A 42161-nucleotide genomic window follows, 5' to 3' on the forward strand; every position below is an offset into this window, starting at 1 on the left:
TTTGTAATGATTTACTTGTAAAGAAAATATAGCATTTTTTGATATAAAACTCTCCTAAAATATTGTCTCAGGGCAAAAAGGCTTTAAATCATGTTGAACTATTTAATTCCAAGTTATAGATTTTGCGATTAAGTTGAAGAAAAGGGCAAATCTTTTAAGCCTATCTCTGAAGCGATCTACTATGATTTAAAATTGTTTGAAAAGCTCGATCACATTCTCATCACAAGAGAGCATTTTAAGCGGACCTTAAGTTCCTGAGTTGTTGCCAGCAGCTCTTAAATCGGAATTATCAGTAACTCTATCTGCTTCTCAAGAAGCTGAACATACGTTTGAACTTCTTGAAGAAGTGGGTGTAAAAACACCCTCCCTACTTACAAGTAAATTTTTTTAATTTTAAAGTATTTTCCAACCTAGCAAAATTCTTACGTAGAGGAAAGAGGAAGAATTACTTTTTCAATAACTATTTCTTCCGCGTTAAACATATATAAGCTCTCTTATTCAGCTTTATTTTAGCTGAAGGAAGATTTTTTAATTTAAACTTCTTTTTCAATGCAGGCAAGCTTTTGGCTTGTCAATTGCTTTACAACTGGATCAGAAGAATGAAATGCTGCCTGGCTATACCAATAGCGAGCTAAATTTTCATCTTTTTCTATTCCTTCTCCATTTTCATAGCAGTAAGCCAACATCAATTCCGCTTTTGCATGGTTTGCTAGATTTATAGCTCGTCTGTAATATTCTAAAGCGTATTTCATATCTACTTCTACGCCGTTTCCCTGATAGTAACAATTTCCTAGCTGAAATAAACATTCTGCCCTAGCACTTTCTTCTAAAAGAGAATCATTAGCAAATAAGTAATTCCAATAAAGAGGAGATTCTAAATCTTTTTTGGTAAATAAAGGCTGAAGCTCTTGTTTATTGGGATTGAGGGAGTAATAATAAATATCCTTAATTTTTGCTTGTGTGGATGGGCTATATATTCCGTCAACTTCTTGAAGGAAGCGGGTAAATTGGCATCCATCATAAAATGTAGTCTGATTGGCTTCATCTACCACTGCTGCTAAAATGTAATCTAAATCTTTTTTAGCATTTTCATCCGCAAGTTCTACAAAACGTTTATTTCTGCACCACTCAATTTTTTCAAGGAGACTAGAGAGTTCAAAACTAATCTCGGGGTTTTTTACTTCTTGCCCCTTAACTAAGGAGGGACTATAATTGCTACTTATATTTGAATCATTTATAAACATAATCAACCTCATTATTTATTTTATTTAATATAATATTTTATTTGGAGAGTTTATGTCTAGCCCGATACCACCTCCAGGTCCTAGCTCTAATACTTCCTATCTTTCAGAAAAAACACAAGAAAAGAAAAGAAAAAGAGAAGCTCCAGCCCCTTCGAGCGAAGAATCAAGCCATGCTTCCCTTTTTCCACATGCTTCTCATACAGAGAAAATACAAGCTGTAAGGTTGGAAGAAATCAATCGTGCAAAGAAAATCAGACACACGCTTTCCCAAGAGTTGCAAAATCAGCAAAATGAAGAATCTGCTGCCGTCTCTTCTACTTTACCCTCACATCCTCCTCAGCCTACTTACTTACAACCTCCTCCTCCTCCACAGCAGCCTCACTATTACTCTCAAGGAATATTACCCCTCCCTTCCCATTTACCCTCAGCTTCTCTTCAAGAACGGAATTTGCCACCCTTGCCATCTTCTTATCCCTTAACACCTCCTCCTCAGCCTACTTACATACAGCCTCCTCCTCCACAACCTCCCTATTATTCTCAAGGTATATTACCCCTCCCATCCTATCCACCAACTCTTTTTCCTCCTTGGCATACACAGATGCATCCTTCGCAACCGTCTAATATTTATCCCCAACCGACGAGCCCAGCAGCACCTTCTCATTTACCAACCGCTTATCAACCCCTATTTCCACCTCCTGTCTCGACCAACTTACCAGCAGGACTATTACCCCTTCCGTCCTTGACTGCGACTTCTCCATTTCAAAGCTTGCCAAGAGGCTTATCCCAACCAACAGCTCGTTCTCCATTTTTGCCCGCTTGCCAGAGCCTAATCCCTCCTCCTATTTCTCAGAATTTCCCACCAGGAATGCTACCTTCTTCCTCAGCAGCAACCCTTCCTATATCGCCAAGCATTTCTAGACCTTTGCCATTCCCAGGATTGCAACTTTCTGCTTCTATAAGTTTAGAAAACATCGAGCTAACCAACATAGAAGAGGACGTTACGGGAAATAAATGGTTTACAGTCTTTCCCTCTTCCTCTATGAGAGACACACAAAGGATAGGTTCAGGAAAGGTTCTGAGCACAGAGGGGGGAGCCAATCTTGTAGAGCAGCTGAAAATCCATACGCAATCCCGTCTCGAAATTTTTACATATTTATGTGAATACTGCCAAACTCCTGATTTTAAGGCTAAAAATGTAAAAATTGCAAAGACCATAACCAAAGCCCTTCACTATTTTTATCCCGCCGATACGCCTTCACCTTTGCCTCAAGGAAAAGTGAAAGCTCATATTTCTATTATTCCGCGATTTAATGTAATGAAAGAAAGATATAAAAATGAATTTGTAGACAAGCAACTTTACCAAAAACTTAATTCAGTGGACATAGTGGATGAAGTGATTAACGAAATAGATGCTGAAGAAGAAGTAGAAGGAAGAACATTGGCTCTCGATTTACTAAGCCAGGTGGCAGAAGGAACACTAACCCCTTTTGAAGCAACCAGCCATTTAAAAGATCATATTTTAAAGATTTTTGAAAGAATAAAAAACGGCCAATTTAAATGGGAAGGCTGGACTAAAGAAGCAAATATTGCTAAACGGCGTGATAGAGGCGATGGGTGGGACCCAATAAGGCAACGAGCTACAGCCACTCAGATTGTTAAAGATTTTTTGGAACTAGGGTACGCTGAATCCATCTGAAGCTGGGTGAAAGCACAATTAAAGAACTGGCATTGCTATCATTAACTATACTTTCAAAAAATCCAGGCGTTTGCTTTTCTATGTTATACACTTTTGAGCAGCTCTTTATGCAAGCCTATACTTAATAAAACTGTGTTTTTAAGGAGAGAGCCAGCTTAAAGGGTTAATTCCCTTTTTAGCTATACAAATAAAGTTTCTTCAAGAGGTATTATAAGCTTGATTAACACTCTCAGGAGAGTCTAATTGAGATGTTTGCTTTGAGGGTGCTCGTATCAAGCCCAAGCTTATTTGCATTCCTATCAAGACAGAGTAATAATTTGTAGGAAAGAAATATAGCAATCTTCATAAGGTCTCTATTTAAAATCTTCCGTTAGCAAGAAAAGTGCCCTAAAGCAGGTTAGACTATTTTAACATCTTTTATATTCCTTTAAAAATAGCTGGCAGTTTTGCTTGCTTAATTTGTTAGAAAGCATCCCCTTCAATTTTTTTTATCGTTCAAATGCTATAAGGAAACTTAAGCTAATTGAGTGCGAAGAAGAGAAACCATTTTTTCGGCAGCAGCTTCCTCATCCCACACCATGGGTACTTCTGCGAATTTAAGAAATTGATGATCTACTTTATAATGGGAGCGTGCAATGATTTTAATATAGGGGTTAATATGATAGGCCACCTGAATAATCGATTGAGTTATATGCAAATCGGGCGTAGTGACTACCATTAGCTGAAGGTTAGTAAGGTCAGCTTTTTCCATAATCTGAAACTGGGTGGCATCGCCAAATATGGCTTCAATCCCCTTTTCTTTCATGGCAGCTACAGTATCGATATTCCTATCTATCACGAGAGGATGGAAGTTGCTCTCTTTAAGATAATGTGTAACCGCCCGGCCGACAGGACCATAACCGATGACTAAAGCTCGGGGCAGAAAAGATTGTTGGAGATCCGCATTTTTATATAACGCTTCTAAGGATTGATCAGCCTCCTTATTTTCAGGAAAAAGTTTTTTTGTTCTTTTGGAAGCTAAAGGTTTAAATAGCTGAAATAAAAGAGGATTTAACATAATGCTTATAAAGGCGCAGGCTACTAAAATATCATAGGCGTTGTCTGATAATATCTTCAGCTGGTTTCCTTCTTCAGCTAAGATAAAGGAATATTCACCTATTTGGCTGATGGCCACCGCTACTGAAATCGCTATACTTTGCGGATACTTGGCTAGCTTAATGATTAAAAATGCCATCATAGGTCTTAAAGCCAGGATGATAAAAAGCAAGCCGAAAAAAAGAGGTAAATTGTTTTTAACTACCGTAGGATTAAAGAGCATGCCTACGGATAGAAAGAAAATAACAGCAAAAGCATCGCGCATAGGTAAAGCATTAGCGGCAGCTTGATGGCTAACCTCTGTTTTTCCTACGACAGTTCCGGCAATAAAAGCGCCCAATGCTAAAGACACTCCAAATAGATAAGCACTACCAATAGCAATGAAAAAGACACACGACAAAATTGCTAAAGTAAACAATTCATGCGAGCGGGTCCGAGCGACGACAGTTAAAACTTCTTTAACCAGCTTCTCTCCAACATAATAAATAATGACCCCTAAGGCCATAATTTTTAAAATTAGAGTTCCTAGTGAATACATAAATTCTACACCAGAATTTTCGCCACCTAAACTAGATTGCATCAACGTAGGCAACAAAATAAGCCCTAATACGGAAATGATATCTTCTACAATCGTCCATCCTAATACCGTGTGACCCTGGGGAGTCTGAAGTAAATTTTGATCCGCAAGGCCCCGTACAATAACTACTGTACTTGAGACGCAAATCGCCAAGCCAATCACAAATCCAGCTTGCATTGTTTGGCCCAGATTAACGCTTAAAAATATGCCCGCTCCAATAGAGAGGAGGGAAAGAATCAGGGCCCCGGGCAATACAATTTTCTTTACAGCTGCCAAATCATTCCACTTAAAATTAAGGCCTACGGCAAACATTAGTAAAGTCACCCCAATGTTAGCTAATTGTTCTGATAAACGCGGATCGGCAACGAAACCGGGAAAATTAGGTCCAATCAAATATCCAGCAATTACGTACCCTAGAATAGGCGATAATTTCATGCGATGAGCCGAATATCCCAAAAGACAAGCTAGTCCAAAGCCTATAGCTAAAATCCAGATAATCTTTAACTCCTCTAGCATATCTTCCCCAATTTTTTAAGATTAAAATTTTTAAGAGCCAAATGAGCTCTAAATTTTTCTAGTAGGCAGGCAAAAAGCAATAGATTTATTAATTCGCATACGAAAGAATAAAGGTCAATCATAAAAAAGGATCGCTATAAAGCTTATCCACTCGGTAAAAAGTTTTAAAATAACAATCAGTAAAAAATTTTCATGAGACGAGGGTAAAGCTTCTTTGCCCGGCAGCGTTTTTTTCCTATTTACTGACACTATTGATCAACATTTAGAAGAGGTTCATAATAATCAAACAAAACCTGCTTTAAGCTTATCGATTAAATCTAAACATAGGGAGATTCTACTAAGAGAAAAAAAAGTATTTATTAGCAAAGAAAACACACAAATTGTAGGCATATAATTCTCATTTTATGTAAGATAACGCTTTTAATTAGAGGGTTGTATGTTCAGTATTCAATTCGCTTACCTTGCTATGATTGCTATCGTCACCAGCTGCAATTTTTTAGTTCAATTTCCCATTAATGATTGGCTTACCTGGGGATCTTTTACTTATCCACTATCCTTTTTGGTCACTGAAGTTAATAATTGCTTGCATGGCCCTAGAGTTGCTAAACGCGTCGTCTATGTGGGCTTTATGCTGGCATTTATATTATCTATTTGGCTGTCTACACCTAAGATAGCTTGTGCTTCAGGGCTAGCTTTTTTGATCTCGCAGCTATTAGATATTAGCATCTTCGCTTCTATGCGAAAAAGAACATGGTGGTTTGCCCCTTTATTTGCTTCAATAGGAGCCTCTTTTGTAGATACTTGCATCTTTTGGAGCCTAGCATTTTGGGGAGAACCTGTTCCGCTGATGAATTGGGCTCTTAGTGACTTAAGTATTAAAATACTTTTTGATTTTGTATTATTAATCCCTTTTCGCCTAGCTATCCAGAAAGCCACTAATCCGCTCAGAGAATCTCTTCAAGCTTAAAACAAGCAGCGATTCATGATCGTTGTAATAATGGCGCGGATAGAAAAGACAGGGTAGCTTTCCTTTGGCTTTGCAAAACATATCTGCTTTTGTCTAGGAAAATCAAAACTAGCTTTCCAACACTTTCTTAAGAAATCACCTTGGAAATGCTGGGAAAAGATTATACGCCTTTGAGCAACTCTTTATGTAGTCATATACTTAATAAAAAGCTTGTTTTTACGGAGAGAGTCTGCTTGGAAAAAAGTTAATTTTTTTGGCTATGCAGATCTAATTTCTTTAAAAGATATTATTTATTCTAAAGACTTCAAAAAAACTTAAAGGTATTTTTAAAGATTGCCAAAAATCCCTTCCCCAAAAATTTTTAGAATGCAGATGCTGAGGCAAACCTTAGCTTCTTAAATAAAATAGTTCATAGTAGACAAAGCAAACGTAATGAAAATGGGTGCCTTTCGTGTTCTAATCTCGTATAGCTTATTGATGATATTTGAAATGCTTAATACAATTAAGCTAGGACATAAGATATTAAGCAAGGGGGAAAGCATGCTTGCAATCCCACTAAAGCCTAAATTAGCAATTCCTAATGAGATACCTAATGTAATGCCTAAAGGTAATAAAGGGCCTTTGTCGACAGGCAAAAGGTCATTCTGGATGTAATCGGCGCAGATACTTACCAGCGGAATTGCTGTGGTCAAACAAGCCATGGCTACCGCCAAACATGCCACAAAAGCGCCTTGGGGGCCTAGTAAATGCATCGCAATAGCTGACAAGCGCTCCTCAGGTAAATGGTTAGCAGGCAATACATGAGTATAAAAGGAAGCCACCGAGGTCAGGCCAATATACATTGCAGAAAGTAGGCCTGCCGCTAAAAGGCTTGCTTTAAGCATTTTATTAAAAATCTCATGTCGTTGCTCTCCGCTGCTAGCCTCCTCTTGATCAGTCATAAAATGACTTAAAACTAAAGGGGCAAAAATGAAAGCTGCAATTAAATCTAAAGTATTATAACCCACATGTAAGCCCTGATTAAATGCTTCTATGGATGTCCAGGAAACTAGATGAGCTTCAGGTGGATTAATAAAACCTACAACAAGAATACATCCTAAACAAAGTAATAGAAGAGGAGTCAAAACTAATCCCAAAAAATTAATTACTTTATTTTTTCTTAAAGTAAAGCCCAAAACGAGTAGAGAGGATAAAATGCTAAAGGTAAAAAGAGTGACATTTCCAGGCATATAAGGCTTTAAAGTTGCAAAGGAAAGTGTAATTAAGCGCGGAATAGAGCCAACGGGGCCCAAAATTGCCTGTATGATAAATACTAGGATAAGACCTGGCCATTTACCTGTTTGGCCAAAAAATTGTCGATAGTCACCTCGAAACATCATCATGGCTATCAAGCCTAGTAAAGGTAGACTTACACCTGTTACCAGTAAGCCCAGCATGGCAAAAAAGTTTTTATCACCAGCATTTCCTCCTAAGATTAAGGGCCAAATGAGATCACCAGCACCAAAAAACATGGAAAATAATGCTAACCCTGCTGCCATTACACTAGATGACTTTTTAAGAGACATAATTTTTCTCCATTCAAATAATAAGCAAAGCTATAAATAATACAATTAAACTCTTCAAAAAGGCAATAAGATTTTTTAAAAGGCGCGTGTGCTAAGGGCCTTAGAGATTCTAAAGGATAAGATGAACTAAAAAAGAAAAAATTGATGAGTTAAAGAGGAAAATAGCGAACAACACTCCCTTCCTTGTTTTTTCTTCAAGCATTCCTTTAAGAGCTCCTACAAAGAGTGCTTAAAAAACTTTAGCTAATAAATTATCGGTTCAATATCAAGCCTCAAAAAGGGGCTTAGCAGACCAATTATATAGAAAAAGCTATTATATGTCAATTAACAACCACGACAGCAAAATATAAAGAATAAGCTAGTTATATACGTTAAGAATACTTCATTTGCTTCTTATGATTCTATGCTTTACACTCTTTGTTTAACTGCCTCTGGAACCTATACTTATATGAGAAAGAATGCCGCAATAGGTGTAATTTTTAATTCCAATAAATCTCAAGTGCTATTAGTCAAACGTCAAGATATTCCTCTTTGGGTCCTACCGGGTGGGGGCGTTGAAGATAATGAAAGCTCTTGCCAAGCTGTTATTAGAGAAGTACTAGAAGAAACGGGTCTTACCGTACAAGTTCTAAGGAAAGTAGCCGAATATACTCCCATCAATAAACTCTCACGCTTTACGGAAATTTATGAATGTTCTCCTTTAAAGGGCAACTTACAAAAAGGCGCCGAAACAAGAGAGATTGATTTTTTCCCCCTTCAACAACTTCCTAAGCACTTTTTTTTCTTACATAAGGAATGGCTTCAAGATGCTCTTAAAGATGAACCCCATGTTATCTATCGATCATTAAATCATGTAACCTATATAAATCTGATAAAATATTTTTTTAAGCATCCTACATGGGTTTTACGCTTTTTAATGACTTTGATGAAAAACAAAGAATAAACTGCCTAAAATTTGCTTTCAAGCCTAACCATCCTTTTCACACACCTTTTAGATAATCTTCATCCATACAAAATAAAATTACGAGAAAGAAGCTTAAGCAGCACCTAAAAGAGCAAGTAAGATATGCCCTATTATTCTTATTCCTTATGAAAGAGCCTGGCTCTTTCATAAGGAATAAGAAACTTGGAAAAAGGGCAGAAAAGCAAATTTAATTATTTCTAAAGTTAGAGTTTAGAAGCTTTCTATTCTTTATTTTCAAACCCGCACCCTTTCGCTATATCTGCCCCCACCAAGCTCTTATTCTTAATGAGTATGCTCATGATCATCTGAAGAATGCTCATGCTGCTCATTGGAAGAAGGATTTTCCGCAGAGGGAAGCTTGTCATTCAGCTTTTGCTGATCCTTAAGTTGGAAATCTCTTTCTCGTTTTCTGCGTTTAATGAGATCAATCTGACATTCATAATTAATAACGTGAAACATCTGTTTAAAATTTTCCCACTCGTCAGCAAAGGTTTCTATCATCTTTATATTTACGTTCTGCTTAATAGCGGTAAGCTCAAATAACATTTTATGAGCACTTATTAGACGTTTAGGAGTGTCAGCTTCAGCCGGCTTTATCTTTTGCTGAAGAAAGTATGCCGTAATAAGATTGGCAATTTCATCCGAAGCTGAATCTTTAAGTTTTACCCATCGGATGAAGTTATTGCGTTCAAAGGGAGTAGAAAATTTGCTATTGTTAAGCTCGGTGATCCCTTTATACATAGTCTCGATGTATTGATCGATTTGATTAAAAACCAGCTCATCATGATAGACTCCACAAGGCATTTGGCAGTGTGCCATTAAAGTTCCTGTATGACAGAGTAAGGCTATTATCCCTTGGACCAAAATAGTTTTTTTCATCGATTCTCCTTTTTTTAAGCATTCCTTAAGCGTTGTGGGTTAACCAAAAACTTAAGAAAAATTTATAGGTTTTAGCAAAGTAATAAGCAGGATAGGCTTTTATCTCATCTAAAAATATTTGACAAGAGCTTGCTTGCTTTAATAGTTTAGAAAATGCTAGAAAGGTATGGAATTTGCCTTGTTAACGATAAAAAAATTATAAAGTTTAAAGGCATCTATAAAGCCTAATTTCTCTAATAAACAAAGAGAATAGAGAGGGATAAAAAAAATCTTATCAATAGGCAAAAAAAGCTGAAAAGAAGCTGGCCACCGGGCAGCATTAAAATCTATTTACTTCAACTTAAATAGGATTTATTCACTTAAGATCTTCTTTAAGATTCGCAGCTTTTATTTGGATGCATTTCTTCTTAGAAATGAAAGCTAAGATCTTCCTCCCTAAAAAATAAAGGGTTCATGGAGAAAGTTTAAGTAAATCTATTGGTCACTTAAAAATTAGTTGTAGGAGTCCTGCAGCCATATAGAAAAAGTGCCGAATGGGTGAATTTTAATCTAAGAGAAGCAGGCATAGCTTCAGCCCAATGGATTCTAACAGGCAAAGTAAACTTTCATCTAAACTCTTGCCCTTGGAAAAATCCTATAAAAAGATCATTCTTTGGCTTTTTTCCTATCAAAGAAAAAACATCTGTTAGTGCATCTATCCAGAGATTTTGCATGTCGCCATTGATTGATAAGCTGCTAGATGGTTAACTTTTGTTAAAACGCTGGATAGAAAAACAGCAAAAGAATATAAATTTGATGTATGCAGCTCTTTCTTCTTAAAATTAATCGATACGTAGAACAGTTTTTTTTTCAAGCTTGGTGGGTCATTCTGTTTGGCCTTTTTATCTATATGCTATTGGAACAGGGTATGAAAGTACAGAATAAAGAATATGCTACCCTTCAAGAGCATTATCAAGAGTTAGAAAAACAAAAGAAAGAAGCGTATGCTTTGCAAGAAAAGCTTTTAATTGAAATTAATAGCCAAAGCGATCCGGCGTGGGTCGAGCAAGTTCTTATGAAAGGTCTAGGTCTTGTACCCGAGGGTCAAATTAAAGTCTTTTTTGATAAATCAATGGCAAGCAAGCCATGATAAGTAGTTTAATTTTAATTGCAGTTATCTTATTACTCACACTTGCTTCTGGTTGGTGCTCTGCTTCAGAAGCAGCGCTTTTCTCTCTTTCTTCTACAAGAGTTAAAAGCTTTAAAAACAGTGAGGATTCGCGTGAGCGCTTGATCTCTAGGCTACTTGCACAGCCGCGTGAGTTGCTAATTACCGTTTTTCTGCTTAACACGATCGTCAATATTCTTTTGCAAAACGTCATCTCTCATGCTTTTACAAACGCTGGTGGATGGCTAATGGCCGTAGGCTTGCCTTTTGTACTTTTATTAGTTTTTGGCGAAATTGTACCGAAGTACCTGGGGATACAAAACAATGTTAAGCTTTCTAAGCATACCGCACCTGCTTTAGCTTCTCTACAACGCCTGCTATATCCGATCAAAACATTTATCATTTACATTCTCTCTCCCATTTCGCGTGTATTCTTTTTCTTTTTGAAAAAAGATGCCGATATATCGCGCGAAGAGCTTCATCACGTGCTAAAAAAATCTGAGGAAGCGGGAATTCTTAATCATGAGGAACGAGAATTAATTGGAGGATATTTAAATCTTCAGGATACGAATGTAAGAGAGATCATGCGTCCGCGCCAAGAAATTCTATTTTACAATAGAGAAGATCCTCTAACCAAATTAGTTCATCTTTTCGTGGATAGACAATGTACTCGTCTCCCCGTCTGTGAAAATGGCATTGAAAATGTTTTGGGAATTATTGATGCTAAGCAATATTTTCTCCATCGACAAGCCATCCATACCTCTCAAGATTTAAATAATTTCTTATGGCGCCCCTATTATATTCCAGAAACCACGCCTTCGCGTACCTTATTAAGGCGATTCGAAGAAAGTGGCCAAGAAATAGCTCTGGTAGTAGATGAGTATGGGTCTATTTCGGGCTTAGTTACCTATGAAGATATCGTCGAAGTCGTCGTAGGGAAAATCAAAGATTTACGCGATCAAAAAGTTATCTTTACCCAAGCAGGAAAAGACGAGATTATTGCCAGTGGGAAGATGGAATTGGATGAATTTAATAACTATTTTGAAACGGATTTAAAAAGTGAAAGTATGGTTACCTTAGGGGGATGGCTAACAGAACAGCTGGGAGATATCCCTAAAAGTGGCACTAAATTTGAAAACCACGCCTTTCTCTTTCAAGTTTTATCGGCTGATCCAAATAGGATAAGAAGAATATACGTTCGAAGGCTTAAAAGCAGGTAGCATTAAATGAATCTTTCGGCAGGCTGGTGGCTATTTTTTAATATTTTTTCTATTTTCGTTTTAGCTTTTTTCTCCATGGCAGAAATGGCTTGTGTCTCTTTTAATAAGATAAGACTGCAATATTACTATAGCAAAGGTCATACACGAGCAATTTGGCTCAATGATCTTCTTCATAACCCTTCGCGATTATTTGGAACTACCTTAATTATCGTTAATTTAGCCATGGTGTTTGGATCGGAATGTGCTCGAGTTTTTCATCAAAGCATAGGTCTTGATCCTGATCTTGCCCCTTTATCGCAGGTTATCCTAGTCGTAATTTTTGGCGAGTTAGCTCCTATCTTGGCAGCCAGACGCTATCCTGAGCATATTGCCATGATGGGAGTACCGATTGTTTACTTTACTGCCAAATTGATGGCTCCCATTTTATGGGTGATTAGCGGACTTTCAAAATTAGCCAATTATTTAATTGGAGGACGAGAATCTAATGCCAACTTCTACCTTAGTCAAAAAGAGCTTCAGAAGCTTTTAGAAGAGCAAGATGACATTAAACTCCACAGCTCGGAAAACAAGGAATTTGAAACGATTACTGCCAATATCTTTAAGATGAATAATAAAGAAGCACGTCAGCTCATGATCCCTATTGAGCAAATTCCTACCGTAGGTGCTACTGCTACGATCTTAGATGCTAAACGTTTAATGGCTAAAACAAAAGAGCGTTTCTTAACCGTTCACCTCCGGGAAATGCATCATATTATAGGAATAGCTTTCCCTCGATTATTGATTCGTGCTGCCGATAATAAACGGCTGCGTGACTATTGCCTTCCTCCTTGGTTTATCACCCAAAATACTAACATCATGCAGATCCTCAAGCAATTTAAAAGCAATAATCAGAGCGTAGCCGTGGTCTTAGATGTCAACGGACAAGCCTCCGGCATCCTTAGCCTTGACTGCATTATGCAAGCCATCTTTGGATCTCACCCTCACCCTATCCACAAGCAAGACACTTTAACTAATCAGTTAATCATCGATAGAACCCTGCCTGGTGATATGACGATTGAAGAGTTTTATAAACAATTTGATGTAAAACTAGCTGATGAGAAAAAATTAAAATTATCAGAACTAATCCTTTCTAAGTTAGGGCATATGCCTGAAGAGGGAGAATCGATTTATATCGAGCCCTTCGTTATTACAGTCAACGAAGCGACTTTACTAGAAATCAAAAGCGTGATGATTACCACTCTTCAAATTTGAAAACTAGAAAATACGTAAAAGATTTGCTATCTTGAAAATAAATACATTATTTATCAATTTTCTTTCACCTCTTTAGACTAGCTTCTCAAGTTTTTTGCTCACAAATCTTTCATTTTATCGCCTGCATAACATACTAAAGCTTAATCTACAAACGTAGCTTAAAGGCTAGGGAAGATAGTTCCTCGTTTCTTTACCACAGCAAAGAACTGCACGAAAGATAATCCTTTCTTCATAATGCCGTCTAAAGTGGATTGCCCTCCATATTAAGCCTCCCTACCTTAGGAAGGTGAGAAATAATGGTTAGCTGGTTATAGCTTAAGTCAAGCTCTTGCAGCTGAGAAAGCTGCCCTATCTCTGCAGGAATAGCCATTAGCTGATTATTACTTAAGTCAAGAGTTTTCAGCTGCGATAGCTGCCCTATCTCTGTAGGCAGAGCGGTTAGCTGGTTGTTATCTAGGAAAAGCTTTCTCAGCTGAGAAAGCTGCCCTATCGCTGCAGGAACAGCGGTTAACTGGTTGCTGCTTAACCAAAGCTTTTGCAGCTGAGAAAGTTGCCCTATCTCAGCAGGAATAGCAGTTAGCTGATTAATACTTACGGCAAGTATTTTCAGCTGAGAAAGCTGCCCTATCTCTAAAGGAATAACGGCTAGCTGGTTGGCATGTAAGCCAAGCTCTTGCAGTTGGGATAACTGCCCTATCTCAGCAGGAAGAGCGGTTAGCTGGTTATAGTTTAAATTAAGCACTGCCAACTCAGCAAGCTGCCCTATCTCTGCAGGCAGGGCAATTAATTGGTTGAAGCTTAAGTCAAGCTTTTCGAGCTGAGAAAGTTGCCCTATCTCAGCAGGAAGAGCAGTTAACTGGTTATTGTATAAGGCAAGTCCTTGTAGATGAGAAAGCTGCCCTATCTCGGCAGGAAGAGCTTTTAGCCGATTGCCTCTTAACAAAAGCAGTTCTAGCTGAGAAAGCTGCCCGATAGCCGCAGGAATAACCGTCAGATAGTTACAACTTAAGTTAAGGGCTTGCAGCTGCAATAACTGCCCTATCTCGGCAGGAAGAGCGTTTAGCTGGTTGTTGCTTAAGTCAAGCGTTTGTAGCTGAGATAACTGCCCTATCTCTGCAGGAATAATGGTTAGCTGGTTATCACTTAAGGTAAGCATTTGCAGCTGAGAGAGTTGCCATATCTCTGCAGACAGGGCATTTAAGTGGTTGTTACTTAAGCCAAGCTTTTGCAGTTGAGAAAGCTGCCCGATTTCTGCAGGAATAGCGGTTAACTGATTATTGCTTAAGGCAAGAGTTTGCAGCTGAGAAAGGTGACATACCTCTTCGGGAACAATGGTTAGCTGGTTATCGTTTAAGTTGAGCGTTTGTAACTGAGAAAGCTGCCCGATGGCTGTAGGAATAGCAATTATCTGATTATTGTCTAAGTTAAGAGTTTGTAACTGCGATAGCTGCCCTATCTCTGCAGGGATGACAGTTAACAGGTTGCTACTTAAGCCAAGCGTTTGCAGCCGAGAAAGCTGCCCGATAGCCGCAGGAATAACGGTCAGATGGTTATTGTTTAAGGCAAGTCCTTGCAGCTGAAAAAGCTGCCCCAGGGCTGCAGGAATAGCGGCTAGCTGGTTCCTCCCTAAGCTAAGCCATTGCAGGTGAGAAAGCTGCCCGATTTCAGGAGGAATGATGGTTAGATGGTTACCGTCTAAGCTTAGAGCTATCAGCTGGGAAAGCTGTCCAATTTCTGGAGAAATGATGGTCAGATGGTTATCGCCTAAGACTAGAGCTATCAGCTGGGAAAGCTGCCCAATTTCTGGGGGAATAACAGTTAGCTGGTTGTTACTTAAGTCAAGCGCTTTAAGATGAGAAAGCTGCCAAATCTCGGGTGGTAAATAAGTCAAGCCTATCCCATCTAAGCTCAGGTCGGTGATATTATTACCATGTTTTTTTATCCACTGCTTTAACAGCTCTCCTTTTTTCTTTAAAGGTAAAGCTTTGATCTGAGGTTGGTTTAAGTAGTCTGTTCCCCCGGGTAGCTTCTGCCAGAGTAAAAGACGGTTAATATTGAGTAGATAGGAGGAATAATTAGAAAGGGTAAAGGCTTGGCTCTCCTTAGTATTTCCTTCAAATTTTGCAGGAGAAAGAGAAGCGGCTAAGTTAAAGAGTTTTTGAAAAATGTAGGGTACTTTTTCTTCAATAGAAAGATTAGGCTTAATTTCATAAATCTTATCTAAAATGCCAGCTTGTGCTATGAAATCCCCCTCCCTCTCAGGAAAATAAACCTGCATAATAGCGTTGTAAAGCGAAGCCATGGAAACAGGAGTAGTAGATGAAGAGGCAAGAGCTTGAATTTCTTTAGACGAGATAGTAGATGAAGAAGAAATAGAAGGTTGGAGAGCACCTGGGGCAAGACAGGAGGACTGCTGGTGAATTTGGCGCAGCTTTTCAACGACAAATTGCCTAACCTTTTTATTTTCTCCTAGTAATTTTTCCGTCCATTTATAACTTATCTTTTCTTTCTCATTTAGCTCTTCACCCTCTTGGCTCATCAACTCTTCGACTTGATTCTCTAATATCTTCTTTAAAATAGAGTTTTCTTGAATGGAAGGCTCTTCTAACAGATTGAATAAAAGTTCAGTATAGCCTTCTTTAGAAGACTCTGTAGAAGATAAGCTTTTTTCTTTAACTTTATCTTTACTATGAAAAGAAGTCGGAAGAGGAGAAAGCGGCTGCGAAGATAAAGACGCTTCGGAAGAGCGTTTAAGGCAAAATTCGAGATAGACTTGAGCTTTTTCATACGTAGGAGTTAATTGCAAAGCTTGTAGTAAAGCTTCTATAGCAGTGGCATGCTCTCCTTGTTCAGCCAGTTCTTTACCCCGTAAGAAATGTCCTACAGCTTCTTCGCTAGGTTCATGCTTAAGTTCTTCTAGTGGATGGGCTTCAGCCGTTTCAGCCAAGTGTCTCACCGTGTAATTGGGTGCATGCCTTTCAATAAGCCTTCTATCTAGAGGACAAAGTTTATTGCGCGCCAAGCATTGGATAACGGTATCTTCATTAAAAGTATGGCCACAAGGAAACAAAGTAACTGCCCGAGTCATCAGCTCTCCTGAGACAGCATCTTCTATATTCTCTGAGACTGTAGTGCGGAAAGTTAGCTGGATGCTAGAAGTAGAAGATGAAGGGATCATGATAAGCTCCTTAAAGTTTTAAGATAAGCGATTGCCACAAATGCTGGCCTGACCTGCTTTTTAAGGTCGTGTCTTATCTTTTCGCCATTAACTTATTCTTTTCATCTTTATTGATCAATTTTTATTTTAAGAGAAAAAAAACATTCCTACTTGATAGAAGCTATAGTCGCTGTTCTTACCTTTTATCAATTTTTATCTCATCTTTTTGGATTAGCCTCTCAACGTTTTTGCTCCCAAACCTTCCATTTCATAGACTGCATAACCTGCTAAAAGGCTTAAAAAGGGAAAATTTTTGCCAATTATACGCTACCTATCTGAAAACTTGGCCCAAAGGCTAGGAAAGATAGATTTCCGTTTATTCACCAAAGTAAACAAGCGTACAAAAGATAGGATTGACTTCTTAATGTCATCTAAAGAGGGTTATCATCAATCTTGAGTGATCTTAGCTTAGGAAGAGGAGGAATAACGGCTAGCTGGTTATATCTTAAGTCAAGCTTTTCCAGCTTAGTTAGCTGCCGGATTTCCGCAAAAATAGCGGCTAGCTGGTTGAAGCTTAAGTCAAGAGCTTGCAGCTGCGATAGCTGCCTATCTCAGTAGGCAAGAGGTTAGCCGGTTGTTGCTTAACAAAAGCGTAAGCGTATGCAGCCGAGAGGCAATTTCCGCGAAATACAGTTTCGCTGGTTGCTGCTTAACCAAAGCGTTTTCAGCTGAGAAAGCTGCCCTATCTCGGCAGGGATAATAGTTAGCTGGTTATTACTTAAGTTAAGCGATTGCAGCTGAGAGAGCTGCCATATTTCTGCAGGAATAATAGTTAGCTGGTTATTACTTAGGTTAAGCGATTGCAGCTGAGACAGCCAACCTATTTCTGCAGGCAGAGCGGTGAGCTGGTTATTACTTAAGTCAAGCCATTTCAGCTGAGAGAGCTGTCCTATCTCTGCAGGAATAATGGCTAGCTGGTTATCACTTAAGATAAGCATTTGCAGCTGAGAGAGTTGCCATATCTCTGCAGGAATAATGGTTAACTGGTTGCGGCATAAGGCAAGGCTTTGCAGCTTAGTAAGCTGCCCTATCTCGGCAGGTAGAGCAGTTAACTGATTATCGCCTAAGTTAAGCACTTCTAGCTTAGTAAGCTGTCCTATCTCTGCAGGAAGAGTGGTTAGCTGGTTGTTATATAACCAAAGCCCTTGCAGCTGAGAAAGCTGCCCTATTTCTGATGGAAGAGTAGTTAGCTGATTATTACTTAAGATAAGCCATTCCAGTTGAGAAAGCTGCCAAATCTCTGGCGGTAAAATGGTCAAATTTAACTCATCATGTAAGTCCAGTTTGATAATGTTTTTACCATGCTTTTCTATCCACTGTTTTAGCAGTTCTCCTTTTTTCTTTAAAGGTAGAGCTTTAATCTGTGGTTGATTTAAGTACTCTGTCCCTCCAGGGAGTTTTTGCCAGAATAAGAGGCGGTTAATATTTAGTAGATAGGAGGAATAATTAGAAAGAGTGAAGGCCTTGCTTTCCTTAGGATTTCCATCAAATTCTAAAGGAGAAAGAGAAGCGGCTAAGGTAAAAAGCTTTTGAAAAATGTAGGGTACTTTTTCTTCAATAGAAAGAGTAGGTTCAATTTTGTAAATCTTATCTAAAATGCCAGCTTGTGCTATGAAATCCCCATTCCCTTTAGGAAAATGAACCTGGAGAATGGCGTTGTAAAGCGAGGTCATGGAAATAGAGGCTGTGGAAGAAAGAGAAAGAGGTTGAATTTCATTAGTCGAGCTGGTAGATGAAGAAGAAATAGAAGGTTGAGGAACGCCCGGGGCAAGGGAGGAGGACTCTTGGTGGATTTGCCGCAGTTTCTCAAACACAAATTGCCTAACCTTTTTATTTTCTCCTAGTAATTTTTCTGTCCATTTATAGCTTATTTTTTCTTTCTGATTTAGCTCTTCACCTTCCTGGCTCATCAGCTCTTCGACTTGATTCTCTAATATCTTCTTTAAAATAGAGTTTTCTTGAATGGAAGGCTCTTCTAACAGATTGAATAAAAGCTCAGTATAACGTTCTTTAGGAGAGTCTGTAGAGGAAAGGCTTTTCTCTTTACCTTTACTATGAAAAGAAGGCGGAAGAGGAGGAAGCGGCTGCGAGGGTAAAGATGCTTCTGAGGAGCGTTTAAGGCAAAATTCAAGATAAGCTTGAGCTTTTTCATAGGTAGGAGTTAATTGCAAAGCTTGTAGTAAAGCTTCTATGGCAGTTGTATGCTCTCCTTTCTCAGCAAGTTCTTTGCCCCGTAAGAAATGTCCTACAGCTTCTTGGCTAGGTTCATGCTTAATTTCTTCCAAGGGATGGGATTCAGCCGTTTCAGCTAGGTGCCTCACCGTGTAGTTGGGAGCATGTCTTTCAATACGCCTTCTATCTAGAGGACAAAGCTTATTGCGCGCTAAGCATTGGATGACGGTATCTTCGTTAAAGGTATGGCCACAAGGAAACAAAGTAACTGCCCGAGTCATCAGCTCACCTGAGACCGCATCTTCTATATTCTCTGAGACTGTAGTGCGGAAAGTTACCTGAGTACTAGAAGTAGAAGATGAAGGGATCATAATAAGCTCCTTAAAGTTTTAGGATAAGTGATTGCCTTAAATGCTGGTCCAACCTGCTTTTTAAGGTCGGGTCTTATCTTTTCGCCATTAACTTATTCTTTTCATCTTTATTGATCAATTTTTATTTTAAAGAAAAAAAGAGAGAAGCTTCGTTTGCATTTGGTAGAAGCTATAGCAGCTGTTCATACCGCTTATATTTTTTTATACTTTCTATAAAGAAAGACCTGGAGAAAAATTTCTAAAGAAATAAGATATAAATTTATCTTGAAAAAAGAAACTTCTTGTTTCTCAGTAAGAGAAAACAAAGGTATTCTTGGATGACCTGTAAATTTAAGGAAAATACAACAAAATTTAACTTAATAAAAAGGGCTAAACTCTCTAACACATCCAAAATATATTGAAGCGCTTTAAGGTTTAAGGGGAAATTTTATAAGGCAGGATACCTGGCAACATTTTATGCGCTATAAAAAATTATCAATCGACCTCTTCTAGAAAGAACATCAGCAATTTTTTAGCCACATATATGTCTAGGTTATTTGCCAGCCTCTATTCTTAAAGATAGCTTATAAAGCCTTTAGTTTGGTTACCAAATTCACAATTATATTAATCGCCCGATCTATTTCTTCTTGAGTGACATACCGGCTTAAAGAAAAGCGAATCGACTCTCTTACTCTTTTTAAAGGAATCCCCATGTTAAGAAGAATACGTGAAGGCTCCATGGCTCCTGAGGAACAGGCAGACCCATGGCTAGCAGCAATTCCAGCCATATCTAAAGCCGCTAACAATGTTTCTCCATCTACCCCATCAAAACTTAAGTTAGCTGTATTGCAAACTCTGTCCCCCTCCCCATTAATGCGCACGGCCTCGCCTAAATGCTTTTTTAAAGACTCTTCGAAATAGATCCTTAATTTTAGCATCTTTTCAGAAGCTTCTGGTAAAGCTTGGGCCAGTATTTGCATGGCTGCAGCCATTCCAGCAATATCGGCCAGATTTTCAGTTCCTCCGCGACGGTTATATTCTTGTAGCCCTCCGTGCAATAAGGGGAGTAATTTTTGAGAAGATTTTAGATAAATAAATCCACAGCCTTTAGGAGCATGAATTTTGTGGCCACTAAAGGACATTGCTGACACACCTGCAGGAATTTCTAATGGCTCTTTACCAAGCAAAGCTACACCGTCTACAAAAAAAGGAACATTTGCCTCTTCTGCTATCTTGGCGATCGCTTTAATATCTGTTTTTACTCCTGTTTCATTATTTGCCCCTATTAAAGCAATCAATCGGGTATGAGGACGAATAGCAGCAGCTACATCTTTTGGCAGAACAGCGCCATGCAAACCTGCCGCAAGAGATGTAACCTCAATTCCTTGATGCTGCAATAAATCCATCACGCTATGCACACAGGCATGTTCAACATTAGAGGTCACTATATGCCCTTGAGTTAACGCACCTAGGATACCGCGAATGGCCATATTCGCTCCTTCTGTACCTCCAGAAGTAAAAATAATCTCTTGAGGACGTACTTTAAGATAGCTAGCAATAGTCTGGCGTGCTTGGCTTAAAACCTGGCGGGCTTCACGGCCAAAGGAATGAGGACTAGAAGGATTTCCTGGATAGGTCCGTAAGACTTCGGTCATTACCTGGATGACGTAAGGATCCACACAAGTGCTGGCGTTGTTATCTAGATAAATTCTATTCACGCGTTTCATCAATTTTAATAATCACTAAGGTGATATTATCATGCCCACCTTTTGCATTAGCTTTGGCAACTAGAATGTGGGCAGCGGCCTCAATATTTTGAATGCTGTTGAGCACGGATTCAATTTCTTTTGTGCTCAGCATATCGGTAAGGCCATCTGAACACAGCAGATAAATGTCATTTTTAGCTACGTCGCTAATATGCACGGAAGGCTCCACCGATTTTTCTGTGCCTACCGCTTTAGTGATAATGTTTTTATAGATAAATTTATCTTTACTTCGTTCATTCACTTGACCTAAGTCCACTAACTCCCTTAGCAAAGAATGATCTTTAGTTAATTGTTGAAGACGAGCGTTGTGTAAACGATAAATTCTACTGTCCCCTACGTGAGCATAAATAATACCCTGCGGATGGCAGAGTAAGCAGCATAGGGTGGTTCCCATTCCCCGCCACTCCTTTTCAGCTTTGCTCAGCTCATAGACAGTATGATTAGCATGCTCGATAGATAGCTGAATAAGGCCATGTGCTTCATCAATGGAGAGCGAAGGGCCAGCAATAGCAAGCGTTTGCTGCAAGTGCTCACAAAGAGCTTTAGCTGCCTCACGTGCCGCTACTTCCCCTGCACGATGTCCCCCCATGCCATCTGTTAAGACCACAAAGTCCAACTCATGCACATGCGTCCAAAAATCTTCATTATTTGAGCGTACAAGGCCTTTATCTGAAATGCCGTAAACGGAGACCTTATAATACTTTAGGTTCATAAACATAGAATTTTTGAGGAAAGGCCTTACTAATCAGCTGCATTTTAATGAAAAAATCATAACTCATTACAGATTTTTTTACTAGATGGGAGTAGAGAGAAGGAAAACAAGCTCAAGGGGTAATTCTTGCCCTCTATCAAGATTGCTTAGGCACTTGATAGAGGGTAAGCTTTTTAACGAGTTAGTAGCTAACTTTTATTAGGGTCGGTTACCCTGCCCATAAAGAGGATAGCACCTGTCTTTTTCTCATAAATCATATAGATAAAAGGATGATCTACTTGAAAGATCACAGGAGCTTTTGGCTCCAAAATTGAGGTAACATTCATGCTAATAGAGGTGGCTGCTGCAGCTTCGCTACCATTTTCATCCATGGATAGATAGACTTTATGTAGAACATTTCCAATCTTTAACCCTTTAAATTCAGTTATCTTGGAGAAATTGGCTTGATCACTAAAAGGTGTGTGCATCCCCATCTTTTCTAAGATCTCTTTTAGATTGCTAAATTGGAGAACTTTAAATTTAGGGATTGTTACGAGTACCTTAGTATTTTTTAAATTTTTTCTCCATTCCTCTAGCTTTCTTGCTGTTAACCCTTTTTCTACTTCCCTTAAAGCCTCTTTTTGATGAGGTAAAATAATCATCATAGAAAATTCAGGACCTTCCTTCCGCGAAAGAATGTAAGGAAGCTCCACGATGGCAGCTTCGGGAGTATCTAGATAAGGAAAATGAGCTGTTTGAGTCATGGATAAAGCTGTCTGAACGATCCCATCCTCTGGAAAGAAAGGTTGTTGAGTAGTTAAATGGGGATCAAAAGGGCTTTTCCATTTTGCTTTCAAATAGAGAGCACTTATTAGGACCATGCGGGTGGATGAATCTATAGCTTGGGGATGCAAAATATCAACGATTTTGCCAAAGGTATGGTGCTTAACCCAAGCATTAATGGTAGCCCTTGCAGTTTCAGTTTGTCCTTTAAAGTCGACGATTCTAAATGTGCCATTAAAATATTTTTTCATTTCTTCTTTATATGAAGAAAGTAAGGGAAAATTGGTTTGAATCCACAAAGAATTGGCTACCCGGACGCGTATTTCCTCAGAAGCACTGCTTGGATAAAAAGTAAAAAAGTGGTTTAGCTCTGCTAAGCCTTTTCCCAACTTCTCAACAGAAGAAGGATAATGAAAAGCAGTGGAGATTTCTTTATGGGTATTTTCATCAGCACCGCTATAAGCCATCGCAAAAGAAGAAAAAATACTGTAGGGAGAAAAGCAAAGGTTATCACTGGAGGGCAGCTGATTGTACATATCTATAGCAAACGCATTCGCCCCTTGAGAGACTAAAAGTATTTCACTCAGCTCATCCTGAGAGACTTTTTCTTCCTCCGATTGTATAGGTAGGGAGAATAGACTTATCCATCCTAATATCACTAATTTAAACCAAGCTTTTGTAAAGATGTGCTTCATTAAACCTCTCTTTTTGTATAAAAAATTAGCATAATATTAACCGCATTGAAAATAGCATGTAAGCTAACAGATGCCCAAATCGATTGCTGCCGCTCGTAAATAAATCCTAGAAAGCAAGACAAGACAAAAAGCGAAGCAATTAATTCAACATTTCCCCAGCCCTGTAGGGAAGAAAAATGTAGGAGGGCAAAGATTAAGGAAGTCAATCCAATCGCTTGCTGGGAGGTCATATATTTCTTCAATCCATTTTGTAAAAACCCCCTAAAAAGCAATTCCTCAATGATGGGGACGATGAATATAATGCATACACTTAAAGTCATTAACAGAGGTAGAGAAGAGGTTGCCATCCTAATTTGCTGCACAGCTACTTGTTCAATTTCAACATTTTGATAGGTGAGCATTAACAAAAGCGCAACAAATTGACCTGTTGCGATCACTAAAGGATAACTTAATACTCCACTGATGCAAGCAATAAAAAAATCTTGTAACTTATAAAGACTGCCCTTTGAAGCACATGCACCTAAAATTATCTCTTGATTTTCTTTAGATAAAGAAAAGTAGTAGGCGCCCATTCCTATGCCTGTTATAAAAATAGCGTAGATAGTGTACCACCCTTGCATTTCTGGAGTAAGAGATGAAGGGAAAGAGGGCTCTTCTTGTGGATAAAAAAAAGTCCAAAGCTTAAAAGAGGCAGGAACCCATACAATTTGTAAAAGAAAGAAAATAGCAAAAGAATAACTCCATAACTTTACCGCTAACGTTTGCTTGGTTTCAGGCAATCTTCTACTGGAGCTAAAATAATCATTTTTCCAGGCCATTAACAAAAACATTACAAATATAAAGCTTGCGCTTGCGAAAATCTGTAACCGCTCAATCATCACTGTTTGCATGTTTTCCATTTCTTAAACTTAAGTTTATAAATTAGAAAGAGTAAGGCTTGCTTGATCTCCCTCCCTCTCTCTTTTTTCATCTACAGAACGTGTAATGCTACATTTTCTAAGCGTATGATAAGATCTCTTACTAAACGCTCGCTTAATTTTTTAAAATAATAGTTTTCCTTATCAGTGTCCCAGGCTGCATGAGGGAGCAAGAGCTGCTCTGTCATAATCTCTTGCAGAGCTACTATTGGTTGCTCTCCACGTAGATCAATTATACGCACCTTTAACTTCATAGTGAGTAGGTGTTTGTTATGTAGATGAGGGGGCATACATTTCATCTCTACCTCTCCATATCTATCTTTTCGATATTCTACAAGTTCGGTAGCTACTATTACATCCGCTCCCCCAAAATTCTTTACAAAAGAAAAATCGGGATCAAAAAAGGAAACTTTTTTCATCTTATCTAAGTGTCTTTTGACGAACTCTTGGGGATAAAGATATAAACTTCCCCTTTCTCTCAATTGCTGACGCGTTTTCTTTAGCAGATAATCGTTCCTAGAGGATCTTTCCGCAGCATCAACGGTAGGCAATAGTACTACACGTGGTTTGGCTCTACCGTCATCATGCATGGGATAAAAATCTCCATAGCGCGAAGCACAAGAAATAGTAAATAAACAGATTATTAAAGATAATATAATTTTGTTCATCAATTTCACCTCAAATAGACATAAAAACCTGTTATTAATAAGAAATTAGTTTTATAAGATGCAATTTTATCAAAAAAATTATTATTTCTCTATAAAAATTTTAACATCAAAGCACTAGCAGCCGAGTAGGAGAAGAATAAATAAAGAAATATATTTTTCCCACCCTATTTTCTAGAATAAAGGAAGGTAAAAAAAACAATAACCTTAGACATTACAAGGAAAAAGTTGTTAGAAAGATAGCTTACTTGGAAGGCATACTATCGTTTAACTTTAAGAAAAATTAAATTAAAAAGAGTGCCGGAGATTATCTCAAGGCATAAACATTATCCTTAAGGCTGCTACATTCCTGTCCTGACCTGGTTCGAACTATTTCATTCCACAAGGTCCCCGGCAGCTATAAAGATAGCTTATTCCTCGTTATTTATAAATGCTTTTTTTTCAAAAAGTTGAAAATCTTTTTCTAAATGAGCGAGAGTTTTTCTTAAAGCATGCTCAGCATCTAGACCCTGCTTTTGAGCTACTTCTACCAAGAAAAGAAGATGTTTACCTAATTCATTTTCATTATGAATGCCAGCAAGATCACCGGGAGATAAATCTTTTAAATATCCAGAATTTTTTATTTTTTTAAGGACTTTTTGAGCGCGTGATAAAGCAGGCAAACCCTTAGAAATGCCATCCAGGGAACTTTTGCGCGTATCTTTACCTTTTTCACGCTTTTTTATTTCTTCCCACTGATGGGAAAGCTCTTGAGAAGTATTTATCTTTTTTCCCTCGCCAAAAACATGGGGATGGCGTCGAACTAATTTCTCATTAAGCTCGTTAAGCACGGCACCAAAAGTAAAACGCTTCTCTTTTTCTGCTATCTTACACAGAAAAACAGCATTAAAAAAAAGATCTCCTAGCTCTTCTTGAATATGGCTATTGTTGCCTAAATCTATCGCTTCAATGACTTCACAGCTTTCTTCTAAAAGCGAAGATCTTAGCGAATGTAACGTTTGTGCCTGATCCCAAGGGCATCCCTCTGGCGCTAACAAACGTTCTATAATTTCTATCAGTTGATTAAATTCTTGCATAGCCACTTTAAGTTTAGATGATTAAATAAATAATCGAGGATTACATGTTCATAGGGGCCTTATTAAGGAATTTTATCTTTTATCCGTTGGCTCTTTCCTTTTAAAAACAGCTTAAAAGCCAGCCATTTACTAGACAGGATAGGACAAAACAGAAGTAAATATTCCCTTAGCTGCCCGATAAATAAAATCTGACTTTTAGGTTTATGGCCTTAATAGGCCTTCTCATTTATAAACTAAGGTGATGTAAAAAAACTAGAATAATCCTTCCGTAAATGATAGGGTAGGAGGTTAAAATTTTAGATAAGGTTATATGGAAAAACAATGCACCGCCACCGCTTATATTTTTGATCATGAAAAAGTTTTACTCGTTTTCCATCGAAAATTAAGCAAATGGTTGCCTCCTGGGGGGCATATGTATCCTCACGAAACTCCTCCTATGGCAGCCAAACGAGAGGCTAAAGAAGAAACAGGCCTTGAGGTTGAGATTATCCTTCAAGAAAATATATGGATTGAACGGTGGAATGCGCATAGTTTTGAACGCCCCTATCTATGCTTGTTAGAAGAAATCCCTCCTTTCGGAGATCAACCTGCCCATCAACATGTTGATTTTATTTATATTACCCGCCCTATCGGAGGCGAGATCAAAGAAAACCCTGGTGAGACTAATGGGATACGCTGGTTTACCCTAGAAGAGATAGAAGCTTTAAAGCCGGATGGAGAGATTTTTGTGGAAACCCAGCAAACGCTTCGCCATCTTTTCTTAAAAGGTTTTTAAAAAATATGGCCCACAAGGAAGTCTTAGAAAAAAGTAAGACGCTAATCATCAATACAAAAGGCCAAAGAATGCACTTCCTCCTCTTTCATTCTTATTACCTTCCCGCTTCAACAAAAAATATTAGCGAAATTCACCCTTAAAAGATATGAGGAAAACTTATCAAGGGAAGGTAAAGATTTCCAAAGAAGGATTCATTCTTGCCATTCAGTACCTATATTGGCCCTCCTAAACCTTTCAATGGCATTCATACAGTGCATATCTTTGTACTTCCTGTCCCTCAAAGATGAATTCATGCAGCTAGGGACTCATTTTATTGCAAAAATTAGTGCTAAGAATACTTTATTAAGGTGAGAAAGCTAGCAAGCTTGTAGGAGCAAACTCTTGGAGGAGATTTAAAATCTACAAAGAAAGGGTTTTAGGATGGCAAGCATAAAAAGCTAAAGACCTAGTGTCCATTAAGAGAGTCATAGGCTTCTAGCTTTGTATCCATTCTCCTACTTTTTAACTAAGCTTTATCCATGAATTTCTTCTTTTAAAAATCCACCAAAAACAGGCTAAAAGCCATTGGCCAATTTTAATAAAAGGAGCCGCTAAAAACTTGAAAACCTTTGTGACTAGGGATTCTTGCTTAACTTCAGCCATTTTCCCTTTATCCTTTACCTTTTGAGCTGTGTCTAGTTTTGCTTCTACCCTCTTTCTAGAAGCAGCTCTTAAGGGGGAAGCTTGCATAGATGACCCTGCTCCTACTCTACCCTTTTGGAAAGTTATGTCAGGTGCTGTAAAGGCTTCTGGTAACCCCCCGTTCCCTTCTTTGATATGGAGGGGAGCAAGAGGAGAAATGTTAAAGGTAGCTGACTGAATCCCCTCTTTAACTTTTTCTTCTGTCCGTTGCATGCCCTCAAGCGAAGATAAAGGGCCTCTGCCAAAGTTTTTAGCTGCCTTTCGCTCCCCCCCATTTTTTTTAGGCGGGTTTGATTCTTCAAATTCTTCTAAGCTTGCGGCTAATGCTTCTGCTAGTGCTTTTTCTTCATCATAGCTTGCAAAGGTAAGAGGATTTTCTTCCCGGGGTGAGGCCCTTTCCACACTTGGCTCTTCTCTAGCCCTTTCTTCTTCGTCATCCATGGCTGCTATTACAGCTAATAAGTCTGCTAGGTCTTTTTCTTCCTTTTGATAAATGTCATCTTGCGATGTAGGAGGAGTTTCTCCTCTGTTTATAGAAGAAGGAGGGAGTGGGCTTTGAATAAACAGTTCATGTTGCTCGCCATATAATCGATCAAGCTCTCTTTCTTTATCAGCAATCTCTTCTTCAAGCGCTAGAATTTTATAGGCATTTTCATTCAAAGTTTTTCTCACTTCAGAGGCTAGGAGTTGATTGCCTGCAGGCAAGTCACTTAGTATTTCAATATTATGAATATTGGCTTTGTGAAGGTAGGAAATGTTTTCGGGTTCGAAAATTCCCCAGTCCACCCTTGCGAGAAATTCGCGCATCCTAGCTTGCTCAGCTTCGGAAAGGCTTTTTTTATTTAAATCGTTGAGGGTACGCAAAATTTTAATTATATGGGCTTTATGCTGCCCAAGGAGAGAGTTTTCCTCTTTTAAAATAAACGCATCAAGCTTCTCAATCAAAGGCGATAAGTAGATAAAGGAAGGGCCTTCTATATCCTTAAGAACTGCTTGATTGGCTTTTAATAGAGCAGAACGCTCCTCTTTGCTTTGAGCTATTTTCTCTTGCAGCCATTGCTCTTTATAAGCGGGGCTTTTTTTAAAGGCTTTTTCTTCCCCAGTGATAAAAGCTTCCCTCTCGGGGTGATTAATTTTATCGAATAGCTTTTCTAATCGCTTAGTTGTATCATTGTTATCATCCTCTATTTTAGAAGCTAGATAAGCTACCGCCTGCTCAACTTTTATCTCTCTATCTGAGCAATTTCTATCGATTAAACGCTGTATAGACTCTCGTAAGCGCCCTTCAGGAGTAAGCGTTTTATCAATTTTAAGGCGATTAAAAGTTGCAATAGCATTCCTTAGCTTCGCTCGCCCTCCATGAGGCCGAGTATCTTTATAAAAGCTATATAAAAGCTCTCTTCCCTTTTCCGCCCCTTTGTCTACATTAAAGCTCATCAAGCGCCTCCTAAAATTATCTATTAATTAATCTGATGAATAGACAATAGCAATATCCTTTAAAGATTTTATTAAAGCTTAAAAAGATCCTCTTAAATTTCTAACTGTGAATAAAAATGGGCAAACTGCTGAAACAAATATTTTCCTGATAAGCCACGCATGCACAACCCCGTCGTACAAGACCTTAATACAGGACAACGCCTTTCAAAAGTCTGGCCATAAGGGCACTCGCCTTGTATAGCTTCATGGAGGCTACCCTTAGGCTTATATTTACGAGCAGAAGAAGCTCCAAACACACTAAAGGAAGGTGTCCCCGACATTCCAGCTAAATGTAAAGGCAAGGAATCCATCGCAATGACAGCATCTATCCGACTCATTAAATTTTGTAAAACCGCAAGAGAGACTTTATCCAAAAGGCTTACGTTTGTCAATAAGGCAGACTGAAGCTTTTGGGCTATGGCTAATTCTTCGGAATTTCCCCATACTAAAATGAGTGAAACTTTCAGGTTACTAGAAATTTCATATAAAAAGCTTTCAAGGGCTTCATAAGAAAGCCTTTTATTTCTCCAAGCAGAGCCTGCACAGACTAAAATCTTTGGCCCAGGCAGCGCTTTTATCTGGGTCCAAAGAAGATCAAAAATGCCTTTTTGTTCCTCATTTAAATTTAAAATTAATTTTTCTTCTTTTAAGGGAGAATAACATTGAAAATAGTGCTGAACCAGATATACGTTTTCATCTCGCACATTTAATTCTTTTGGAGGATCGAAATGATGATGGGTTACCCACCGGTTAGGCCACTCCTGGAGAGATTTAGATCCAAATCCTACTTTATGAGCACTTCTTGCTAAAAAAGTAGGAATGGCTGATTTAGTGTTACCTTGCAAGTCAATCACAGCCGCATATTCTTGCTGTTGTAGGGCGGAGCGAAAGCTTAATATGCTGCTCCATGTTTTTAAGTTAAAAGGCTTTTTTCGCCAACCTTTTGTATCTATTTCAATGACGCGTTCAACTAAAGGGTGACTTTTAACAATTTCGGCAAAGCTCTTCTCCACTACCCAATCCACTTTAATATTTGGAAATTGCTGATGGAGAAAAGCAAGTACCGGAAAGCCATGGATAATATCCCCTAGGGACGAGGTTTTAACGATCAATATTCTCATAACACCTGCGCCATGGCTTGTTGAAAATCTAGGGGAATAGGGGCTTGAAAGTACATTTTGCGTAGAAGAGTGGGATGAATAAAGGATAGCTCATAAGCATGTAAAAGACAACGCGGGCTATAATAAGAACAATGAAAGAGCTTTCCATACTGCCGATCTCCTAAAATAGGATGTCCCATTTCACTCATGTGCACGCGGATTTGATGGGTGCGGCCTGTGCGCGGATAGCAGTGTACTAAAGAGGCTTTTGGGCCTTTTTTTTGAACTTTCCAGGCGGTTAGGGCCTGCTGGCCCTTAGCGGGAGGGACAGACCCCCATAACGACTGTCCAAGATAACCATGAATTTTACCTAAATAGTTGTTAATGCTTCCTGCTTCTTGCCTAGGAATTCCATCAATAAGAGCTAAGTAAACTTTATCGATCTCCTGCTTTTTAAAAGCAGTTACCATCTTTTCGCGAAACGCCTTACCTTGCGTAAACATCAAAAGCCCGGTCGTATCCCGATCTAGACGATGCAAAAGCTCCCACCTCACATTATAAGCTTTCAAAGCTTCTATTAATACTTGGCCATCCGAGGCTACCCCTGCAGGCTTATTGTAGACAAGTAATTCTTCATCCTCATAAATAATCTGACTAGGTAAGAAGTGGAAAGAAACAGAAGGTTTTTTCTGTAGAATTCCTGCTGGCAAGGAAACTTTATCTCCCTTAGCGAGAACCGTGGAAGCAAAATGCTCGAGCCGATGATTCACATAACATCCATTGTATTCAATACAGCTCTTAATTTGGCGAGCAGAATAGCTTGAACCTAACTTTTCTTTAAGAAAATTGACCAGCTTTTGGCCACTTTCTGCTGTATCTACCATCCATTGCATATTAACCCTTAAAAAAAATTAAACAGGCTAAAAAATTTACTCCTATTCTTTTTCTACAACTTTTTAAGTATCCTTAATTAGAAGGGATTAAAAATGGGTGAATTGCTCTAAAAAACGCAGATCATTTTCTGTAAATAGACGAATATCTTTTACTCCATGTTTTAGCAATACCATTCTTTCTACGCCTATTCCCCAAGCATAGCCCGAATAAACTTCCGGGTCAATTCCTCCATTCTTTAATACTTCGGGATGCACCATTCCAGCCCCTGCAACTTCCAGCCAACCAGAGTGCTTACAGAGCTGGCATCCTGTTCCCTTGCAAGAAAGACAGGAGATATCTACCTCTAAGCCTGGTTCAACAAAAGGAAAGTAACTTGGACGATAACGCGTCTCAATTTCTCGTCGAAATAGTTTTTTAAAAAACTCTTGCATGGTAGCTAAAAGATCGGCAAAGGTCACGCCTTTGTCGATATATAGGCCTTCCACCTGATGGAAGAAAACATGGGAACGAGCTGTAATGGTTTCATTGCGATAAGCTTTACCAGGAGTAATGATGCGAATAGGGGGCTGGTGAGCTTCCATGACGCGCACTTGCACATTACTGGTATGAGTGCGTAGAAGGACATCAGGCGTGATATAGAAAGTATCTTGCATATCACGGGCTGGATGATCAGAGGAGAAATTAAGGGCTTCAAAGTTGTAATAATCGGTATCAATATCAGGGCCATATTGTACAGAGAAGCCCATGCCTACTAAAATATCTAGGATACTGTCTAAGGCTTGCGTAATTATATGCTTACGCCCAATGGAATGTCGCCTGCCAGGTAAAGTAATGTCAATCTTTTCTTGAGCCAATTGCTGATCTTCTTCTTTAGCTATCAGCTGCTTTTCATGCTCCTCAATTTGATGCAAAACTTTTTCTTTGAGCTCATTAATTTCCTTGCCAAAGGCGGGCCGCTGGTCAGGATTAACCTCTTTTAAGAGTTTCATCAAATTTTGGATAAGACCCTTTTTCCCTAAATACTTTATTTTCAAATTTTCTATCTCTGCTGTGGTCTTTACGGCAGCTATATCGGCAGCAAAATCGCTATGGATGGCTTGAATGGAGCTATGCACAATCTTCCTCAAAAAATAAAAATAAAAAAATAGCAGAGTCACACTCGGTGGCTCTGCTAAAAATGTAGGAAATCAATACCTTGTTATGCAAGGGCTTGTTTTGCATGATTCACCACGGCGGCGAAGCCTTGGGGATCACGAATAGCCATATCGGCTAACATTTTTCTATCTAAATCACATCGCGCTTTTTGCAAACCATGAATAAACTTGCTATAAGAAATTCCATGGATTTTTGCAGCGGCTCCAATTCGCATGATCCATAAGCTACGGAACTCGCGTTTTTTCTCTTTGCGATGGCGGTAATTATAGGCCAACGCTTTATTAACCGCATCACTTGTAAGACGCAAGTGGTTTTTTCGATCACCGAAAAACCCTTTAGCTCTCTTAAGTAGTCTTTTTTTGCGACGATGTGAAGCAACAGCATTGGTTACTCTAACCATAGCTTATCTCCACTGTTATTTGTCTAATTCTTTAATTATTAAAATATTAGATCGTTTCATTCATCTTTCTGACTTTTAGCTAGTCAGATCTATATTTTATACGCACATTAATCGTTTGTACGTTTTCAAGTGCGCCTCATTAACTAACGCCGGTTTGGATAGCTGGCGTTTACGCTTAGGTGTTTTTTTATTCAAAATATGCCGCTTACCTGGACGCCCTCTTTTGAGCTTACCAGTTGCCGTCAATTTGAATCTGGCCGCAACAGCCTTTTTTGTTTTCATCTTAGGCACGTGAACTTCTCCCTACATATCTTTTCATTTTGCCTATGCGCTTTCTTCTTCCCTGGTAGGCTGGCTCTCATTCGAGGGGCCTTTCGCGCCTTCTTTTTTCTTCTTTCCACCAGGTGCTAATATGACAATGAGCATTCTTCCAAATAACTTAGAAGGAGACTCTACAGTGGCGATTTCTTCTAGATCTTCGCACACTTTACGAAGAACCTTTTCTCCAATCTCTGGATGAGCCATCTCTCGCCCTCTAAACATGCATGTTAACTTGACTTTATTGCCTTTAGCGATAAAATCTCGAGCATGTCTAATCTTTGTCTCTAGGTCATGGATATCGATATTCGGCTTGACCTTAATTTCTTTTACTTTAACTTGATGTTGAGCTTTCTTGCTCTCTTTTTCTCGTTTCGTTTGATCGTAACGAAATTTGCCGTAGTTGATAATTTTACATACGGGTGGATTAGAGCCTGCTGATATTTCTACCAAATCTAATCCATCTTCTTCAGCTCTAGCTAAGGCTTCATGCAAAGGGACTACACCAATTTGCTCACCAGTTTGCGTAATCAAACGAACGCGCGGAGCACGTATTTCTCTGTTAACTTTCAACCGAAATTCCACCCTCGTTATAGAAGCACAAAAATGTTACCTTGCACTTCTTAGTTTTTATTAGACCTCTTTCTTAAAGAGGTAGACTTCATTTAAGTTTTTAATTCGTTTTCTAACTTCAATTGCTCAAGAAATTTATTTAAAACTTCCTCTTGCACGCTTTCTTGCTGATATTTCTTAAATATAACGGTGCGATTTTCCTCTTCTTTATCCCCTACTCTTACAAGATAAGGAATTTTTTCATAGTGAGCGGCTTGAATCTTTAACCCAACATTGTGAGTAGAATCATCCATACTCACCCGGAAACCAGCTTTTTCTATCTCCTCAAACACCTGAATAGCATAATCGAAATTTTTATTCATCTCTGGAATGATGCGTATCTGTTCAGGAACAAGCCATAGAGGCAAGTTCCCGGCATAGTGTTCAAGGAGAATAGCTGTTAAACGTTCAATTGAACCTAGTACCGCTCGACCTACCATGACAGGCGCATGTATTTTGCCATCTTGCCCTGGATAGGATAAGCCCATTTTATCGGGATGGTACAAGTCAATATAAATGCAAGAGCTTTTCCAATCACGCCCCAGTATATCAGTGAATCGCGCTTCTATAGCAGGACCATAATACTCTTGAGGCTCTTTGTCAATCACATATTTAAAGCCGCTTACATCCAAGGCTCTGACTAAACTAGCTTGAGATTCCTCCCACTTTTTAGGAAGCTTCTTATACTTTCTGCTTTTAACAATCAGATGCCATTGGATCCCAAACCCCATTACTTTAATAGTTTTATTAATGAATTGCAAGGAAGAAATGAGCACATCTAAAAGTTGCTCGGCACCACAGAAGATATGAGACTGATCGGCATGAAAGGAACGGGACCTTAACATTCCCCATTGGTGGATCTCTTTCCCTTGATTGTAAAATTCAGCGTATTCTGCATAAGCGAGGGGCAGTTCTTGGTAAGAATGTGGCTTAGATTTGTAAAGAGAGGCATGCAAAGAAGCTTTACTAGCACATAAAGCATAATCTAATCCTTCGGCTTCAAAACGTAAAGTCAAAGGCTCTATTGAATCGGCAAAAGGCTGCTTTACCAGCGTGGGAGTTGTTACCCATTGACACCCTTGTCGTTGATACTCGGCTTTCAACCAATTTAGCAATATTTCACGAAGGATAACTCCTTTAGGGTACCAGGTCCAGCAGCCTGGACATGTCTCGTCCAAAATAGTGAATAGATTCATCTGCTGACCCAGTTGCCGGTGATCGCATTGCTTGGCAATCTCTCTTTTCTTCAGAAATTGCTTAAGGCTATAGCTTTCAGAAAATACGGTTCCCTGGATGCGTGTTAATGAAAGATTAGGTCTACCGGGTAAGGAAACTTTAAAAGAACTTACCTCTAATAATTTAAAGGCTCCCACCTGCTTAGTCGTCTCAACAAAAGGAGGCGCCACCCAATCGTAAAACTCACCCACTTGACAAACATGCACTAAAGTCTCTGCACAAGCCTTTAATAAAATAACTTTAAGGGTTTGCCCCTGATGTTTAAATAGCTCGATAGCATTTTTGCGCATCATTTCCATAGGCTTGAAGGGCAGGCTTTGCCGCATAAAGTCACGCATGCGCTCTTCGATATACAAAAATTGCTCGTGAGTAATAGCTTCGGGAAGAAAAAAATCGTAGTAGAAGCCCAGATCTGTAGCCTCGCCTTGGAATAGCTGTGCTTTTGGAAAAAGGCTACAAATAGCAAGCGCTAATAACTCTGCAGCCGATTGTCTTAGAGTTTTTAGCGGATTAGTCATAACCATAAAATGGTGGGATATAGCTGACTCGAACAGCTGACCTCCACGATGTCAACGTGGCGCTCTAACCAACTGAGCTAATATCCCATCGGGATTAGTGAAGAAGGCATGTTAACGGAGAGCACTGAATTTATTCAATCAAAAAAGAATGATCCCTTAATTTTTAATAAGCAGCCCCATTACTTAGCATTTTTTAAATATTCGGTTAAAGCTTTTATATCTTTTTGGGTAAGGCGGGGAAGTTGCGAGATCTCTTCTAGGGTAGCTTCCCTTATTTTTTTAACACTACCGAAATGCTTTAGCAGCAAAGCACGTTTTTTAGGACCTATGCCGGGAATATCATCGAGGGAACTTTTAATTGTTTTTTTGGTTCTTAAATGGCGATGGTAGGTGATGGCCGTGCGGTGAGCTTCATCACGAATTTGCTGGAGTAAAAACAAAACAGGTGAGGTCTTATGCAATAAAAGGGGATCTTTAACGCCTGGCAAGAACACCTGCTCTTCTGTCATGCCGCGATCGTGCCGCCCTCTTTCTTTTGCTAAGCCGATCACATCGACCGTGGCGATATCTAAATCGGCTAGCAGCTTTAAAGCCATGTTAAGATGTCCTTTTCCTCCATCCACTATCAACAAATCAGGTAAATCATTTTCTTCTTTAGCTCTTAGATAACGTCTATTTAAAGCCTCTTGCATAGAAGCATAGTCATTCGATTGATCGATCGTACGAATCTTATACTTGCGATAACGATTGGAGTCTTTTTGACCATTAGTAAAAGCAACCATCGTAGCGACAATGGTGGTGCCTGCCATATTAGAAATATCAAAACATTCGATGCGCTCAGGATACCTATTCAAATGAAACCTCTCTTCCATTTCTAATAAGGTTCGCTCCCTAACAGCTTGCAAATCTTTTTCTTGATGAAAAGAAGCTTTGGCATTAGCGATAGCCATTTCAACCATCGCTAATTTGTTACCCCTCTGCGGATGATAAATGCGTACTCCTCTTTTTCTTTGGCTAGAGAGAATTTCAGCAATAGCCGACGGGTTATCAACAGGCGCGGAAAGTAAAATTTCATGAGGCAATTCAGCCTGCTCATCATAATTTTGTAATAGGAAAGATTCGAGCAACTCATGATCATTTTGAGCGATCTGACTAAAGTTATGGCGCCTTGATCCTACAAGCTTACCTGCCCTAAATAAAAGCTGGCAAAGAATGGCCTCATCGCCTTGGCGAAAAATTCCAAAAGCATCGGCATCCTCCCCGAGAGGCTTATCTACTTTTTGCGTTTCAATCGTTCTCTCAATCTGACGAATGGTCTGTAAAATCTCTCCTGCCCTTTCAAACTCTAAAGCTTCCGACTGACGCTCCATTTCAGCTTTTAAGTCTTGCAAAACTTCCTTATCTTGCCCCCTCAAAAACTTGATAGCTCCATCCATGTAATGATTATACTCTTCTTTTGTACATTTATTGACACAAGGGGCTATGCAACGCTTGATATCATAAAGAATGCAGGGGCGATGGCGACGGACTAGCTCCTGATCAGAACATTGCCTTAAGGGAAAAATACGTTGGATTAAATCTAAAGTATGGCGAGCAGCTAGAGCACTTGTATAAGGTCCAAAATAGTAGCCATCGGATTTAGGTTTACCTCGATACCGTATAAGGCTGACCATAGGCCAGGGATGTCGATTGTTAATTTTTAAAGCAATATAACTTTTATCATCTTTGAGTAAAGCATTATATCTAGGCTGGTATTGCTTAATCAGATTATTTTCTAACAATAAAGCTTCTTTTTCTGAATTGACCACAATCGTATCAATTTCTTCAACCTTTGCAATTAAAAAAGGGACCATTATACGCCCATCTCTACCTGCAGCAAAATATTGCTTGACCCGTTGGCGCAAATTGTTAGCTTTGCCTACGTAAAGAATCTCGTTTTGCTCCCCCTTCATCAAGTAAACGCCAGGCTGGGTAGGAAAAAGATCGAGTTTTTTGAGATCAAAAGACATAAACACCTTTTATTGCAGAGCGTAATTTTAAAGGGAGCTTCTTATCTTAAGCAACCTAATAATAAAAATGCTTTTCTCTTCCTCCCTAGAAGGCCAGGAAAAAAGCTTTTTTTAAGGCTTTTCATCCCTTTTAAATGTAGCCGTCTACGAAGGGAGAGTTAAATAGTTCCTCCCTAAAAAGCTTTACTGCCAAGTGGTTAGGCCCTAGCGCTGCCTATTTTATCCATCAACCGCTTGAGTAAAGTCAATTCTTTAAATTTTAAAATTTTATCTTGCCATCTTTTTCTATGCCATCCTGTCAATGATTAAGGGAGCAATTTTTGGTTTGGCTGTTTCCCCAAGACGTCGATAGACAAAAATGAAAGAATGATAGCCTTGATTTTTCTGGAAAGAATAAAAGTCGGAACAACCTTTATACTTAAGGTTTAGCTCCTCTTTTAGGAGATCGACGATTTTTCTTTTGCTCAGGTCTGGGCGATTTAGAGCGGTTGCTTGGATGTAGATGTAGCATTTTTTCAAGCTCTAGAATGCGCTTTTCAAGACGCTTAATCGTCTGTTCCTGATCAAAAACCATCTGGCTCTGATGCTGGACAAGTATGAAAAGATCTTCATAGGTGGGCTTCATCATTAAAAACCTACTACTTAAGCTTTTTTTTAGCAATAATGCTGAAAGCGTATTTTTCGATTAGCAGTTGCGTAAAACATTCCCCTTAATTGATTAAAAAGTAGATCACTTGTGTTTACTCTGGCATCATCGCTAAAGCAGGCTTTTGTAAATTTTGCTGCTGCATGGCCAATTGTCCACAGGCTGCCGCAATATCATCACCTTTGGTGTAGCGGCAAGTGTTAACGATCTTGCATCCAAATAAAACGCTTCTAAATTCTTTAATCGCTTTTCTATCAGGCCTTTGTAGCCTAACATTCGGAATAGGATTGTAGGGAATTAAATTAACTGTACATTGTTTGCCTTTTAATAGATGGGCCAATTCATGCGCATGATCAGGATGATCATTGATACCCGCAAGCAGAGTGTATTCATAGGTAATATCGCGCTTCGTTTTCATACTATATTCATCCATAGCAGCTAAAATATCTTCTAAAGGATATTTACGCGCATAAGGAATAATTTTTTTGCGAATATTTTGATTAGGGGCATGAAGAGAAAGAACCAAATTGACTTTGAGATTTTCGGTGCTTAAACGCTTGATTCCATCCACAATTCCTACCGTAGAGACTGTAATCCTTCTTTGAGAAATATTAAGGGTTTCCTCATCAATGATTAGATGGATCGATTTCATCACGGCTTCATAATTTTTAAGAGGCTCACCCATCCCCATGTAGACCACATGGCAAACACGTTCTTCTTTTTGCTTTAACCAATGGTTAATTTGCACGATCTGCTCAACAATTTCTCCAGGTCGTAGATTACGAAAAAAACCTTGTTTTCCCGAAGCGCAAAAGGCACAGTTAGCAGGGCATCCTACTTGCGAGGAGACACAAACGGTACGACGATCACCTGAGCAAATCAGCACAGATTCGACCAGATTACCATCCCTTAACTTCCAGAGAAATTTATAAGTTTCTAAGTCGGTAGAAGGAGTGACTTTTACTAATTGCAAGGTAGGCAAAAGCAAGCCCTTTTTTAGCTTTTCACGCAGAGGCTTACTCAGGTTAGACATCAAATCCCAATCCAGGATCGACTTTTTATACACCCATTCAAAGAGTTGGCGTGCATGAAACTTTTTTTCCTCATAAGCTTCTAGCCAATCTACAAGTTCTGAATAAGTTAGGTCACAAAAATTTGTCATTATTTTCTCAATCAATAATTTTATTTATAATGCAGCATACCATATATATTAAATAACTACTAGTTAATTCCTTACTAATTATTTTAGCTGACGTTAAAAAAACAAGCCTACTAAAAATCTGTAGAGCCTGCTTGTTGGGGGTAAGAACAAGTACCTTACCTTTTATGTTCTTTTATTAAAGGCCAGCTTCCCTGGTAAGAATAAAAAGTTATACATACATCTAAAAATTTATAAAGCTATCTATTGGCTAGTTAGAAGTTTTTCTTCGTTTTTCATAATTTCCTAGCTAGGGAGGGTTCAGCTTAAGTTATTTACAAGAGGATAACATAAGTAGAGGGACTTTGGGACTATGTAATAAAAAATTAAAGGGAAAGAAATGGCAGAGAAGTGAAGATGATGAAAATGTAGCGTTATTTTTCTTAAATAAGATAACATCATGCCTTTCATAAAAATTGAGTATCTACATGATTACCTTTCAGGAAGTTTTAAGACGTCTCTCGCTTTTTTGGGAACAGCAAGGATGTATCATCCATCAAGGATATGACCTTGAAGTAGGAGCCGGAACCTTTAACCCAGCCACCTTTCTACGCTGTCTAGGTCCCGAGCCTTATCGTGCAGCTTACATTGAACCCTCACGCCGCCCTGCAGATGGACGTTATGGAACCAATCCCAACCGCCTTCAACACTATTTTCAATACCAGGTGATTCTCAAGCCCTCACCCTCGCATATTCAGGATCTATATTTAAAATCCTTAGAAGCTATTGGCTTTAACTTAAGTGAGCATGATATCCGCTTTGTGCATGATGATTGGGAAGCCCCTACACTAGGAGCCTGGGGATTAGGATGGGAAGTCTGGATGGATGGAATGGAGGTTACCCAATTTACTTATTTTCAATGCGTAGGGGGCCTCAATTTAAAACCCATCACGGGTGAGATTACCTATGGGATTGAGCGTTTGGCCATGTATCTACAAAAAGTCAATAACATCTTTGATTTACAATGGAATGAAGAGATTACCTATAAAGATATTTATCATCGTAATGAAGTGGAATGGAGTCATTACAATTTCGAAAATGCTTCAACCGAAATGTGGTTTCGACACTTTAATGATTTTGAAAGAGAGGCTCAAGCATTAATGGCTGCAGGCTTGCCGCTGCCTGCCTATGATTTTGTCATGAAAGCTTCGCATGCTTTTAATATTCTGGATGCACGCGGCGCCATTTCTGTTACTGAGCGAACAGGTTATATTGCACGTATACGTAATCTTACTAAGCAAATTGCCGAAAGTTATACCAAGAGCCGCGAGCAACTTAACTACCCCTTACTAGGCAAATTTAACTCTGCGCCACCAGCGGGAAAGGAAGAGATTATAGCTCCTACGCCTTCTAAAGAAGAAGAAATGGAAATGTTGGATCCTAATAAAAAAGAGGCTTTTCTTTTAGAAATTGGCTCTGAAGAGCTCCCCGCTTCATTTGTCAGCTTGGGCTGTCAAAATCTAGAAAAAGCGTTTAGAGCTTTTTTAAATAAAGAAGGTATTGCTTATGGAGACATTAAAACTTATGGAACTCCTCGCCGCCTGACCTTGTATGTTGAAGATCTTCCTTACCTTAAGCCCCCGCAAATCCTAGAAAAAAAAGGGCCCGCTTTAGAGCAAGCCTATGGCAGCAATGGACAATTAAAACCAGCAGGTGAAGGTTTCTTTCGCTCGCTTGGCATTTCCCCTATTTCCTTAGCTGCTATTCGTGAAGCTACCGACGGTTCCATCCGCATTCAACAAATCAAAGGAATCGATTATCTATTTGCCTCCATGCAAACACCAGGTATACCGACAGCGCAAATTCTAGCTAAAAACTTACCTAGTCTTATTTTAAGCCTCGATTTTCCTAAAAAAATGCGCTGGGGTTCTCTTGAAATTTCTTACGCGCGTCCTCTGCGCTGGATCACCAGCCTTCATGGCCCTCATATCATCCCCTTTAGCGTGGGCAATATTCAGGCCGGTCGGAAATCCTTTGGGCATCGTCAGCTGTCCCCTGAGGCTTTTGCTCTTAATAAAGCCCAAGAGTATGTGGAAATTTTAAAGAAACATCAGGTGATGGTAGATATGGGGGAAAGAGAAAATACCATCATTGTTGCCCTAGATAAGCTAGAACACTCTTTACAAGCAAAGATTATCTGTCGAGAGGCAGTTATCCCCCAAGTTTTGAACTTGGTGGAGTGGCCCCAAGTAACTTATGCCTACTTCAATGCCTCTTTTCTTAAGGTTCCTAAAGAAGTATTGATTTCTGAGATGGTGGAACATCAAAAATATTTCCCTGTTACAGATGCCCAAGGGCAACTGCAAAACATCTTCATTATCACCGCTGACAACAATCCTTCGGATTATATACGGGCTGGCAATGAGCGTGTCTTATCAGCTAGGCTTTCTGATGGAGCTTTTTTATATGAGCAGGGCTTGAAAGTATCCTTAGATTCTTATAATGAAAAGCTTAAACAAGTGACTTTTCAAGCTCACTTAGGGAGCGTATGGGATAAGGTTAAACGGATTGTCTCTCATGTAGAGATTTTGCAAAAATTGCTTAACAAAGGTAGCTTAGAAAAAGCTAAACGAGCAGCTTGGTTATGTAAAGCCGATTTAGCCTCGGAAATGGTTTATGAATTTCCCAACCTACAAGGTACAATAGGAAAATACTATGCGCTAGCTTCAGGCGAGGATCCCGAGGTAGCCGAAGCCCTAGATGAACATTGGATGCCGCGAGGAGAGAATGCCCCTTTACCCCAAACCCTTACAGGCACCTTAGTAAGTCTTGCTGACAAAATCGATAATTTAATCGGTTGCTATTGTGTGAATCTTAAGCCTACCTCTTCTAGTGACCCCTATGCGCTAAGGCGCCAGACTCTCGGCGTGATTAAAATGCTTATCAATGGCTGCTACCGTCTACCCTTAATGGAGGTCTTCCGGCAATGTTTTGATCATTTCCCTGAAGCTCTAATAAAAGATAAAGAGCATTTATTACAAGAGATAGAAGCTTTCATTACCAACCGTATTAAATCAGTTTTCCAAGAATATGACCTTTCTAAAGATGAAATCGAAGCTTCTCTTTCTTCTAACTTTAGTGATATCTACGATACTTTTTGCAAAGCTAAATCCCTTCATCATTTTAGGCAAACCAACAAAAAGTTCCCCCTTCTCTTTGAAGTTTATAAAAGAGCTAAAGGTCAATTAGTAAACACCCCAAGTGCCGCTTTTTCAAAAGAATTACTTAAAGAAAATGCTGAGAAGAACTTGGATGCTTTGCTAGGTCAAAAGCAGATACAACTTACTCAGGCAATTACCTTGCATGATTATGATAAAGCTTACGAACTAATTGCAGATATCCAACCAGCTTTAGCCCAGCTTTATGATGAAGTTAAAATCTTGGCGGATGATCTAAAATTGCGAGACAACCGCCTAGCTTTGCTGCAGCGCGTTTTTGACATGTTCTCTCAATTGCTAGACTTTAGTAAAATTAGTGAGAAATAGGTTTTAATCCTCTAGGAAGCTTTAGATATGCTGCTGCAAAAAAATTTAACAATTTTTCTCCAAAGATTTTTAAACCCTATCAACCTTTTTCGTTCATAAATCTATTTAGTCCAACCTGATTTACCCTAAAAAACTCCATCATTGCATCAATTTTAAAAAGAAAAAATGTAAATTTCCTTTTAATGGTAAGCTAAAAAAGTAGCAA

At 39.0% G+C, this 42161-nt stretch carries 31 protein-coding genes, 1 tRNA gene and 1 other RNA gene; 8 read left to right on the top strand and 25 right to left on the bottom strand.

Going from position 1 to position 42161, the window contains the following annotated elements; genetic code table 11:
- Window positions 1–533: 533 nt before the first annotated feature.
- Window positions 534–1244, bottom strand: a complete 711-nt coding sequence (locus NEOC84_RS07840; protein ID WP_166157694.1) for a sel1 repeat family protein — start codon at window positions 1242–1244, stop codon at window positions 534–536.
- A gap of 52 nt (window positions 1245–1296) precedes the next feature.
- On the opposite strand from NEOC84_RS07840, the gene NEOC84_RS07845 reads away from it, so the two are divergent.
- Window positions 1297–2940: a hypothetical protein gene (locus NEOC84_RS07845; RefSeq protein ID WP_166157697.1), complete on the top strand. Its 1644-nt coding sequence runs from the start codon at window positions 1297–1299 to the stop codon at window positions 2938–2940.
- A gap of 514 nt (window positions 2941–3454) precedes the next feature.
- On the opposite strand, the gene NEOC84_RS07850 is transcribed toward NEOC84_RS07845, so the two are convergent.
- A complete protein-coding gene (locus tag NEOC84_RS07850) occupies window positions 3455–5128 on the bottom strand; it encodes a cation:proton antiporter (RefSeq protein WP_166157700.1) in 1674 nt (557 codons plus the stop codon).
- Window positions 5129–5564: 436 nt separating this feature from the next.
- On the opposite strand from NEOC84_RS07850, the gene NEOC84_RS07855 reads away from it, so the two are divergent.
- Entirely contained in the window at window positions 5565–6095 is a 531-nt protein-coding gene (locus NEOC84_RS07855; protein WP_166157702.1) for a VUT family protein, read from the top strand.
- Between the two features lie 395 nt (window positions 6096–6490).
- Here NEOC84_RS07855 and NEOC84_RS07860 read toward each other — a convergent pair whose 3' ends face one another.
- Window positions 6491–7660: a branched-chain amino acid transport system II carrier protein gene (locus tag NEOC84_RS07860; protein WP_242678234.1), complete on the bottom strand. Its 1170-nt coding sequence runs from the start codon at window positions 7658–7660 to the stop codon at window positions 6491–6493.
- Window positions 7661–8108: 448 nt separating this feature from the next.
- On the opposite strand from NEOC84_RS07860, the gene NEOC84_RS07865 reads away from it, so the two are divergent.
- Window positions 8109–8603: an NUDIX hydrolase gene (locus NEOC84_RS07865; protein ID WP_166157705.1), complete on the top strand. Its 495-nt coding sequence runs from the start codon at window positions 8109–8111 to the stop codon at window positions 8601–8603.
- A 303-nt stretch (window positions 8604–8906) separates the two neighbouring features.
- On the opposite strand, the gene NEOC84_RS07870 is transcribed toward NEOC84_RS07865, so the two are convergent.
- Window positions 8907–9503: a superoxide dismutase [Ni] gene (locus NEOC84_RS07870; protein ID WP_166157707.1), complete on the bottom strand. Its 597-nt coding sequence runs from the start codon at window positions 9501–9503 to the stop codon at window positions 8907–8909.
- Window positions 9504–10410: 907 nt separating this feature from the next.
- On the opposite strand from NEOC84_RS07870, the gene NEOC84_RS07875 reads away from it, so the two are divergent.
- From NEOC84_RS07875 to NEOC84_RS07885, 3 genes are read left to right on the top strand one after another with little or no spacing between them, the layout of a single operon-like run.
- Window positions 10411–10632 (top strand): hypothetical protein, encoded by a 222-nt coding sequence (locus NEOC84_RS07875; protein WP_242678235.1) that lies wholly within the window; start codon window positions 10411–10413, stop codon window positions 10630–10632.
- Entirely contained in the window at window positions 10629–11870 is a 1242-nt protein-coding gene (locus NEOC84_RS07880; RefSeq protein WP_166157713.1) for a hemolysin family protein, read from the top strand. The genes NEOC84_RS07875 and NEOC84_RS07880 overlap by 4 nt, the downstream gene beginning before the upstream one ends.
- A gap of 6 nt (window positions 11871–11876) precedes the next feature.
- On the top strand, window positions 11877–13121 hold the full coding sequence (locus NEOC84_RS07885; protein WP_166157716.1) for a hemolysin family protein: 1245 nt from the start codon (window positions 11877–11879) through the stop codon (window positions 13119–13121).
- 241 nt (window positions 13122–13362) lie between these two features.
- On the opposite strand, the gene NEOC84_RS07890 is transcribed toward NEOC84_RS07885, so the two are convergent.
- The 9 genes from NEOC84_RS07890 to NEOC84_RS07935 form a co-directional block, all read right to left on the bottom strand.
- Window positions 13363–16299 carry a leucine-rich repeat domain-containing protein gene (locus NEOC84_RS07890; protein ID WP_166157719.1) on the bottom strand — a complete coding sequence of 979 codons (2937 nt, stop codon included), beginning with the start codon at window positions 16297–16299 and terminating at the stop codon, window positions 13363–13365.
- Window positions 16300–16919: 620 nt separating this feature from the next.
- Window positions 16920–18881, bottom strand: a complete 1962-nt coding sequence (locus NEOC84_RS07900; RefSeq protein ID WP_166157722.1) for a leucine-rich repeat domain-containing protein — start codon at window positions 18879–18881, stop codon at window positions 16920–16922.
- Window positions 18882–19444: 563 nt separating this feature from the next.
- Window positions 19445–20587, bottom strand: a complete 1143-nt coding sequence (locus NEOC84_RS07905; protein ID WP_166157725.1) for a cysteine desulfurase family protein — start codon at window positions 20585–20587, stop codon at window positions 19445–19447.
- Window positions 20571–21338, bottom strand: coding sequence for a Stp1/IreP family PP2C-type Ser/Thr phosphatase (locus tag NEOC84_RS07910; protein WP_242678236.1), 768 nt, complete (start codon window positions 21336–21338; stop codon window positions 20571–20573). The genes NEOC84_RS07905 and NEOC84_RS07910 overlap by 17 nt, the downstream gene beginning before the upstream one ends.
- A gap of 188 nt (window positions 21339–21526) precedes the next feature.
- Window positions 21527–22795 carry a serpin family protein gene (locus NEOC84_RS07915; RefSeq protein ID WP_166157730.1) on the bottom strand — a complete coding sequence of 423 codons (1269 nt, stop codon included), beginning with the start codon at window positions 22793–22795 and terminating at the stop codon, window positions 21527–21529.
- Window positions 22795–23694 carry a CPBP family intramembrane glutamic endopeptidase gene (locus NEOC84_RS07920; protein ID WP_166157733.1) on the bottom strand — a complete coding sequence of 300 codons (900 nt, stop codon included), beginning with the start codon at window positions 23692–23694 and terminating at the stop codon, window positions 22795–22797. The genes NEOC84_RS07915 and NEOC84_RS07920 overlap by 1 nt, the downstream gene beginning before the upstream one ends.
- A gap of 71 nt (window positions 23695–23765) precedes the next feature.
- Window positions 23766–24380, bottom strand: a complete 615-nt coding sequence (locus NEOC84_RS07925) for a hypothetical protein (RefSeq protein ID WP_166157736.1) — start codon at window positions 24378–24380, stop codon at window positions 23766–23768.
- 293 nt (window positions 24381–24673) lie between these two features.
- Window positions 24674–24772: signal recognition particle sRNA small type (ffs, locus tag NEOC84_RS07930), an RNA gene on the bottom strand.
- Between the two features lie 15 nt (window positions 24773–24787).
- Complete coding sequence (locus tag NEOC84_RS07935) at window positions 24788–25453, bottom strand: MazG family protein (protein WP_166157739.1); 666 nt, start codon at window positions 25451–25453, stop codon at window positions 24788–24790.
- Window positions 25454–25763: 310 nt separating this feature from the next.
- Here NEOC84_RS07935 and NEOC84_RS07940 point away from each other — a divergent pair, with 310 nt between their 5' ends.
- Window positions 25764–26228, top strand: coding sequence for an NUDIX domain-containing protein (locus NEOC84_RS07940; protein ID WP_166157742.1), 465 nt, complete (start codon window positions 25764–25766; stop codon window positions 26226–26228).
- Window positions 26229–26729: 501 nt separating this feature from the next.
- On the opposite strand, the gene NEOC84_RS07945 is transcribed toward NEOC84_RS07940, so the two are convergent.
- From NEOC84_RS07945 to rlmN, 12 genes are all read right to left on the bottom strand, one after another.
- The gene (locus NEOC84_RS07945) at window positions 26730–28346 is read right to left on the bottom strand and encodes a hypothetical protein (protein WP_166157745.1); all 1617 of its coding nucleotides are present in this window, start codon (window positions 28344–28346) and stop codon (window positions 26730–26732) included.
- Window positions 28347–28438: 92 nt separating this feature from the next.
- Window positions 28439–29506, bottom strand: a complete 1068-nt coding sequence (waaC, locus tag NEOC84_RS07950; RefSeq protein WP_166157748.1) for a lipopolysaccharide heptosyltransferase I — start codon at window positions 29504–29506, stop codon at window positions 28439–28441.
- On the bottom strand, window positions 29503–30378 hold the full coding sequence (locus tag NEOC84_RS07955) for an RluA family pseudouridine synthase (RefSeq protein ID WP_166157751.1): 876 nt from the start codon (window positions 30376–30378) through the stop codon (window positions 29503–29505). Before NEOC84_RS07955 ends, waaC begins: the two co-directional genes overlap by 4 nt.
- Before the next feature lie 87 nt (window positions 30379–30465).
- Window positions 30466–31494: a phenylalanine--tRNA ligase subunit alpha gene (gene pheS / locus NEOC84_RS07960; RefSeq protein WP_166157754.1), complete on the bottom strand. Its 1029-nt coding sequence runs from the start codon at window positions 31492–31494 to the stop codon at window positions 30466–30468.
- 83 nt (window positions 31495–31577) lie between these two features.
- On the bottom strand, window positions 31578–31934 hold the full coding sequence (gene rplT / locus NEOC84_RS07965) for a 50S ribosomal protein L20 (RefSeq protein ID WP_166157757.1): 357 nt from the start codon (window positions 31932–31934) through the stop codon (window positions 31578–31580).
- 96 nt (window positions 31935–32030) lie between these two features.
- Window positions 32031–32225, bottom strand: a complete 195-nt coding sequence (gene rpmI / locus NEOC84_RS07970; protein WP_166157760.1) for a 50S ribosomal protein L35 — start codon at window positions 32223–32225, stop codon at window positions 32031–32033.
- A gap of 33 nt (window positions 32226–32258) precedes the next feature.
- Window positions 32259–32837: a translation initiation factor IF-3 gene (gene infC, locus NEOC84_RS07975; protein ID WP_347566662.1), complete on the bottom strand. Its 579-nt coding sequence runs from the start codon at window positions 32835–32837 to the stop codon at window positions 32259–32261.
- Window positions 32838–32917: 80 nt separating this feature from the next.
- Window positions 32918–34618 carry a threonine--tRNA ligase gene (locus NEOC84_RS07980; RefSeq protein ID WP_166157765.1) on the bottom strand — a complete coding sequence of 567 codons (1701 nt, stop codon included), beginning with the start codon at window positions 34616–34618 and terminating at the stop codon, window positions 32918–32920.
- Between the two features lie 10 nt (window positions 34619–34628).
- Window positions 34629–34705 (bottom strand) — tRNA-Val (locus tag NEOC84_RS07985).
- A gap of 92 nt (window positions 34706–34797) precedes the next feature.
- Window positions 34798–36627, bottom strand: a complete 1830-nt coding sequence (gene uvrC / locus NEOC84_RS07990) for an excinuclease ABC subunit UvrC (protein WP_166157768.1) — start codon at window positions 36625–36627, stop codon at window positions 34798–34800.
- A gap of 418 nt (window positions 36628–37045) precedes the next feature.
- On the bottom strand, window positions 37046–37255 hold the full coding sequence (locus NEOC84_RS07995; RefSeq protein WP_166157770.1) for a hypothetical protein: 210 nt from the start codon (window positions 37253–37255) through the stop codon (window positions 37046–37048).
- 112 nt (window positions 37256–37367) lie between these two features.
- The gene (gene rlmN / locus NEOC84_RS08000) at window positions 37368–38435 is read right to left on the bottom strand and encodes a 23S rRNA (adenine(2503)-C(2))-methyltransferase RlmN (protein ID WP_166157773.1); all 1068 of its coding nucleotides are present in this window, start codon (window positions 38433–38435) and stop codon (window positions 37368–37370) included.
- A 464-nt stretch (window positions 38436–38899) separates the two neighbouring features.
- Between rlmN and NEOC84_RS08005 the strand changes: the two genes are divergently transcribed.
- On the top strand, window positions 38900–41956 hold the full coding sequence (locus NEOC84_RS08005; RefSeq protein WP_166157780.1) for a glycine--tRNA ligase: 3057 nt from the start codon (window positions 38900–38902) through the stop codon (window positions 41954–41956).
- Window positions 41957–42161 lie beyond the last annotated feature (205 nt).

The organism is Neochlamydia sp. AcF84 (assembly GCF_011087585.1).
GTDB lineage: Bacteria > Chlamydiota > Chlamydiia > Chlamydiales > Parachlamydiaceae > Neochlamydia.

Coding starts and splice junctions, on each gene's coding strand:
- NEOC84_RS07840 (WP_166157694.1), bottom strand. CDS start 1,244: ATGTTTATAAATGATTCAAATATAAGTAGCAATTATAGTCCCTCCTTA.
- NEOC84_RS07845 (WP_166157697.1), top strand. CDS start 1,297: ATGTCTAGCCCGATACCACCTCCAGGTCCTAGCTCTAATACTTCCTAT.
- NEOC84_RS07850 (WP_166157700.1), bottom strand. CDS start 5,128: ATGCTAGAGGAGTTAAAGATTATCTGGATTTTAGCTATAGGCTTTGGA.
- NEOC84_RS07855 (WP_166157702.1), top strand. CDS start 5,565: ATGTTCAGTATTCAATTCGCTTACCTTGCTATGATTGCTATCGTCACC.
- NEOC84_RS07860 (WP_242678234.1), bottom strand. CDS start 7,660: ATGTCTCTTAAAAAGTCATCTAGTGTAATGGCAGCAGGGTTAGCATTA.
- NEOC84_RS07865 (WP_166157705.1), top strand. CDS start 8,109: ATGAGAAAGAATGCCGCAATAGGTGTAATTTTTAATTCCAATAAATCT.
- NEOC84_RS07870 (WP_166157707.1), bottom strand. CDS start 9,503: ATGAAAAAAACTATTTTGGTCCAAGGGATAATAGCCTTACTCTGTCAT.
- NEOC84_RS07875 (WP_242678235.1), top strand. CDS start 10,411: ATGAAAGTACAGAATAAAGAATATGCTACCCTTCAAGAGCATTATCAA.
- NEOC84_RS07880 (WP_166157713.1), top strand. CDS start 10,629: ATGATAAGTAGTTTAATTTTAATTGCAGTTATCTTATTACTCACACTT.
- NEOC84_RS07885 (WP_166157716.1), top strand. CDS start 11,877: ATGAATCTTTCGGCAGGCTGGTGGCTATTTTTTAATATTTTTTCTATT.
- NEOC84_RS07890 (WP_166157719.1), bottom strand. CDS start 16,299: ATGATCCCTTCATCTTCTACTTCTAGCATCCAGCTAACTTTCCGCACT.
- NEOC84_RS07900 (WP_166157722.1), bottom strand. CDS start 18,881: ATGATCCCTTCATCTTCTACTTCTAGTACTCAGGTAACTTTCCGCACT.
- NEOC84_RS07905 (WP_166157725.1), bottom strand. CDS start 20,587: ATGAAACGCGTGAATAGAATTTATCTAGATAACAACGCCAGCACTTGT.
- NEOC84_RS07910 (WP_242678236.1), bottom strand. CDS start 21,338: ATGAACCTAAAGTATTATAAGGTCTCCGTTTACGGCATTTCAGATAAA.
- NEOC84_RS07915 (WP_166157730.1), bottom strand. CDS start 22,795: ATGAAGCACATCTTTACAAAAGCTTGGTTTAAATTAGTGATATTAGGA.
- NEOC84_RS07920 (WP_166157733.1), bottom strand. CDS start 23,694: ATGGAAAACATGCAAACAGTGATGATTGAGCGGTTACAGATTTTCGCA.
- NEOC84_RS07925 (WP_166157736.1), bottom strand. CDS start 24,380: ATGAACAAAATTATATTATCTTTAATAATCTGTTTATTTACTATTTCT.
- NEOC84_RS07935 (WP_166157739.1), bottom strand. CDS start 25,453: ATGCAAGAATTTAATCAACTGATAGAAATTATAGAACGTTTGTTAGCG.
- NEOC84_RS07940 (WP_166157742.1), top strand. CDS start 25,764: ATGGAAAAACAATGCACCGCCACCGCTTATATTTTTGATCATGAAAAA.
- NEOC84_RS07945 (WP_166157745.1), bottom strand. CDS start 28,346: ATGAGCTTTAATGTAGACAAAGGGGCGGAAAAGGGAAGAGAGCTTTTA.
- waaC (WP_166157748.1), bottom strand. CDS start 29,506: ATGAGAATATTGATCGTTAAAACCTCGTCCCTAGGGGATATTATCCAT.
- NEOC84_RS07955 (WP_166157751.1), bottom strand. CDS start 30,378: ATGCAATGGATGGTAGATACAGCAGAAAGTGGCCAAAAGCTGGTCAAT.
- rplT (WP_166157757.1), bottom strand. CDS start 31,934: ATGGTTAGAGTAACCAATGCTGTTGCTTCACATCGTCGCAAAAAAAGA.
- NEOC84_RS07980 (WP_166157765.1), bottom strand. CDS start 34,618: ATGACTAATCCGCTAAAAACTCTAAGACAATCGGCTGCAGAGTTATTA.
- uvrC (WP_166157768.1), bottom strand. CDS start 36,627: ATGTCTTTTGATCTCAAAAAACTCGATCTTTTTCCTACCCAGCCTGGC.
- NEOC84_RS07995 (WP_166157770.1), bottom strand. CDS start 37,255: ATGATGAAGCCCACCTATGAAGATCTTTTCATACTTGTCCAGCATCAG.
- rlmN (WP_166157773.1), bottom strand. CDS start 38,435: ATGACAAATTTTTGTGACCTAACTTATTCAGAACTTGTAGATTGGCTA.
- NEOC84_RS08005 (WP_166157780.1), top strand. CDS start 38,900: ATGATTACCTTTCAGGAAGTTTTAAGACGTCTCTCGCTTTTTTGGGAA.